Origin of the sequence: Pseudomonas sp. Root329, assembly GCF_001424925.1 — a bacterium.
GTDB classification, from domain to species: Bacteria; Pseudomonadota; Gammaproteobacteria; order Pseudomonadales; family Pseudomonadaceae; genus Aquipseudomonas; species Aquipseudomonas arabinosi.
Genome location: NZ_LMCV01000003.1, coordinates 114827 through 172051 on the forward strand (window position 1 = coordinate 114827; position 57225 = coordinate 172051).

Below are 57225 nucleotides of genomic sequence, written 5' to 3' on the forward strand. Positions count from 1 at the left end.
CCCAACATCCTCCTGGTCGAAGACGACACCGCGCTCTCGGAACTGATTGCCAGTTACCTGGAACGCAACGGCTATAGCGTCAGCGTGATCAGCCGTGGTGACCATGTGCGCGAACGTGCGCGGGTCAATCCGCCGGACCTGGTGATCCTCGACCTGATGCTGCCGGGGCTCGATGGCCTGCAAGTCTGCCGCTTGTTGCGCGCCGATTCGGCCACGCTGCCGATCCTGATGCTCACCGCCCGCGATGACAGCCACGATCAGGTGCTGGGCCTGGAAATGGGCGCCGACGACTACGTCACCAAACCCTGCGAACCGCGTGTGTTGCTGGCCCGGGTGCGGACGTTGTTGCGTCGCAGCAGCCTGACTGAACCGCAGACGGCCAACGACCGCATTCTGATGGGCAATCTGTGCATCGACCTGTCCGAGCGCACCGTGACCTGGCGCGAGCAATTGGTCGAACTGTCCAGCGGTGAATACAACCTGCTGGTGGTGCTGGCCCGGCATGCCGGCGAGGTGCTCAGTCGCGACCAGATTCTGCAACGCCTGCGCGGCATCGAGTTCAACGGCACCGACCGCTCGGTGGACGTGGCGATTTCCAAGCTGCGGCGCAAGTTCGACGACCACGCCGGCGAGGCGCGCAAGATCAAGACCGTGTGGGGCAAGGGTTACCTGTTCAGCCGTTCCGAGTGGGAATGCTGAGTCGATGTTCAGAATCCTGTTTCGCCTGTACCTGGTAACCATCGTTTCGTACAGCGCGGCGATCTATCTGGTGCCTGACGTGGTGATCAAGGTCTTCCAGGAGCGCTTTGTCACCTACAACCTCGATTATTCGCGCGGGCTGCAAACCCTCATCGTCAAACAGTTTCACGCCGTGCCCCCGGAGCAGTGGCCGGCATTGGCCGCGGAGATGGACAAGGAATTCCAGCCGCTGCACATCGTCCTGACCGGTAACGACGACGCCGATTTCACCCCTGATGAGCGCAAACGTCTGCAGCGTGGCGAGCACGTCGTGCGCATTGGCGACTGGGGCTGGCGCACCCTGGCGGTATCGCCGCTGAACGAGCGGACGGTGGTGGAGATGGTCGTGCCGCCGGACCCGATGGACGTCAGCCTGTTGTACTGGAGCATCAACGTGCTGATCGGCGCGACCATGCTCGCCTGCCTGTTGCTGTGGCTGCGCCCGCACTGGCACGACCTGGAGCGCCTCAAAGGTACGGCTGAACGTTTCGGCAAGGGCCACTTGAGCGAGCGTACACAGATTTCCAAAAGCTCCAACATCGGTAGCCTGGCCAATGTCTTCGACACAATGGCCGGCGATATCGAGAACCTGCTCAACCAGCAGCGGGACCTGCTCAATGCCGTCTCTCACGAATTGCGCACGCCCCTGACACGACTGGATTTCGGCCTGGCGCTGGCACTGTCCGACGATTTGCCCGCTGCCAGCCGCGAACGTCTGCAAGGTCTGGTCGCGCACATTCGCGAACTCGATGAGCTGGTACTGGAACTGTTGTCCTATAGCCGCCTGCAAAACCCGGCGCGGCTGCCGGAGCGGGTCGAGGTGTCGCTGGATGAATTTATCGACAGCATCCTCGGCAGCGTCGACGAAGAACTGGAGTCCCCGGACATCGTTATCGATGTGCTCCTGCACGGACAACTTGAACGCTTCGCCCTCGACCCAAGACTGACTGCCCGCGCTATTCAGAACCTGCTGCGCAATGCGATGCGTTACTGCGAAAAACGCATTCAGATTGGTGTGCAGGTGTGTGCCAAGGGGGCTGAAATCTGGGTGGACGATGACGGGATCGGTATTCCGGATGAGGAGCGTGAGCGGATATTTGAACCTTTCTATCGACTGGATCGCAGTCGGGACCGGGCTACTGGCGGGTTTGGTCTGGGGTTGGCCATCAGTCGTCGAGCGCTGGAAGCTCAGGGCGGCACGCTCACCGTCGAAGCGTCGCCGCTGGGTGGGGCACGGTTCCGGTTGTGGTTGCCCACCTCAGCCTGACGCATTCTTTGTAGCAGCTGCCGAGCCTGCGAGGCTGCGTTCGAGCCGGGGTCGCGCCCGACCGCAGCACTCGTAAAACCAGGCAACCGGTTCTTTCAGGAAAACCGCGTCCGCCGGACTTGCGAGGACTGCGGTCGGGCGCGACCCCGGCTCGAACGCAGCCTCGCAGGCTCGACAGCTGCTACAGGAGGTTAACCTGGCACTTCGGTAGATTGAATCAAACCAACCCCAGCCACCTGCATCCGCTCGATCGCTGCGGCCAGTGAGCCGTCCAGATCAATCGCCCGACACGCATCCATCACCACAAACGTCTGTACGTCGATGACCAGCAAGGCTGTGCGTGAAGAAATAGGCATGGGTGGGTTTTCCTCCTTGGAAATGAGACACCGAGCATAGTGACAAAACGGATCACGCGCTCAGCCGGCCTCTCAACAATTTCGCCATGTCCTCCAGATCCACCACCGGGTTATGCCCGATCAGCATCCAGGCATGTTGCATGTCGGCCCAATAGACAATGTTCATCCCGTACCGGCGCTCCTGGGCGAAATGCCGGCTGCCGCTGTTGGAGCGGGTGACGCACAGCGCCATGGGGCCGTGCGTCGGGTCCAGGTAGGTGATTTGGGCAATGGCGACGCCGTCGTACTCGAGGATTTGCGCGCGCTTGTACTCGGAGCGTGGCAGGGCCAGTTGCGCCGGCACAAGATTCAGGCCCAGACGCGCATCAATGGTCCGCAGTTGCGCTCGCTGAGCGGCTTCGTCAGTGGGCAAGTGGTCCAGGGTTTGCGGCACGTAAAGCGACATGTACTCGGCCACCAGCCCGCGCCAGTTTTCCTTTTGCTGGCTCAACTGCCAACCGAGGAACAGCCGATCCGCCAGTACGCCACTCACCACCAACCCGGCGGCCGCCGCGAGAAACCAGCGCCGATTCATGGCCGGGCGTTCAGGTGAAGGCAAGGTGTCGAGCATCGATTGCAAGCGGTCCACGGGCGCCTGGCGACCCAGCTCATCGTAGGCCTCCTTGAACGGCAGGCTGCTGCGGGCCAGCCATTGCAGGCGCAGATTGAGCGTCGGGTCCTCGGCAATGGCCGCGTCGATGCGGGTGCGCTGTTCGCTGTCGAGCTGGTCGTCGAGGTAGGCCACCAGTTGCTCATCCGAGGGTACCGTCGGGCGTGCGTGATCGTTCATCGACGTTCTCCAGAGGAAGGGTTCGGCACGGCGTGCAACGGCGGGTACTCGGCCAGTTTCGCCCGTGCAGCGGCCAGGCGACTCATGACGGTGCCGATGGGCACATCCAGCACGTCGGCCACTTCGCGGTAGGACAAACCTTCGACATAGGCGAGAAACACCGTTTCTCGCTGGGTTTCGGGCAAGGCATCCACACGCCTGATCACCTGCGCCGCGAGGACATGGGTTTGCGCCGCGTATTCACCGTCGAACGACAAGGCGTTGTCGGCATCCACCAGCCCCTGTCCATGACGCACCCTTCGGGAGCGAACTTCGTTGAGCCAGATCGAGTGCAGAATACTCAGCAACCAACGGTCCATGCGGGTGCCCGGGACAAACTGCCCGGCACGCTCGAGCGCCCGCACGCAGGTGGCCTGCACCAGGTCTTCGGCGACATGTCGTTGCCGGGACAACAGCAGGCCGTAGCGCCATAAACGCGCCAGGTGCTGGCCCAGTTCTGCCCGTATTGCCTGATCGCTGGCGATGGCGACCTCCGTCTGCTCGGTGTGTCAGGTTTTCGATGAGTCGTTGATGGCTTCGGCCAGGTCCTGGTATTCCTCGCAGGTTGTGCTGCCGCAGATGGTTTTGATCTGCTGCAACTGCTCCTGCGCCAGGTCCAGCCGACCTTTGACCACATACGCTTCGCCCAGGTATTCGCGAACTTGCGCGTAGTGCGGGTCAAGTTTGACCGATTGCAGGTAATAACCGATGCCTTCGTCGGTACGCCCCAGTTTACGCGTAGCGTAGCCGCGATAGTTCAAGGCCTCGGCGGTGTTTGGCTGTTTGAGGGTGTCGAGCAGGGCCAGGGCTTCTTCGTAGCGACCGTCCTTGGCCAGGCGATAGGCGTAAACGGTGCGGTCGGCGTCCGGTACCAGGCTGCTGGTTTGCTTGAGGCATTTTTGCGACCGGGAGTCGAAGACCTGCCCTTTGGGGCAATTCGGTCTTGCGGGGGCGTCATCGCCACCACCATTGGCGAATGCAAGCGAACTGGACAAGGCGACTGCCAGCAGCAACTGGACGGTTAACACAGCGAAACGGATGTTCATGGGTGATGCTCCACAGGTTAATTCGCTTCAGTTCGTGCCATGCCCCGGCAACATGCGGTGCAAAGTGTTATCACGCAAGCTGAAATGGTGAACTCTCAGGGGGGATGAAAGGTGAACACCGCAGGGTGAACAATTATTCATTTCTTTCTGGCGGTCTGTGCAAGGAAAGCTCAAATCGAGGCGCTATGCTCGACAGCATTCGTTGTCGATCTGGAGCACTGCCATGAAAGATCAGGTCCATCACTCGGCGGCTGCCGGCTATAGAACCGGCGCTGATACCTACGTTCGCGGTCGTCCGGATTATCCGCCGCAAATGGCCGATTGGCTGACGGGTACCCTTGGTTTGAACGCGGACAAAGCCGTGGTTGATCTGGGCGCCGGTACCGGCAAGTTCACCGGTCGGCTGGTGGCGACCGGCGCGCAAGTGATTGCGGTGGAGCCGGTGGCGCAGATGCTAGAGAAATTGTCCGAAGCCTTCCCCGAAGTGCTGGCCGTCAGCGGCACCGCCATGGACCTGCCGCTGCCCGATGCTTCGGTGGACGTGGTGATCTGCGCCCAGGCTTTTCACTGGTTTGCCGGCACCGAAGCACTGACCGAAATTGCCCGTGTACTCAAACCCGGCGGCAAGCTTGGGCTGGTGTGGAACCTGCGGGATACCCGGGTGAGCTGGGTGCCGAAACTGGATGCGATCGTCAATGCGCTGGAGGGCGATACGCCGCGCTATTACACCGGAGCCTGGCGACAGGCGTTTCCGCATGCGGCATTCGGACCGCTGGCGGAACAGTGTTTCAGCCATAGGCATACAGGCTCGCCGGAAGATGTGATTTTCAACCGCGTGCGCTCCACCAGTTTTGTGGCGGCATTACCAGAGGAGGAGCGGGCGAAGGTTGATGAGCAGATCAGGGCGCTAATTGCGGCGGAGCCTGACCTGCGTGGCAGAGACGTGGTGACGGTGCCCTATGAGACGGCGGTGTTTGTAGCGGTGAAGGGCAGTTAGATCGGTGGTGAGGCCATTCGCGAGCAGGCTCGCTCCCACACTGGTATGCGGCCGGACACAAAAATCTATGGTCGCTGAAAATCTATTGTGGGAGCGAGCCTGCTCCGGGCGGCGTTCCGACGAAGAACGATGACTCGGTATCAGCTCAGTAGACGGATTGGTTCTCCCGCAGACCAAGCCTGAATATCCTCAATCATCTGCGAGAAAAACTGGTGATAGTTCTGCTGGCTGACATACCCGACATGGGGCGTGGCCAGCACGTTGTCCAGGGTTCTGAACGGATGATGAGGCGGCAAGGGTTCCTGCTCGAAGACGTCCAGCGCAGCACCGGCCAGTCGCCGTTTCTGCAACGCCTTGATCAACGCGGCCTCATCGACAATCGGTCCGCGCGCCGTGTTGACCAGCAGCGCCGTGGGTTTCATCCAGTCCAGCGCCTGGGCGTCCACCAAGCCACGGCTACGATCGCTGAGCACCAAATGGACCGACAGCACATCGGCCTGTTCGAACAGTTCCTGCTTGCTGACGTAGGTCACGCCGACTTCGGCTGCGCGTTCGGCGGTCAGGTTCTCGCTCCAGGCAATCACCCGCATGCCGAATACTTGACCGAACTGGGCAACGCGAGTGCCGATGCTGCCCAGACCGAGGATCGCCAGGGTCTTGCCGTGCAGGTCGCCACCCAGGCTTTGCTGCCATAAACCGGCGCGCAGGGCGTTGGCTTCGACCACCAGGTTGCGGGTCGCCGCCATGATCAGCGCCCAGGTCAGTTCCGGCGCGGCGTGCTTGTAACTGTCGGTGCCACAGACCTGGATACCCAGTGCGGTGGCGGCTTTCAGGTCCAGGGCGGCGTTACGCATGCTGCCGGTGACCAGCAGCTTGAGTTTCGGCAAGCGCCGCAGCAGGTCCTCATCGAACCGGGTGCGCTCGCGCATCACGCAGATCACCTCGAACTCACCCAACCGTGCCGCCAGGGTTTCGTTGTCGGCAGGGTAGTCATGGATGAAGTTCACCTGGCCGATGTCGTCCAGCACCGACCAGTCCACCACGCCACGGGCCACGTCCTGCCAGTCATCAATCACCGCAATCTGCACTGCCATCAGCCTTACCTCATCAATGAACGGGGTTGGTTTTGTTCAGCCAGGCGAGCAGGGCCTGGTGGAATTGCGCCGGTTCTTCCATTTGCGGCGCGTGGCCCATGCCGGGGAATTCGACCAGCGTCGACCGGGGAATCAGCTTCGCCACCTGCTTGCCGAGGACGTCGTAGTGACCGAGTTTCGCCTTGACCTCGGGCGGCGCGATGTCGCTGCCGATGGCCGTGGTGTCGGACGTACCGATCAGCAGCAGGGTCGGCATCTTCAGGTCCTTGAACTCGTAGTACACCGGTTGGGTGAAGATCATGTCGTAGATCAGCGCCGAATTCCACGCCACCTGCGTATGCCCCGGTCCTTTATTCAGCCCGGCGAGCATGTCTACCCAACGATCGAATTCCGGTTTCCAGCGGCCGCCGTAATAGGTGTTGCGTTCATAGGTGCGGATGCCGTCGGCCGTGAGTTTTAGCTCGCGTTCGTACCATTGATCAACCGTGCGATAGGGCACGCCGAGGGCTTTCCAGTCTTCCAGGCCGATGGGGTTGACCAGTGCCAGTTGTTCGACTTGATCGGGGTATTGCAGCGCATAGCGAGTGGCGAGCATGCCGCCGGTGGAGTGCCCGAGAATACTGGCTTTTTGAATGCCGAGGGCCTTGAGCAATTGCTGAGTATTGGTCGCCAGTTGCTGGAAGCTGTACTGATAGTTGTCCGGTTTGCTGGAGGTGCAGAAACCGATCTGGTCCGGGGCGATGACCCGGTAACCGGCCTCACTCAAGGCCTTGATCGAACTGTCCCAGGTGGCACCGCAGAAATTCTTGCCGTGCATCAGCACCACGCTGCGTCCATTGGCCTTGCGGTGGGCGGCGACATCCATGTAACCCATTTGAAGGGATTTGCCCTGGGACTCAAAGGCGAAATGCTTGACCGTGTAGGGGTATTCGAACCCTTGCAGTTCCGGGCCATATTCCGGGCCTTCAGCGTGGGCGATGACAGGCAACGCAGCGGTCAGCAGCAGGCCGGGCAGCCAGCGCGAGCGAGTGAGGGACATGGGTGAACTCCATTGGAAATCGGCCGATGCTGGATCGGCATGATTAGGGCGACATTAAACACAGGCAATCGCCGTGGATAATCGTTCAACCCATCCAGCCCACTGTGGCCATGGCCAACACACCATAACGGGCGCCTTTGGCGAGGGTCACGATCAGCAGAAATCGCCCCAGCGGCTCGCGCATCACGCCGGCCACCAAGGTCAACGGATCACCGATCACAGGCACCCAGCTCAGCAGCAACGACCAATGACCGTAGCGCTGATAATGGACTCGGGCTTTTTCCAGATGGCGCGGGCTGACCGGAAACCAGCGACGGTCGCGAAATCGCTCGATGCCGCGACCCAGCCACCAGTTCAGCAGCGACCCCAAAACATTGCCCAACGTCGCCACGGCCAGCAGTGACCAGAGCCAGTACTTACCGCTGAGCAACAGCCCCACCAGCACCGCTTCGGACTGTAGTGGCAACAAGGTGGCTGCGCCGAATGCGGCGAAGAACAGCCCGACGTACGCACCGAACATCAATGGGCAGGGTAGTCCGCCACCACCACGTCAGAGCCGTCCTTTTTCAGGCCGATCACTTGATACGCATCGCTCATGCCGTCCATTTCCATGCCAGGCGAACCCATGGGCATGCCGGGGGCGGCTACACCCAATAGATCGTCGCGCTTGCTCAAGGCCAGCACCTGATCGGCGGGAACATGGCCTTCGACGAATTTGCCGTTGATCAAGCCGGTATGGCACGACGCCAGACGCGGAGGCACGCCGTGCTGTTGCTTGAATTCGCTCATGTTGGCTTCGACGTGATCCTCGACTTTGAAGCCGTTGGCCTCTAGATGACTGATCCATTTTTTGCAGCAGCCGCAATTGGCATCGCGGTGGACTTCAATCGGGATCAGGTCGGCGGCCTGGGCCAGGGAGGAGATGAAGAGGGCGCTCAGGGCGGCCAGACGCAGGTGGGTTCGCATGGGGGTCTCGTCTCGGGTTGCGGCCAAAAAAGACGCATTTTGACCGGTTTTTCCAACCAGGCATCGTGGGATTGTTTCGAAGTGATACGAGGCTGGGCAACAAGATGATCGTAGATCAAAGCTGTCAGCCGGATGAGCACAGGATTACAAAATTGTCAGGTTTGATTGATACAGCCAGGCAGGCTGGCTGGCCACGGCCTCCATGGGCGTTGCATTTACCCATTTCGAAACGCATGTGCAGCCCTCTGGAACAAGGCGCTTGGCGATTTGTATCGTAAATGTAGAAGAATTGTAAAAAAGCAGAAATAGTTGTTTGAGAGGGGGCAATGCCGCGTCGATACTCCTGCCCACTTCAGTCAGGTCAACAGGGATTAATGATGACCGCTGTACCTGAATATCGGCATACAAAAGGAACCTGGATATGAGCATCGGCCCCATCGCCAATTGGACGATTCGTGGCGACAATGCCCCGCAGCCGCAGAACACTCGCAGCCTCAAGGCCAACCAGATGTTGCAAGCGGTGGGAAAAAACCCGCTGGCCTTGAACGTCATCAAAATGGATCAGATGAAGCTTCACAGCCAGATCAAGGGCTTTGATCCGGAGAATGTCACGTCCACCCAGTTGGGCAAATTGAGTGCTTTTCTCGTCGAGAGGGGGCTGATCAGCGGCGTCACGGCCGCCATGTTTGCCAACGCCGGCGACAAGTTCGATCGTTTTGGTGTTCAGGCGGAACCTGATCAAAAGTTCGATGCGCTGGAATACTTCGCCACTCAACTCAATGGCATCGAGACCAACAACCTCAAAGGCAACAAGTACGCCAATTACCTGATTCCCGAGTACAAGCAAGCTATCTATGTACTGCAGAATTTGAAGGACTACGGCGACGCTGCCGATCAGACCGTCAAGAAGAAGTCGATCAACACGCGAGCATGACAGCATCGCCTGTCAGACCTGCCACGGGTGTGAGCAGGTCGACAGGCAATGATTTACCGGTCGAGCAACTTCATGACTTCCTCCGGGTAACGTAAACCTGCGGTGGCATTGGCCGGGAATATCGCTTCCAGAGCGAGTAACTCTTCGCGACTCAATTTCACGTCCAGCGCGGCCACATTTTCTTCCAGGTATTTACGCTGTTTGGTTCCCGGAATCGGGATCACGTAATCACCCTGAGCCAGTACCCACGCGAGCGCCAGTTGGCCGGCGGTCACGCCTTTTTCGGCGGCCAGGTCCTGCACTTGCCGCACCAGCAGCAGATTCTTCGCGAAGTTCTCTCCTTGAAATCGCGGGCTGAAGCGCCGGTAGTCGTCTGCCGCGAAATCATCAGGGCTTTTCAGCGCTCCGGTGAGAAAGCCTCGACCCAACGGGCTGTAGGGGACGAAGGCGACCCCCAGGCGCTGACACGCGGCCAGACAACGGTTTTCCTCCTGATCACGGCTCCACAACGAATACTCACTTTGCAGTGCACTGATCGGATGAACCTTGTGTGCCCGCTCGAGCGTTGCGACCGAGGCCTCGCTCAAACCCAGGTACCGAACCTTGCCGGCTTTCACCAGGTCGGCCATGGCGCCGACGGTTTCCTCGATGGCCACCTGCGGATCGATGCGGTGCTGGTAGTACAAATCCAGGGTCTCGACACCGAGGCGCTTGAGGGTGCCGTCGATAGAGGCGTGAATGTAATCCGGTCGGCCGTTGACGCCCCGCGCAACCGGATTGCCCGGGTCGCGGACGATCCCGAATTTGCTGGCCAGAAACACCTGGTCGCGCTTGCCGACGATGGCCTTGCCGATCAGTTCTTCGTTGGTGTGTGGGCCGTACATGTCAGCAGTGTCGAGCAGGTTGATTCCCAGCTCCAGCGCGCGGTGCAGAGTGGCCGTGGCTTCGCGGATGTCCACGCCAGTCGTGTAGAAATCGGTCATGCCCATGCAGCCCAGACCCATCGCGCTCACTCGCGGACCGTTTTTGCCCAGTTGACGTGTTTGCATGAAATCAGCTCCCTGTGAATGTGAAACCTATTGTTGACCTCGACAGAAACAAGATAAACCGGCTAAAACTGCTATCACTGTTCGTAATTTCTAAATAATAAGCCGGTAAGCAAAAACAATGGACCGTTTTAACGCCATGCGCGTGTTCACTCGAATCGTCGAACTGGGCGGCTTTGCCAAGGCGGCGGACAGCCTGCAATTGCCTCGGGCCTCAGTGACCATTCTGATCCAACAGCTGGAGGCGCATCTCGGTGTGCAGCTGCTGCAACGCACGACGCGGCAGATCAGCCTGACGCTCGACGGTGCGGCCTATTACCCTCGTTGTGTACGGTTGCTGGCGGACCTGGAGGAAACCGAAGCGGTGTTCAGCGCTGCACGCAACAACCCCAAGGGGCTGTTGCGCGTGGACATGCCGGCGGGCGTGGGACGCTTGATGGTGATCCCGGCATTGCCGCAATTTACTGCTCGATATCCTTTGATCGAGTTGGAAATCGGCTTGAATGACCGGCCTGTCGACCTGATTCGCGAAGGCGTCGATTGCGTGCTGCGGGGCGGCGACTCACTGGACGATTCACTGGTGGCGCGGCCGTTGGCCATGTTGGACCAGGTCACGTGCGCCAGCCCCGACTACTTGAAGCGATTCGGAACGCCCCAGTGTCTGGCTGACCTTGAAGGCCATCAGATGGTGGAGTACTTCTCCAGCAGTAATGGCAAGCGTTATGGGCTGGAATTCATGGTCAATGATCAGGTTCAGGCCATAAATCTACCCAAGCAAGTCTCGGTCAACAGCGCCGATGGTTACCTGGCCGCTTGTGAGGCGGGGTATGGTCTGGTCCAGACCCCGTATTACCACGTCGCCCGCCAACTGAGCGAAGGCCGTTTGTGTGAAGTCCTCAGGACGGTGCCGACACCGGGGATGCCGCTGACAGCGCTCTACCCGCCACACCGCCAGTTGTCCCGGCGGGTGAGGGTGTTTGTCGATTGGTTGGTGGAGCTATGCGCGCAGCCGGGCAATGACTTTTATCGAAAAGACTCACGCGGCTGAGCGGGCTCTGTTCAGCGCTTCGGCGCTACTCTGCGTGTTGGCGTTTTGTTGTAAATCGTCATGCAAGCGTTGCATGTGCGGGCAGTGCAGGTTGAGGTGTCGAGACTGCACCCCTCGATGAAACAGTGCGAACCACCCATTGGTGTTTGATGTAGGCATCAGCCCGGTGAAGGCGAAGCCAAGGGCTGCCAAATTGCGCAAGTCCCCGGAAAAGTGCCGTGACAACTGAAGTTTGGCCGAAATGAGCCAGTGCCTCGGCAATTGCCGGATCTGGTCCAGCAGACGTTTGGTCAAACGTTGAATGACCATGTCGAATCTTTGATGGTGTTGCGTGAGTTGCAAGGGCCGGGAAGACAACGGCGTTGTGTCCGGATAAGTCCCGAACACGGAACACACATGCTGCATAAACCCCCGGCAGCTGTCAGGCCATGGGATGTCGGGGAGTGGACGCGTATGTCCTTCGACGATGTAACAACCCATCACGATGGTTTCCGGCAGCGGCTCAGCGAAGGGCGAAGGGACGTAGTCAGGAAGCAGACCCGTGCTGTGGAAGCCGATGTTTGCTGCCATGCGTTGCGTGTAGGGGTGGTGTGTCACTTGTTTGATCGAGACGCTGTTGAACCCCATGGAACCTGACCGCGACAGCAACTCCCGTCCCAGACGGGTCGCGATACTCTGCCCCTGCGCGGCGGGATGCACCACACTGAGGGCCAGCTCGGTGGTGTTCGCAGGGGTGTCATGGCACAACGCTGCATGCCCTAGAACGCGTACGTCGTCCACCGCCAGCATCGACTTCCAGCGCCCCTCGGCATTGTGCTGATTGATCATATTCGGCAAGTAAACATCCGGCTGAACGTAATGATCGCCATAGACCTCGCGAAACAACTGGCTCACGGCACGTGCGTCGGATGGCCGATAGGGTCGAAAAATCAAATGCGGCATCATGCGGGCTCCGGCGACGGTGCGTCATACACGCGCAAGTCCAGGACCCGCAGTTGTTTGCCGGAGCGTGGGTGAAGCTTCAGGGCTGTGACATCGCAGGACAGCACTCGCAACTCCAACAGACCCTCACGGCTCAGTTCCTCGATGGCGGGATAGTGTTCAACCAGCGCCTCGTACAACGCTCGGCACACCGGTACGGTGGCCTTTGATAGCGCTGAGGGAACCCACTTCATACTCAAAATATCTTTGTATCCGTCATGTTCGATCAGCAATTGCCATTGGTCGTTATGGGCAATGCGCTGGACGATCTGCTGGATGACATCGATCAGCAGCGACAGCACCCCGACTCGCACTCGCTGGCTGTGTGCGCTACGTCCCTTGAGGGCGAATTTGCGCTTCGGGGTTGCGCCGGGTTCGCGCCAGCACGCGCGGTCGCCCACCGGATAACGCAGCAGTGGCATGAGCCGGCGAGTCAGATTGGTCACCACCAATAATCCGGTGCGATCGCATTCTTCGATGACTTCACCGGTGAGTTCATCGACGATCTCCAGCAAGGTTTGTGGTTCAAACACCCGATGCTCGCCCAAGGCGCAGTCGCGACCGCTGGCCCCGATAAGGCCGGCGTCTACGCTGGCGTAGCCAATGGAAGCAATGCGCACGTTGGGAAACACGTCGGTGAGGATTGCCAACTGCGGGGCAAACAGGCTTTCGCCGCCATACAGCAACGTATCAACCCCGCACAGTACTCGTCGATGCTGGTTCAGGTAGGCCGCGAATCGCAGCAGTTGTGCCGGTACGCCGACGAGCACGTTGATCCGATGCTGATCAATCGCATCGGCCAGTACGTCCAGCTCGACGTGTCCGGTAAACGGAAACTCGCAAATGGATCGCCTGACATGTGCCAGGGAGTCGTGGATGAACAGAAAACTGGCGTAAAGATCACCGGAAAAAAACAGATTGGCGACACGGTCGCCGTCGTTCAGCTGATAGGAGAAACTTTCACCGAACGTACTGACCAGTTCTTGCCATTCGTTATAGGTGTACACCGTCAGTTTGCCCTGGCTGGTCGATCCGCCGGTTTTGAACACCAGCGCATCGTCGACCTTTCCGGTCAGGACCGGCCAATGACTCAAGTCATGGCTGTCAGCCCAATAGTCCGCCACGTTGGTCAGCGGTAGATCGTGTAACGTAATGCCCTGCGGCGGTAAGTGTTCCAGTTGCTGGCGGTAGTAGTTTGAATGTTGCCGTATATAAGGCAGCAGTTGTTCGAGCGAATAAGTTGTTTTCACTGGGTTCTCTTTTTTATATCAGTCGTGTAGACGGTTAAAAACAAGTTGTGAGTAGTCGGCGGTATTTTTATTTTCTTTTATCAACAACCAAAGGTGTTTTGCCGCTGTGTTTGTTTCGAGTGAACGCTTGCTCCATGCACACTTGAACTTCGACAGTTAACAGTTTGGCGTTTACGGCATTAGCCAGCGCTTCATGGCTCAGCAATGCGTTGCGAACCTGGTTGATGTCTGCATCCGTTAGAACGTTGAGTCGCTCGACGCCATCAGAGGTGTGATCCAGAACAATCTGAATGGGCGCGCCGACGCTATCCTGCAGAGCCGACGGCGAAATGAACTCCGTGCCCATTCGCACCAGTTTGCCGTGGCGCTGGAGCAGTTCGAATCGGGGTGAGTCCAGCCCGCAAGGACAGACTCCGGGTATCCAGCGACCGGTGTCGCCCACGTCATATCGGCGCACGGTTTGGCCTTGTCGTGCTCGTGAAGTAAACAACAGGCGACCGATCTCATTAGCCTGAACCGGTTGATCCTGTTCGATCTGCACAATGTCCAGATGCTGGGTGTCGCACATCAAGTGAAACACCCCGTTCGCGGTGGCTGCGCACGCATGCCCCAAGGGACCGGCGTCGACGGAACCATAGATCGCCGAGCGGATCATCGAGACCCCGCAGCTTTCCATGAGGCTCACACTGGTTTGCCCCGAATGCTCGCCACCGAGGAACACTTTGCTGATACCTGCGTACGCGCGGAGCCGGGTCTGCTCGTTGAAAAACAGACGATGCAAAGTGCTCGGCATGCCGATTAGCACGGTCACACGCTGGTCGACGATCAATTGGGCGATTTCGCTGAAATCATCGTCCTGAGGCGCGCCCATGGGGAAGTGTGTGACGCCCATCAGTTCCAGTATTTTGGTAAAACTGAGGAACCCTCCGTACAGGCTGCCGCCGTAAAACAGGTTCATGACCCGGTCCTGTGAAGGATCAAGCCCGGCGGCGAACAGGCCGTCGGCCGCTGCACGCATCTGCCGTTGAAAGTCGCGATAGCTGAAACCGGCGAGGGCCGGAGCGCCGCTGCTTCCTCCAGAGCGAAAATACAATTGCGCCGCGGTGCCCATCGGCTGGGTCGTGAAGGCGTTTTTGTCCATGATCGGCTCATGGGCGGTGTCGAGGGCGGGCGGGACCGGGTCGAGCGTTGCCCGGCCCGTGAGCACATCAGGTGCCAGACTCACCGAAAGGCGGCGACTCAGACGCGTCAGCGCGTAGACGCCATCATGCGGCTCACCGGCGTAGCCGTCGTGAATCCCGCCACACGCTGCAATACGGGTGACCCCAGCGTTGACCAGCGCTCGAGCAAGGCCTGGCGTTTCTGCCGCAGAGCAAATCAGCGCGCAGCTTTGCAGGACCGTGCGCCAGGGCAACAGTGTCTCGGCGATCAAGTGTTGCGGCACGGGCTTGAGCAGCACCGTACGAAACAGCGGCGACGGTGCGAGCGTCTGATGGTGTTCCCAGATGATCCGCCATCCGTGGCCGGCCCAGACCTGGCCGGTCTGGTTCGCAAAACAGTAATCCAGTTGCGCCATGGCGGTGCGGGTGGTGATCTCGCAAGCCTCTTGGTCGGTGGGCACTAGCGCCGGCCAGTGCGACGCGCGACGTTTGAAGGCTTCGCTCAAACGCTCGCCCAGATCCAGCAGGATGGCCGGGTCGTTGCTGTCCACCAGCACCCATTGCGGGCTGGAACACGCTTGTTGATCCAGACTGCACACCTCATCCACCAACGCATCCAGCGTCGAAGGGCTGGCCGCGTCAGGCGACAGATAAGCGAAACTGATCCTGTGCCCCCAATCGATCCAGCGACATCCGGCGGGGATCTGCTGACGAATCGCCTTGAGCGCCTTTTCACCGCCCCAGGCTGACACGCCATCGGCCTGAGCGCAGAGTTCGGCTATCCGGGAAGTGCCCACAGGCAGTACCGCGACGAATTCGGCAAGCCTGCCACTGGTGTCGCACTTCACAAAGGCAGCCAGCAATTGCGCAGTCAAACCCGCATCGCTGGCGCTGGGGCGTAACCAGTTAATGTTCCCGGCCAGCAGGCTTTCGAGAACCGCACAGAACGCGAGCATCGGCGCATTGCCCGGCGTCACATGCACCACCAGTCCCAACGGGTGCCAGCTTTCAAAGTGTGGCTGCCGGTAGTCGATACGCCTCAGCGAACGAGGTTGCGAGCCCAGTTCTCGCTCAAGCTTCGTGCTCAGGTTGCTGTGCTGGCAGAAATCGATAAGCCCCTGACATTGATCGTCGTCGAGGGGCAGGTTCAGGCTGCGAGTCTGTAGCTGGGTGGCGAAACGAGCCGCGGTTTCGATGACGGTCTCGCTGTCGATCGGTGCAGAAAGCAACCCGGGCAATTGTTTTCGAAGGTTGTCGAGGGCGCTTTCCGGGGTGACGTCGTCACGCAGTTGGCCATTGATGAGGTACATATCAAGCCCCTCCCAGCAATTCGGAAGCCGCCATGGCGCAGCTGCGACTGGCGGTGGTGCCAGCGCGTCCGTGCAGCTCGAACCAATCGGTCGTCAGGCCGCATCCGCAACTGGCGCCAGGGTGTAATGTCGCCAGATCGCCCATGACCACAGCGTGAGCAGGGCTTGACGAAATGTACGGGGAGACGAATTCCAGCAAGCCGCGCTGGCCGTATGGCTGGACCGTGAAATCGGATGGGTTGCGCACGAAAACCTTCGAGTAAATGGGGGCATGAAAATGATGGTGGGCACATTGGATATAGGGCACGGCATGCTCGACGGCACCGTAACCATCCCGACAGCGGGACAGGTCGATACCCAATTGCCGATTGATTCGGGCATACAACTCAAGCAGGGGAATCTCTTGTGCTGCCTGGGTTTTCCAGCCGCCACCCAGAAACACCAATGACTGGGCGGGCAGCTTGAGATTCGGTGCGCTGGTGTTTTCCATGTGCTGTAGCGCATGGGAAAGGAACGCAGGAAATCCGAGAATCCGCACAGGTAAGCCCTCGTCGGCAAACTCTTGCAAGGCGCGAACAACACCAAACAGGTCGAACTCGTGTCCGTTACCTGTCAGGCGCAATCCGTAGACGACTCGATTGATGGGTGCATAGCCGCAAAGAAACTGGTCGGTGTAAGCGGTGCCCAAGGTGATGGCCGCCTCGGGCTCGTAGCTCAGGAGCAAATAATTGCAGGGGCTGTCCGGCGTATCCCAGCCGTAATGCCGGAAAATGTGGCTCACCATGCCTTGGGCCGCTGCCATGCTGCGAGGGTCATAGCGCATGCGACTCTTCTGGCCGCTGGTGCCGGATGAAGTCAGCTCCAGCGCGCCTTCGCCGGTGGGGCCGAACAACACGTGACGTTTGAAATAGTTGGCGAAAATCGGTGGCAACCTGGACCAGTCATCCAGTGTCTCCAAGTCCGTTGTATCGAGCCCGTTGGCGTTTAGCCAGCGTTCGTAGCCAGGCGTGTGGTGACAATGAAACAGGCTGATTTCCCCCATCGCCTGGTCGAACAGGCCGTCGGGCACTGAATCCAGGCAATAGGGTTGCGTTAACGCGCAGAGCGCATCGGTGTGGGGTAAATGGATCATCAAAAGACCTACGTTGTGGTGTCAGACGGCAAGCGCGATGTGAGAACGCCGCAGAAACAGCCGCAGAGGAAGCAGGCAAAGAAGCCCTGCAATACCAGCCATCAGGGCAAAGGATTCGTGGCTAATACCGGCGCCGGCTACAGCGATAATCGAGCCGCCACCGCCCATGACGGCGATCGAGATCATGCCGATCATGGCCGAGACCAGACCTTTGCTGTCGTCGCTGGCGAACAGTGCAAGCCGGTACAGCGCGGCATTGCTCATGCCAAGGCCAACGGCGTATAGCGCCAGGCAGCTGATCAGCACGACTGTCGAAGCACCGTAGAAGCTGGCGGCGACTAGCGCGATGAGCCCGCCGCAAAACGGCCAAAGCGCGTATCGAATCAATTGTGGCAATTCAGTGCTGGCAATCAGTCGGTTGAGGATCAGGTTGCCGAGAATGACCGCCGCAAATACCGGGATTTGCCACAGGCCGTACTGCAGCGTTGAAAGCCCTTGGTTGTGGATCAGCAAGAGCGGCGCCAATCCGATCCAGGCAATCAACGGCAGGCTCATCACGCCCAGCGCGACAGCGGCACAAAGGAATCGCGGGTTAGTCAGCAACGCGGCATAGCGGCGCAGGGTGCCGTGCCATTCAAAGCGCACAGGTTCCAGTCGCTGACCGTCGTGGCGCAGGGTGCCCACGGTTTCCGGCATGAACAGGTAAAGCCCGAGCCAGACCATCACGCCGCCGAGACCCAGCAGTAAAAACAATTCCCGCCAGGACAACCACTCCAGCAGCAGACTGCCGAGCAACGGCCCCAGAAGCGGGGAGAGCAGCGCAACGTTCCCCAGCAATGCCATGATTTTGACCGCGTCGGCTTCGCAGAAAACTTCTTGCAGGGCCGGGTAGCTGACCGCGATGACAAACCCCAACCCCATACCCTGAATCAGTCGCAAGCCGTTGAACGCATAAATGCTTTGCACGTTGAACGCGGCGGCACAGGCCAGGGCGAATACCGCACAACCGATGAGCAACATCCGGCGGCGGCCGAAGTGATCAGACAGCGGGCCAATCAGCCATTGCACAAGCATGCCGCCGGCCAGATAAAGATTGAAGGCGTAAGGGACGTGATCAGGACTGGCATCTAGTTGATGGGTGACGGTCAACATGGCAGGCATGATCATGTCGCTGGCCATATAAGTCAGCAGTTCGAATAAAGTGATTGCAAGGCAAAAGCCAAACAAATGGTGGGGGCTGATATTGATTAAAGGCTTGTGCATGGCATCCCTATTCTTGCTCGAAGTTTAATAGCGGGTTTATTGCGATGCACCGAGAGTAATCATCGAATATGAATAGCTCAAATGGACGATTAAGACCGAAAGCTTCAATGGTTATCGCTATGTTTCGATGTGCACAGGGATGGAAACAAGAAGTGAATACCCATGTACGAAAAATGCCCGCGACAGGGCGGGCATTTGTTCAGTCGTTATTGGGTGGGGTATTTGCCTTACGAATGAATGTTCATTTATTCACGCTTTATGCCACAACCAACCGTTATCGATGCTGGTAATAACCCGGCCCGCCACGGTCGTAATGGTGGCCGCCGTGCCAGCCGCCGTGGGGGAAAACGATGCAGCCGCTCAGGGTCAGGAGAGCGAGCAGGGGAATCAGCAGTGTGATTCGACGGAACATTTCAAAATCCTCATGGTTATCGCCGCTATGAAGCCAAATCTCTTCATCGGCTGTAACATGAGACCCCGTTTGTAGCGTCCCATCCCCGGAGAAAGGTAGGGGCTTGGCATGCGTTCTGATACAAATCGGATACATTTTCAGGTTCAGGAACTCGCAATGACTCAGTCGCAACGTTTGAAATACTCGATTCTGATCTCCCTCGTGGTGTTGGGGATCATGTTCGGCCTTTCGTATCTGCAAAACACAGGCGTCATCAGCGAGAAGCTGTTTCAGTACATCGCCATCGGCGTGGCGGTGATCGTGGTGGTGATCAATGGCGTGATGCGTCGCAAGGTCAAACCCTGAACGACGCACCTTATGCGGATCACTCGCGTTGGAGCATGGCTGCAGCGTGCGGATGCAGGCTGTAGCTTTTGTCCGGATTGAGCGTGATAACGCCCTCGCTGCACAAGCGTTTCAACACTTCCCGCACACTGAGGAAGGACAGGGGGATATCCAGGTCCAGCAAGTGGCTGTGCAGGCCGCGCACGCCAAGGCTACGGTCGCTTTCGGCGGCGGTCAGCAAGGCGTCGATGACTTTGAGGCGGATCAGACTGGTTCGCAGACCAAAGCTCTTGAGGAGCAACCTGATCCGCTCGTTGCCATTGCGCTCACTGCGTTGACTAAAAACACTGGAGCCCATGGCAGAGCCCTTTGGCGCATCGCTACCGTCCGTTGGCAGTTGCGTGTTGTACATGCAAAAACTCCTTTTCCGAGCCGGCCAGGAAATGTGATGGGTGCTCTCATTCAATAAGACGTACGAGCAGGGCAAATAATGAAGCCCCGAATGTAGAAATTTTGTCGCCATCACGTCAGCGGCCTGTGAGATACCTGTGAAACGCGCCTTTCGGGGGCTAAATTTTTGTCATTTGTTTCGTTCCTAGGGGAAGGCGCAGTGCGTGTATGACGCAGGGTGTTTGTCTTTTCGATCAGGAGCGAGCGTGATTATTTCCAGGCAGTTAACCCGGTTCAGCCTTGCAGGCGTGTTGGTGGGCTTGAGTCTTGCGGCAAACGCACGCAGTCAGCCGGAGCAGGCGAGTGCCGACATTCGCCGGACCAGTTTCGGTGTGCCGCATATCCGTGCCGACAACGAGCGCGGGCTCGGTTATGGCATTGGTTACGCCTACGCTCAGGACAACCTGTGCCTGCTGGCCAATGAGATCACCACCGTGAACGGCGAACGTTCACGCTATTTCGGCCCGGATCAGTTCACCGTCGAAGAACGCGAAAACCTGGTCAGCGATCTGTTTTTCAATTGGCTGAACACGCCACAGGCCGTCGAGGGTTTCTGGCAGGCGCAAACCCCGCCAGTGCGCGATCTCATCGAAGGTTATGTGGCGGGCTACAACCGTTCGCTGACAGAGCGTCGGGCGCTGGGTTTGCCGTCGCAGTGTCAGGGCGACTGGGTGCGCGAAATTACCGCCCAGGATCTGGTCAAGTTAACGCGACGTCTGTTGGTCGAAGGCGGAGTAGGGCAGTTTGCCGAAGCCTTGGCCGGCGCGGCGCCCCCCAAGGCCGTTACTCATGTGGCAGGCGACCCCGTGTCGTTCCAGGTGGCTGCCTCGCGCATGCAGCGTTTTGCCCTGGATCGCGGCAGCAATGCCGTGGCAGTCGGCAGTGAACGTTCTTTCAACGGCCGGGGAATGTTGCTGGCCAATCCGCATTTCCCTTGGGTAGGCGGGATGCGTTTCTATCAAATGCACCTGACCATTCCCGGCAAACTGGACGTCATGGGCGCGGCGCTGCCGGGGCTGCCGATGATCAACATCGGTTTCAACCAGCACCTGGCGTGGACCCACACCGTGGACTCGTCCAAGCATTTCACCTTGTATCGCCTGCAACTCGATCCCAAGGATTCAACCCGTTATCTGCTCGACGGCAAGTCATTGCCGATGAAGAAACAGACCCTGACCGTGGACGTGAAACAACCGGATGGCCAGACCAGACCGGTTTCTCATGTGGTCTACAGCTCGCAGTTCGGCCCGATCGTGCAATGGCCCGGAAAACTCGACTGGGACAACCAGTTCGCCTACAGCCTGCGCGACGCCAATCTGGACAACGACCGGGTCTTGCAGCAGTGGTATGCAATGAACCGCGCGGTCAGCCTCAAAGAGTTGCAGGCCTCGGTGCACAAGATCCAGGGGATCCCGTGGGTCAATACCCTGGCGACGGATGATCAGGGGCAGACGCTGTACATGAACCTCTCGGTCGTGCCGAACGTCAGTGCCGACAAACTGGCCAAATGCAGTGATCCGCGGGCCGGGTTGCAGATGATCGTCCTCGACGGTTCCAACAGCGCGTGTGCATGGGACATCGACCCGACGGCTGCGCAAAAAGGTATTTATGCGGCAGACAAGTTGCCACAGCTGTTGCGCAAGGATTTTGTGCAGCACTCCAACGATTCGGCCTGGATGGCCAACCCGGCGCAACCGCTCACCGGTTTTTCGCCACTGATCAGCCAGGACGGCCAGCCATTGGGGCTGCGCTCACGCTTTGCACTGGATCGCCTGAATACGTTGAACAAGGCCGGCCCAATAGCAGCGGCGGATCTGCAACACATGGTGATGGACGACCAGGTGTATCAGGCAGCTCAAGTGATGCCGGACCTGCTGCAGTTCTGTGCGGCGGCCCTGGGTTCCGATGCGCCAGCGCTCGCGCCGCTGTGTGCCAGTCTCAAGACCTGGGATCGCAGTGCGAATCTGGAGAGTGGTCTCGGGTTTGTGCATTTCCAGAATGTCATGGTGTCGCTGCAGCAAACGCCTGATCTGTGGCGTGTGGCGTTCGATCCGAAAGACCCGCAACACACGCCGCATGGCCTGGCGATCGATCGTCCGGAAGTCGCAAAGGCGGTTCGCGAAGCGATGCAGGCGTCGGTAGCGCAGGTCAACAAAATGGGGCTCAAGGCTGATAGCCGCTGGGGCGATATTCAAGTGGTCAGCAGCGGTGGCCAGCAGACGCCGATTCACGGTGGACCTGGCACTCTGGGGGTTTATAACGCCATTCAGAGCGTGCCGAGAACCGACGGTAAACTCGAGGTCGTCAGCGGTACCAGTTATTTGCAGGTGGTGACCTTCGATGACAAGGGACCGCAGGCCCAGGGGCTGCTGGCTTATTCGCTATCCAGTGACCCGGCCTCCCAGTACGCCAGAGATCAGACCGTGGCATTCTCCAGGAAGCAGTTGAGTGTGTTGCCGTTCACCGAACAGCAGATCACGTCCGATCCGCAGTACCAGGTTCAGACAATTCGCGAGCAGGATGAAAAAGCCGGGAAGGTGGCCGCACAGTAACGCTGAAGATGCTTGAACCAGGAAATGAAGGCCGCACCCCGCAAAGGGTCGCGGCTTTCAGCTTTTTGGGGCTTGTTGCGGAATGGAATTGAGGACCGGATTGCCATCTTTGTTGCGGGTCAGGTAGACCGGCAATACCTTGGGCAGGGACGCCACCAGGTTGTTGAGCTCTTTGATGTTGTAGATGCCGCCGATACGAATCGAGCCGGTACTGTTGTCGGCCACCATCACCGGTTTGCTCAAGTAACGATTGATCAATGGCAGTGCGTCGGTCAGCGCCAGATCATCGAGCACCAGTTTTCCGCTGCGCCACGCCAGTGAGTTGTCATTGTTGTAGGTCTGACTGATCCGGGGAGTGAAGTCGCCGCGTCTGAAGCTCGCCTGCATCGCGGGCTCAAGGCGCAAGCCGTCTCCCGTCAGGGCATCATTGCTGCTGACCAGCACCGAACCTTCAATCAGGTTCACGCGTACCTGATCTTCATACATCCAGACGTTGAACTTGGTTCCGGTGACCCGAATCCTGCCTTCGGCGGCTTTGACAATGAAGGGGTGTCGAGTGTCGTGACTGACGCTGAAGAAGGCTTCGCCTTTTTTCAGCGTGATCCGACGTTGATCCTTGTAGTTGCTGAACGTCAGCTCACTGCCCAGATTCAACTCCACCTGACTGCCGTCGCTCAGGGTGACCTGGCGGACATTGTCGTTCGCCTCGAAATGTTGGTAGGAATTGGGTAGCCAGCCCAGGTTCCAGCCGCTATAGGCCGCCAGTGGCAACGCCAGGGCGCAAACCGCCGCTGCGATACCGAAGGTGCGCCAAGGCGTAGCAGGTTTGGCGCGGACCATCGGGACCACGGTTTCTGGACGCGGCAGGTCACCCGCGACATCCCAGATCTCCAGCATGGCCTCGTACTCGAACGCGTGAAGCGGATGAGCGTCATGCCATTGCTCGAACGCCAGCCGCTCTTCAGCAGTGCAATCGTTGGCGTGCAGACGCATGCACCAATGCGCAGCGGCATCGGTGACAGCGTCATATTCGGCTTGCGAGAGAGGGTTTTCGGTCATTGACTCATCCTGATTTCGTGCATTCTAACCTTGTGAGGAAGTCTGCGAGAACAACCGTCATGGCATTTGCCCATCAAACTGGCACTTATTTTCAAAACTCATGGGGTGCTGGTGTGCAGTTGGCGCCCCATATGGCTGATGAGCCATGCAACGCTGTCGGCGTTGCCGAGTTGCACCTTGAGTCTGACCAGTGGATCTCTCTTGAAAATGTTGCGGGCACCGCTCAGGTTTTCTCCGCCGGTCAAGGTCAATATATGTTTTTTTACCCGATCAGTATTTTCATATGAAGTGCTGCCCGGATCCTCCCACACACCGGTATCAGGATCCTCGGTCATGAACAATTGAGTAAGGGGGGTCTTGATCGAAAGTGCGGTGTCCTGAAGCGTGGTCAATGTGTCCTTGAGGTTACTGGCGGTTGCGCTGGTCGTTTTAATCAGATGGGAAAATGGTCTGCTGGAATCGAGGTAAGCAATGTCTTCGGTTTTGCAGACGAGATGGGAAAGCTCATGAATAAGGGTTGTAGCTCGAGCATGGGTGTTGATAGGGAAGGCAGAGTCGGAAAGATGTTTGCGGTAGAAGTCGAAACCGGTGTCGAAGAACTTTTCTGCCAGATAAATTTTCCGCTTTGCATCCGTTGGAACGGTGAAGCCGAATGTAGTTGCCGCGCCACTGACCAGCCTGCCGATTGCAAAACGATCGGTCTTCGGTTTTCTGAGTGAGGGGTCCAACAACGCCGCAAACATGTCACCCAAGATTTTTTCAAGCTGCTCCACATGTGCGGACTGCACTTGCGGTACGTCAATGAAATCCATGATGAGTTGATGCACGGGGGTAACCGTGGTGTCGGATGACTTCAGCAATTGCAGGTTTTGAAAGCAGTTCCAGGCATAGGTGGTTGCCAGGTCCAACGCTTCGTCAATCTGACGGGCCTTTTGCGGAAACAGTCGACGGATTTCGGGCATTCCATTGGCATCGACGTTCATGCCCTCCCAAACCGAATAGGCGGTGCGCAACCGATTGCCGATGCTGAAACGGGGCGCTGGCGTTTCCCGATCCAGAACCCATTGTTTCGAGACGTTCTGACTCAGCCGAGGACCGCGAATGTGTGTGTCGGTGATGCGCCAGCGTGTGCCGAGCTTTGCGACCGGATATACCTTTCCTTCAACCGGTGCGTAGGTTTTTTTTGTCGTCGGATGGGTATAGAGCCCAAGACTTGAGTTTAATGTGAGCGAACTCAGATCGACGTCGTCGATGCTTTCATGACGCTTCAACTGCGTACGTTCGGGGGCTGTAATGGCAACGTTCTGCCATTTGAACCGGGTATCGGGCGTTTCTGGCGCAGGTGCACTTGGCGTAGAAGATGGCTTCGCTTGCGCTTCCAGCAATTGCCGCAATGAGGCCAGTTGTGCAATGCCGCTGATGAACTCCTTTATCGCCGCCCCCCATTTGTGCGTTTGAAGGTCTTCGGCGGACTGCTTGATGTCTTGGTAACTGCGCCACACCGTGATCGGGTAGGCAAGCTTGCCCGTCAAGAACGTAAATGCCTCCTGCAAATCCTCACCCAGCACATGCTTGATGGTTGCCCATTCACCCTGCTTGTTGTCATCGGTCTGACATCCGAGCAATCGGGTTAATAACCCGACGTTGTCGTTGAACAAGTGTTTGAACAGATTCCCCTTGATCGGATTGGACGCCAGCGTCACTTCGGGGAGGCGGTTACCGGAGGTTGCCATCCTGTACTCAAGCAGTACCCGATCAGGCTGCGGGAGGTTCATGAGCACCCAATCGAGTAGACCGCCGCGAGTCTTCAGTTCAGTCAGCAGTTGTGTTTCATTCTTGTATTCTTTCACCCCGTGCCTGGGACTGTGAGGCGCGAGAAGGACCTGTGGCGCTGCGCTATCGGCCGATGAGCCGATCAGATAGACGCCTGGTACTTTGATCGTTTGCCCGCTCTTTATACCCAGGAATTCAAGTGGGCGGATGATCGCGTGGGCACCATCGACTGCCGCGCGAGCGATAGCGTCAGGCATGTCCATGACTTGGCGTATCAGATCAAACCCTGTCTCGCTCAGGCGCTCCTGCAGTTTTTCCGTGTGGGCGTAATGCATCAGCTGCCAGGGTAATTGCGTGTAAAACCGCTTCCTGCGGTCCGCTGCGTTTGCCTGGGTGTCTGCAAAGGCTTCGTTCAATGTTTTCTGCTGATGTTCGCCCAGCTTCAAGTTTCGTATCAGGTCTCTGATGTAGCTTTGGTCCATCTCCTCGGGTATCACGGTGCTATCCAGCGACACCCGACTGAAATGGGTTATGTCCAGATTCTTGAAGTGAGTCAATGCAAAGTCGGTCAAGGTTTGGGTGCTGGCCGCAGACCTCGGCCGTGCGCTGATCAGGATCTGGACCTTGTCCGGATCGATGTCGAACTTATCGGCCTTGAGTTGTTGTTCAAGTGCATGGTGAGCCGTGCGCGCCAGGGAGCGTATGCCGGTGAGGTAGTCCTGGTCGTCGGTGACGTTGTTGAGGTATTGCTGAAGCAACTCCCCATGCAATATCTGATCTTTGATGGACGCTTTGGCCAGCCATGCCGGCAGTTTTTGCTGAGTGGTCAGGGATTGGGCAATGTCCGTCGCGCGGTCTAACCCGGTCATCGGTTGGCGTAAAGCCACCCGCTTCAGAAGACTGGCCAGGGTCGTCGCGGGGAGCTTTGTGGCCAGCGCACGGGTGACGCACGCCTGGTCCAGCTGGACATAGGGCTTTTGCACCTGATCGAGAAAATGCTGATCTATTCGCTGTAGTGGGGCGAGGGTGTAGTGCTTGCCAGGCAATCGCTCGCTGCGTCCAAGGTTCTCCAGAAGTGAGGTGCGATCATCGTCGTCTTTGAGGCGTCGCCCCAGCTCGGTCAGCAGCGGTGCCAACGCCTTGTAGGCTTCAAATCCCGACGCAGGCGTCCACAGAATCGCCTTGCCCGAATGCAACGGGTCCAGGCCACCTCGTTCGGTCAGCACAAAACAACTGGCCAGTTTCAACGGGTCAGCAGAGTCGCCTGCCTTCAGTGCCAAGGAAAATACGTCCGGCAAAAAGCCGTTCAATGCCGCTCGCTGCAAGCGTACCGGCGTATCAAGCACGGTTTTGATGATCGCCTGTTCCGTCGCACCCAGGGTGCGCATGACGGTGTGCAGCTTCAATTCACTGCGCAATGCCGTTGACAGGGTATGAGTGAAACTCGATTGCAGGCTCCCGAGTGACGAATTGACGATACGCTGCGCTTCGGCAATCGTGCGGGTGGTTGCGGGAATGACCGGGTGGTTTTCGAGGAGTTGGTCGAGCGCCACCTTAACGGAGGAGAGTCGGGCCAGTTGCTCTTTGGCCGACTCGGCACGAACGGTGGCCGGTTGCGCGCTCCAGCGCTGGTCTGCATGTGTGCTCCAGCGTCCTGCGGCATCGGCCGCCAGCAGTCGATCGTCGATCAGTCCCCGGACATCCAGTGCCTTGTCGATCAAGGCATGGGGATCCTGTGTACCTTCGCTTTCACGGTAACGACGCAGCGCGTGGGACAGGTTCTCCCGTTGTTTGCCAAGGATGTCGTCCATCAATTGTTCAAACACCGGGCAGATGATCGGTTCACCGACAATGACGCGCTTATCCGGCTCCAATGAAAGAAACGTGCCGCGTTCGTCAAAAGACATGAAGTTGAACAGCGTGTCTTCGTGGCCTTCGCTTTTCATCATCTCCAGGACGATTTTCCTGACAGCGGGCAGGTCGTTCGTCGCCTCGATGCCTCTGGACTGGGTGTACAGAAAGCCCAGGGTTTCGCGGCTGCCGATCATCAAGGTCGAGGCCAACTGCGCGTAATGCTTGAAGGGCGCGGTGATACGCACTTTTTCGATGCGAAGAGGATCGACGGTTTCAGGTTCGAGGCTGACATTCATCAGTCGCAGGTATTCCTGCGTCGTGAGAACACCTTGCTGACGCTGAAGCAAAAGCTTCACGTGAAAGGTATCGCGCAAACCCTCGGCAAAAAACGCCGAGCGTGACTGTCCGTTGCTCATCGTTGTGTTCCAGAACGTCTTGAGCAGGCTTTGCAAGTGAGGGGTAAAACTTTGCGCGATCTCTTTGACTGCGCTTTCCCAGGCCTGGTTATCGGCGTCGCTGCTCACACTGTGTTGGGGATTGGAAAAGACTCTGGAATCGCCAGTCGGCCACTGGTTGGTCAGGTAGAAATGCAGCAGGGCATCGCTCAGTGAATGCGAGGAAAGCGTGTGCTGGTAGTCCCTGTCGTCGAAGGTTGAAATCGTCCTGACAAAGCTCTTCAGTCGAGTAAGGCGCTGATCCAGTTTGGGGAACGGTTTGTACAACGCGTTTTTGAGGGTCTCGTCCAGCATCGATTGCAGCGTTGGCAGCTTGACCAGCTCGCCCATCATCGTCTTGATGTTCTGAGCCTGATTGCGCTCGAGGGTGAGCTCCTGGTCCTGGAACACCGCACCTGCGATTATTTGCGTGGCAATGTCTGGCGCAGTGGCGGCGGGTAAAGCGCTGCGTTGTTCGATGGAGAGAAAGCGCAATAACTCACGCTTCCCAGTGGGCTGTGCCAACCACTCCTTGAGCTTACTTTTGAGGTCGTCCATGTCCGCGAATTTGATCAGGCCTTTCCACGGTGTGTAGAGCGTGACTTCTCCATCGTTGGGCTGGCTCATGGCAAAAGCGCCGGCTAGGGGGATATCGAGTGCATCAGGCACGCTTAAAAGCAGCTGATCGACGTGCATGGGCTTGCTATTGGCGATACGGATTTCATGCGTCGCCAGATAAACAACCTGCAACCACTTCAGGTCATCAAGCGTGAAGGACAGTGCCTTTTCGCGTTCACCGGGCTGTCTGGCTTTGGATGCAAGTTCTGCCTCGTCGAAAAAATACGGCAGTGGGGAAGCAATCATGGTTTTTCCTCGATGTGCTGCGATCGGCGGGTAATCGCCGGTCGTTGGATTGAGGAAAAACAGTACGGTCAGTGGAAGGCTCGGGTGCGGTACATATTGCTTGAGCCGAACAGGCTGCCGAGACTTGACAGAACGCCGGTAGAACAGCGCTTAATCGACAACCGTTTTGGGTTGCCCTGCAACCTCGCTTCACCCTGTTGCCCGTACTCAATAATAAAACTGGAGCTTCAGATGACCGCAACGCCCGAAGTGGCCGTCAGTTCGAACACTCAAACGCTCGATTTCGACGCGCTCGTTCTTTTGCTTGAGCAGATTTTTCAGCGCCATGGCACCTCCGCCGATGTCGCCAGGACACTGGCCCTCAACTGCGCCGGCGCCGAACGCGATGGCGCCCATAGTCATGGCGTGTTCCGCATTCCCGGTTACGTGTCGACGCTCCAGAGCGGCTGGGTCAATGGCCAGGCCGTGCCGGTGGTCGAGGACGTGGCTTCGGGCTTTGTCCGGGTCGACGCCGGTAATGGTTTCGCTCAGCCGGCCCTCGCGGCAGCGCGCGCACTGTTGGTGGAGAAGGCCCGCAGTGCTGGCATTGCGGTGCTGGCGATTCGTAACTCCCACCATTTCGCCGCCTTGTGGCCGGATGTCGAGCCCTTCGCCTATGAAGGCCTGGTGGCGCTGAGCGTGGTCAACAGCATGACCTGCGTGGTGCCGCACGGCGCCGATCGTCCGCTGTTCGGGACCAACCCGATTGCGTTCGCCGCCCCTCGGGCTGACGGCGATCCGATTGTCTTCGACCTGGCGACCAGCGCCATTGCCCATGGTGATGTGCAGATCGCCGCACGCAAGGGCGAGCGTTTGCCGCCAGGCATGGGGGTGGACGGTCTCGGCCAGCCGACCCAGGACCCGAAAGCGATTCTTGAGGGCGGCGCATTGCTGCCGTTTGGCGGGCATAAAGGTTCGGCGCTGTCGATGATGGTGGAGCTGTTGGCGGCGGCGTTGACCGGCGGCAATTTTTCCTTCGAGTTCGATTGGTCGAACCATCCGGGGGCCAAGACGCCGTGGACTGGCCAACTGTTGATCGTGATCGACCCAAGCAAGGCGGCCGGGCAGAATTTTGCCGAGCGCAGCCAGGAACTGGTCCGGCAGATGCACGGTGTGGGGCTCAAGCGTTTGCCGGGGGATCGACGTCACCAACAGCGGGCCAAGTCCAGCACCGAAGGCATCCAACTCGATGCTCAGACGTTGGCGAGCTTGCGGGCATTGGCCGGGCTCTGAGTCCTGCATACTCTCAGTCTGCATAAAAACCGGGCATGAAAAAGGCGAGCTGCGTGCTCGCCTTTTTGCTGGGTACTGATTAAAACCGGGTCGCTTAACGCCGACCCAGCAACAACCCGACTACCAGGCCAAAACCGGCAGAGATCGCCACGGTCTGCCACGGATGACCACCGATGTAGGTTTCAGTGGCTTCGACCGCAGGTTTGGTCCGGTCACGAACGCGGGTGACGGAGTCCCGCGCCTGTTGAAGTTTCTGGGCGATCTGCCCACGAAGTGTGTCCGCTTCCTCTCCGACGAGCGAGGCACTGCTTTTGAGCAGCTTTTCCGACTCTTCGATCAGAGCCTGAAGTTCGCTGAAGGCTTGATCCTTGATCTGGTCTTCGGCGACTTGTGCGGCGGTTTTCCGGGCCATTGAGGTACTCCTTGCAGATAAATGGACAGTGAACAGTGGAGTCTGCCGTCAGCGAAAAAGTTGCAGTGGATTTTAGCGTTGAGCCAACCCTGACGAAAAATCCTGAGTCGGACATTTCTTCCTACAGTGTAAGATGTCGCCTATTTTACGCAGCAGGTAACTCCCATGAGCTTCAATCTGGCCGACAAACCCCTTGCCGAGCGCGCTGCGCTGGAAGATGAGAAATCCCGTCTGTTCGATCTCTGGCAAAGCAACCTGGGCAAGTCCAAGGGCGAGGCCGCACGGTTGTTTGGTGAACGCGCCAAGCGCAAAGGCAAATGGGCCGAGTGGGTCCGTGCCGAACTTGACGGCATGTCGCCCCCGGAATTCGCGAATATGGTGCGCAGTGAAGTCAATCGCCTGATGGCTGCCAAGTAGCGCTCGCGAAGCTCGCGACAATCGCTTCCCGTACTTTCAGCACCACCGGATCTAGCTGAGTACTGGTGCGCCAGCCCAGTTCGATAGGGTATCGCGGCAACGCCAAAGGGCAGGGCAGCAGCGCCAGTCCGCTGAGTGAGGCAATGCTTTGCGCCGCATGGGCCGGAATGGTCGCCACGGCCTGACTGCCCTTGAGCAAGTGCGGCAACGCGGCAAAGTGTGTGGTCGAAGCGCATACCCGCCGACTCAACCCCAGCGCCGCCAGCCCCTCATCGGTGATCCCGATAAAGCCGCCCGACGACACCAGAATGTGTTCGCGGGCAACGAACTCATCAAGGCTGAGGGACTGCTGTCCCTCGGCCAGGCTGAGCGGGTCCACCAGACACAGATAACCGCCTTCTCCCAACACCTGACGGCTGAGCAAGCGCTCGGCAAACCCGCCGGCGGTGATCGCCAGATCGATGCTGCGTTCCATCAACGCCTGAGCGACGATCTGGCTGTGAGTCTGACGAAAGATCAGCCGCAGCTTCGGCGCGACGCGGGCGATTTCTTCGATCAGCCGGCGCCCATAAGCGATTTCGAAATCATCGGACATACCCACGGTCACCGAGCGCCCGTCGTAATGGTGGGCGGCCGGATCGACCATCGCCAGGCTCTGCCGGCATTTGTTCAAGGCATCGCTGACCACCGGTTTCAACTGGTTGGCCTTGAGCGTGGGCGCGAGTCCGCGGCCGGTGCGCACGAACAACTGATCGCCATACACCTCGCGAAGCCTTCGCAGTGCGGCGCTGACGGCTGATTGCGTCACGCCCAGACGCAACGCGGCCCGGCTGGCGCTGGACTCTTCATGCAGCGCTTCGAAGACTTTCAGCAGGTTGAGATCGACGGTGGCGATATTCATTTGGTTCATATCATTCAGCAGTGAATGGGGCTTTATTGATGATCCCGTGGCGCCTGAGAATGAGCAACACCTCATTGCTTTCGGAGTTACTGCGATGCCCAAGTCAATCGTTGCTGCACTGCAAATCGGCTCTTTGCCCGGCGGCAAAGCCGAGACCCTGGAACAGATCCTTGCCTGGGAAAACGCGATTATCGAATCCGGCGCTGCGCTGGTCGTCATGCCGGAAGCGTTGCTCGGCGGTTACCCAAAAGGCGAGGCGTTCGGTACTCAGCTGGGTTATCGACTGCCGGAAGGGCGTGAGGCCTTTGCCCGGTATTTCGCCAATGCGATCGACGTGCCCGGCGCGGAAACCGAAGCGTTGGCCGGGCTGTCTGCGCGCACCGGCGCCAACCTGGTGATTGGTGTTATCGAACGCGCCGGCAGCACCTTGTACTGCACCGCGTTGTATTTCGATCCGCAAGCCGGGTTGGTCGCCAAGCACCGCAAACTGATGCCCACCGGCACCGAACGGTTGATCTGGGGCAAAGGCGATGGCTCGACGCTGCCGGTGATCGACAGTCAGGTTGGGCGGATCGGTGCGGTGGTGTGTTGGGAAAACATGATGCCGCTGCTGCGCACCGCGATGTACGCCAAAGGCGTGGAGGTCTGGTGCGCGCCAACGGTGGACGAGCGGGAAATGTGGCAGGTGAGCATGCGCCATATCGCCCATGAAGGACGCTGCTTTGTGGTCAGCGCCTGTCAGGTTCAGGATTCGCCGCAAGCCTTGGGCGTGGAGATCGCCAACTGGCCGGCGGACCGGCCATTGATTACCGGTGGCAGTGTGATCGTCGGGCCGATGGGCGACATTCTGGCAGGACCGCTGCGTGACAGCGCCGGTTTGCTCACCGCAGAAATCGACACTGACGAGCTGGTCCGTGCCCGTTACGACTTCGACGTGGTGGGCCACTACGCGCGCCCGGACGTGTTTGAGTTAACGGTGGATGAGCGGGCGAAACCTGGCGTCCGTTTCAACACATAACCCCTGTGGGAGCGGGCTTGCTCGCGAAGGCGGAGTGTCAGTCGACAGTAGAGTTGCCTGACCCACCACTTTCGCGAGCAAGCCCGCTCCCACATTGGATCTTCAGTGCTGCTGTAGCCACTCTTCACGGGTGATTTCCCAGAGGTCTCTGGGGAATCGGCCGCTGACGAAATCGCTCTCATCGCTGCGGATCAAGCGCATGCCGGTGCGTTCCGAGAGTTTGCGCGAGCCAATGTTGGGCGCCGCTTTCGGTACCCGCATCACGGATCGGCCGAGGGTTTCGAACCAGTACTCGGTGACCGCCGCACTGGCTTCGGTCATCAAGCCCTGGCCTTGCCATGTTGGTCCGAGCCAGAAGCCGCGGTTGTTGTCCTGCTCATCCATCAGGCTGATATTGCCAATCAGTTGCTCAGGCGCCGACTTCAAACGAATCGACCAGTGCCACTCTTTGCCGGCGGCAATCGCTGGCAACGCGATGTCGCGCAGATAGGTCAGTGCGCCATCGGCAGGGTACGGCCAAGGCACCAAGGCGTTCAGATAACGCACCACTTCCCAGTGCGGGAACTGTTGCTGGATGGCGTCGGCATCGGCCAATTCCAGCGGGCGCAGGATCAGGCGTTCGGTGTAGAGCGTGGGTGTGGCTTCCATGTTTGTTGTCGCTCCTTGAGTCGTGATTTACCAGGTGCCGGTCGTCGACGTTGGCAGGCTGAGTTTGCCACTGTCCACGAAGCGCATCGTGCCAAACAAGCCGCCCGCGAGTTTGCCGTGCAGGACGTAGGGCAGGTTATCGAAGGTTTGGGTTTTGCTCAGGCCCAGTGTCTGGCGCAACACGGAGAACGCCGAAACACTCACCGGAACGGTCAGCACGGTTTCGGAAAAGCGTGCAATCGAACCCGATTGATCGCTGACGCCAGAGGCGAGTGGTTGGCCGTTGACTTCCAGGTCCAGGGCCACGCCGTTGTAATTGATGGCGGTTTCGTTGGGGTTTTGTACGCGTATTTTCACGGCAAAGCGTACTTCCATGTCTTGGCTTTGCAATGGCTCGAAGCCGACCACGTTGATGTTCAGCGGGTCGCGATTGGGCAGCAGGGCGCAGGCGTTCAGGCAGAGCAACAGCAACGAGAGGGATAAAGCGAGGAGTCTGCGCATGAAGGGTTCTCGACAGAAAAGGGACCGAACCGCTGACGGCTCGGCCCTTGAGCAACGTTCGGCGGTTCACCTGTGCGACCACGCTCACTGTGAGGGGTTCGCCGCACGCTGTCACTTCTTCATGAGCGGCGCGGCATCAGCTGCCTTTGACCGGCGTCGACAAGGTCACAAGATTCACATAGTCATCCCAGAACTGCTTCTGGTCGATGGCAAACACCACCTTGGCTTTTTGCGTGCCCACGGGTGGACTTTTCTTGTAACCCAGGGCGCGACCGTAGTCGGCACCGAACTGGGCATTGACATCGACCCACAGCTCGCGGGATTCGGTGACGATGCCCTGCTCAACCAGAAACAGGGCCGGCAGGCTGTCCCAGGTAAAACTGTGATAGCCGGGGTCTTTGCTGAACAACGGCGCGAATTCGTGTTTGTACAGATCGGCAATCGGTCCCGGTCGGGCGATAACGCGCTGGTAGATCGAGGCGTCGAAGGTGACCTTTTCGCACACATCGTTGGGAAAAATGACGTGTTCGATGGGTGAGCGCAGGACGATTTTCGCCGCCTCGGGGTCGAACCACCAGTTGAATTCGGCGGCCGGTGTGGTGTTGCCCGGAATCTGGATGGCCCCGCCCATGTACACGATGCGTTTGATCAACGGCACGATGTCCGGGGCGGAGCGAATGGCCAGGGCGATGTTGGTCAGCGGACCGACCGCCAGCAACGTCACCTCATGGGGATTGGCGCGCACGCTGTCGACGATGAACTGGGCGGCTGTTTCCTTGCGCAACGAGGTGTGGGTCGCCAGGCCATCCGGCGGGGCGATCAGTTGCGCGGCGGAAGTCGGACGCGGCGCCTTGAAAGCACCCGGCCAACCAGCCCCGAACAGGGCTTTTTCCTGCGGGTAGGTGGCGAAGTCATGAAGCAACGGGTAGGCCGCGCCGGAATAGACGCCGACGTCCTTTTCCACACCCATGCGCTCTACCGCCTTGAGGGCATCCACCTGTTCCTGGTCGACCCAGGCGTTGCCGCTGACCAGGGTCATGCCGAGCAGGTCGATGCGTTTCTGGGCGTGGAGTTGGGCGAGCATGATGAAGGCCTGGCCATCATCGTTGAGCACGTTGAAGTCGGTGTCGAAGATGACTTTTTCCGCCGCTTGCAGGGAGCCGGCGCAGAGGCCGGCAGCGACAAGCAGGGCACAGCGTTTGATGAAGCCTTGCATGAATTCTCACCTGATAATTGGAATGACTGCCGAAGGATTGACACCCATCCACTGTGGGAGCGGGCTTGCTCGCGAAGGCGTCCGGTCAGTCAGCATCCCCGTCAACTGACACACCGCTTTCGCGAGCAAGCCCGCTCCCACAGGGGGGCAGTGTGGTGTCAGCGGTTGACCAGTTTGGCCGGCAAGGCGATCACCAGAAAGCTGCTGAGAATCAGGCAGCCAGCAAAGAACCACAGCGCACCGGCGCTGCTGCCGGTGACGTCGATGGCGACCCCCATCAGCGAGTTGCTGACCAGACCGGCGATGTTCGCCAACGAGCAGGCGAGGGCGAAGCCGGTGGCCGCCGCGGTGCCTTTGAGAAAGGTCGCCGGCAGACTGAAGAACACCGGCACTGCGCCGATGATCGCCGCCGACGCGATGGCGAACAGTGCCACGGTCGCCACCACGTTGTGGACGAAGAACGGCGCACTGGCCATGGCGGCTGCGCCCACCAGAAACGGCACGATGATGTGCCAGCGACGTTCGCGGTGTTTGTCGGAGCTGGCGCCGATCAACAGCATGCCCAACAACGCGGCGATGCTCGGCAGCGCCGTGAGTACGCCGATGTGGAACGTGTCGCTGATGCCTGCATTGCGGATGAAGGTCGGCATCCAGAAACCCATGGCATAGGCACTGAGCAGGATCGAGAAGTCGATCCCGCCGAGCATCCAGACCTTCAAGTTGAAGAAGCCGTCGCGAAAACTGTGTTTGCTGTCCCCGCCACTGGCCTCATCGGCGCGCAGCTCTTGCTCCAGCAGGTTTTTTTCATCGTCGTTGAGCCATTTGGCCTGGCGATAGTTGTTGGGCAGGGCCCAGAAGGTCAGCACGCCCAGCATGACACTCGGTACCGCTTCGATGAGGAACAGCCATTGCCAGCCATGCAGGCCGCCAAAGTTATCGAAATAACCCATGACCCAGCCGGACAGCGGGCCGCCAATCACGCTGGACAGCGGCAGGCCGATCATGAACAAGGCGATGATGCGGCCCCGTCGATAGGTCGGAAACCAGGTCGTCAGGTAATACAGAACGCCTGGTAGAAAGCCTGCTTCGGCGGCGCCGAGCAAGAAGCGCAGGATGTAGAACTGAGTGGTGGACGTCACGAGCATGGTGCAGGCCGATAGCAGGCCCCAGGTGATCATGATGCGGGCGATCCAGATCTTGGCGCCGACTTTCTCCAGCACCAGGTTGCTCGGCACCTCGAACAGGATGTAGCCGACAAAAAACAGTCCGGCACCGAGGCCGAAGGCGGTTTCGCTGAAGTGCAGTTGATCGAGCATCTGCAGTTTGGCGAAGCCGATATTGATCCGGTCGAGGTACGCGGCCAGGTAGCAGAAGCACAGGAAAGGGATCAGCTTCCAGGTGATCTTGTGGTAAAGCGCTTGAATCGGGTCGGCGACCGTGGTCGCAGGTGCTGCATTCGCAATGGGCATTGGGTGTCTCCTGGCGGTGACTTATGGTTTTTATACAGCCGCTTTTTTCCAGCGCTCTGGCGCGCTGAAAGCGACGTCCAAAGGCAGTGTCAGAAGACTGAGGGCGTACCCTCAGTTTTTATCTAAGACCAGCGCTCTAAATGGCGCGGTTCTTGCGGTACGCCTTACATTTTTTTGAAGTGTGCGATGGCCTCCTGCTTGCTGACGACATCGCCGTACTTGCTGTCGATATCGAACAGGCTGGCTTCGTGGGGCGCCGGATGCCGGTCGCCGACGCACTCGCGCACGACGATGGTGCGAAAACCGTGTTGCACGGCGTCCACCGCTGTCGCCCGAATGCAGCCGCTGGTGGAGCAACCGGCCAGCACCACGGTGTCGATGCCTTGGGCGTGCAGCATCGAGGCCAGGCTGCTGCCGAAAAAGGCACTGGCGTATTGCTTGCTGATCACCACTTCATCTTCCTGGGGCTGTACCTCTTCGCAAAACGCCGCCAAGGGGTTGCCCTCGACCATATCTTTCATCACCGGGGCCTTTTTAACCCAGATACCACCGTCGGCGAAATGGCCGGGATGGTAGCGAATATTGGTGTGCACCACCGGGATGCCCTGACGACGGGCGTTGGCCAACAGTTCAACGCTTTCGGCCACGGCACTGACCACGCCGGGTGCGAACAGCGGCGCCCCTTCGGTGGTATAGCCACGCATGAAGTCGATCATCAGCAACGCGGCTTTCTGGCCGAAACCGATGCGCTGGCCCCACACGCCCTGATAGTTGTCGTTGGCGGTTTGTTCACTCATGTCGCTCACCTCCTAATAGGCGCCGGAGAGCAGGGCGCCCGCACCGGGAACAATCGGTTCCAGGTCCAGGGCCTTGAGCATGGCGTAGGTGGTGGCAATGGCGGCGGTGAGCACCGGTTTACCGGTTTGCGCTTCGACTTGCGCCACCACGGGCAGTGACTGCATCTGCACGCAGGCCGAGAGCACGATTACGTCGACGCCTTCCAGGTTCATGCCGGCCACGATGCCCGGTAGATTCGCCGGATCGTGACGCGCCACGGCGAGGTTGTCGGGAATTTCCAGCGCGCGCCAGTCCACGACTTCGAAACCTTCTGCGCGGATGTAATCCACCACCAGTTCGGTGAGGGGTTTCATGTACGGCGCGACGATAGCGATGCGTTTGGCGCCCAGCACTTTCAGGCCTTCGATCAAGGCGCCGGCGCTGGTAATGACCGGCGCGTTGCCGTCGTTATCGGCGGTGGCCTTGCGCAGCCGTTGCTCGGATTTGCGGTGATAACCCAGACCCATGGCCATGATCGCCACCAGGCACGCGTAACCCAAGACGTCGACCTTGGCGTCGGACAATTCCACGGCGCAGCGGTCGGATTCGCCGTCCATCGCCGCCAGCTCTTCCTTGCGCACTTGCTTCATGCGCATGCGGCTGGAGTGAAAGGTGAAGCGTTCCGGGCGGATCAACTGACGCGCGGTGAGCATCGCCGGGATCTCGGTTTCCATGGTGGTATTGGAGCTCGGCACGATCTGGCCGATGCGGTAAGGCGTGAGCATATAAGTCTCCGGATTCGATTAGTTCAGGCGTGGGCCAAGGAAATCACCGAAGGCGCTGAAGAAGCCGTCGAGGTCATCCCAGGGAATCATGTGCCCGGCGTTTTCGACGTGGACACTGCGAATGTTCGGTTGCAGGTCGAGTATTTCCGCTTCGTCCTCGAGCTGAATAACACCACCACGGCCGGCGATCATCAGTAACGTCGGGACCTGGAGTTTCGGCAGGTCCTGATGGAAATCCACGTCGTGGAAATCGTTGAAGGCCCGCACGATCGCCGGCTCGTAGCAGGTGTGCAGCCATTCGGCGCGCAGTTGCAGTTGCTCGTCGGTCCAGGTGGCGCAGAAGGCGCGCATCGCCTCGGCATCCATCCCGATCATGGACTGGCGGATCGAATCGACGTACCACGGCAGTTTGCTCGGGTATTCGCGCCGACCAGGGCCGGACACCGGTGGATCGATCAATACCAGACGGTTCACCCCGACCGGATGCCGCACCGCGCTGCGCACGGCAAATCGGGCGCCCATGGAATGACCGACCAAGTGGTAGCTATCCAGATTCATTGTCTGTGCGAAAGCGCCGATGTCGTCGGCGCAGGCGTCAGCGCTGTAGTCCAGCTCTGGGCCAGTGGAGGAGAGACCACGACCGCGAACGTCCAGCACATAAGTGTCGAAATGCTCGCCGAGTCGTTCCGCGACAAACCCCCAGGTGATCGCCGGGCTGGTGATGCCGGGAATCAGAATCAGCGCCGGGCCTTTACCGCCATAGCGCAGGTAGTGCTGGCGAATGCCGTTGGCCTGGACGTTACCGCCATGGATAAACGTACTCACGCGGCTACCCCCGATTTCAGCGGCTGGGCGTACAGGTCATAGCCGTAAACCCAGGCCGGATCTTCCTGGGTGCGAAGCCAGGTGTTGGCGTTGGACACGGACTGCACGCGAGAGGCGCGTTCCTTGCGGTTGGCTTCATAGAGTTCGAACGCGGTGCGGTAATCGCCGAGCCCGGTTTCCTGCAGGCAGCGGGTGAGCATCGCGGCGTCTTCGATAGCCATGCCTGCGCCTTGGGCCATGTGCGGCTTCATCGGGTGGCAAGCGTCGCCCAGCAGCACCAGTCGCCCACGGCTCCACAGCGGCAACGGGTTGCGGTTGCGCAACGGCCATTTGGTGACGCTTTCGGTGGATTCGATCAGCGCCTGGACCGTCGGGTGATACCCCTGGAACGCCTCAAACATTTCTTCGCGGCTGCTGTCGACGAACGCACCCTGGAAATCCCACTCCGGGTGTGGCACGCCGGTCACGTAGTAGTACTCGTCGCGCTTGCCGGTGGTGTAGTAGACCATCATGTGCCGATCCTCGGTCCACCACTTGATGCAGTCTTCGAACTTCAAATCGTATTTGGCCAGTTGATCGCCGCGGATCAGCGCGCGATGCGCCACCCAGCCGCTGTACAGCGGTTTTTCCGCGCCGAGCAACTCTTCACGAATCTTCGAATTGATGCCGTCGGCGCCGATGACGATGTCGGCGTAGGTCACTTCGCCATCGCTGAAGGTCAGGCGCACCTGGCTGTCGGTTTCTTCCAGGGTTTCCAGGCGCTTATTGAAGTGCACGGTGCCGGGTTTGATCGTCGACATCTGCAGGGCGTGCAGGTCGCCGCGGTGCACGGTGATGTAGGACGCGCCATATTCCTTGCGAGCGAAATCTCCCAATGGGATGCGTGAAAGGTAATCGCCACTCAAACCGTCACGACTGAACCAGTGATCCGGGTGCGAACCCATCAGGTCGAGCTGTTGCTCGATGCCCATGCGCCGGAAGATTTTCATGATGTTGGGACCCATGTGAATCCCGGCACCGAGGCGGGAAAACTCCGGTGCCTGTTCGTAGATGTCCACCTCAAACCCGGCTTGTTGCAGCAGCGTCGCAGCGGCGGCACCGCCCAGACCCGCACCGACGATGGCGATTTTTTGTGTTCTTGCCATAGGGATTGTTCCTCTTTTTCGAATGGTCACTGGCGATGTCGTCGCAAGGTTTTTAAAGTGTATACGCTATAATATTTAAAAAGAAAGAGCCGTTTGGAAAAAATAATTTTCAGACTTATTTGTCTGTGGTCACCAAATGTAACCAGTAAATATTGGATTTGTGTGGGTTGGTAACGTTATGGCTTGGTGCTTGCAGTCAGCCTGCTTTTAGGGTCTTATCGCTAACAAATGGTGTGTACGCTATAAAAATGCACTGGAGTGAGGCGGGCGCCTCGACTTGGTGCGCAACAAACGATCGAGGAGACAGGAAAATGCCGGTAAGCGATTGCGAATTGACCCAGATGTTCGAACACGTGTTGAAGCTGTCGAAGGTCGACCCGACCCAGAGCGTCGCCGTACTCAAGAGCCACTATTCGAACCCGCGCACCGTGCGTGCGGCGATGGAGGCGGCCCAGCGGCTGGGGGCCAAGGTCTACGCGGTGGAGTTGCCTTCGTTCAACCATCCGACGGCCATGGGCAACGACATGACGGCCTACTGCGGCGACACCGCGTTGACCGGCAATATCGCGGCGCAGCGGGCGCTGGAAGCGGCGGACTTGATCGTCGACACGATGATGCTGCTGCACTCACCGGAGCAGGAGCAGATCCTCAAGACCGGCACGCGAATTCTGTTGGCCGTCGAGCCGCCGGAAGTCCTGGCGCGCATGCTGCCGACCGAGGCTGACAAGGTGCGGGTGATGGCGGCGGAGCAACTGCTCAAACAGGCCAAATCAATCCACGTCACTTCCCGCGCCGGCAGCGATTTCCGCGCCGCGCTGGGGCAATATCCTTCAGTTACCGAATACGGTTTCGCCGATGAGCCGGGGCGTTGGGACCACTGGCCCAGCGGTTTTCTGTTCTCCTGGCCCAACGAAGAAACCGCCGAGGGTGTGCTGGTGCTGGATGTCGGCGACATTGTGCTGCCGTTCAAGAACTACACCCGGGAGAAAATCACCCTGGAAATCGAGAAGGGCTTCATCACCTCGATCCACGGCGGTTTTGAGGCCGAATACCTGCGTGACTACATGAAGTACTTCAACGATCCAGAGGTCTACGGTATTTCCCACATCGGCTGGGGCTTGCAGCCACGGGCGCAGTGGACGGCCATGGGGCTGCACGATAAAAACGATGGCATGTGCATGGATGCCCGGGCGTTCTACGGCAACTTCCTGTTCTCCACCGGACCGAATACCGAAGTCGGTGGCACCCGCAAAACCCCGTGTCACCTGGATATTCCACTGCGCCATTGCGATGTGTATCTGGATGACCAGGCAGTGGTGATTGGTGGGGATGTGGTGGCACCCGAGGCCTCCCGGGTTCGCTGAAATCCAATGTGGGAGCGGGCTTGCTCGCGAAAGCGGTTTCACATTCAACAGAAATGCTGACTGACCCACCGCATTCGCGAGCAAGCCCGCTCCCACAGGGGTTGTGGTTTCCCTTGAGGCCAACGTCTCTCTTGAGTCCACCCGCCAACCTGTCCATCATGCCTTCCCTCCACTTTTCCCCTTTCGAGCCTGTCGTGTCAGAAACTCCTGATTCCTCCTACGTTTTCTCCGAACAAGTCGGGCATTTGCTCCGCAAGGCCTATCAACGGCACATGGCGATTTTTCAGGCGAACGTCGGCGACTCCCAGCTCACCGCGGTGCAGTTCGTCACCCTGTGCGCCGTGCGTGATCACGGTCCCAGTTCGTTGACTGAACTGGTCAAAGCCACCGCCGTGGACCAGGCAACCATTCGCGGCATCGTCGAGCGGCTCAAGGCCCGGGAACTGATCACCCTTGAACCCGACCCGCAGGACCGGCGCAAAGTCATTGTCGGCCTGTCCGAAGCCGGCGATCGCCTGGTGCAGCAAACCGTGCCTTGTGCCGGGAAAATCACCGAACTGACCATGAGCAACCTCAACCCTGCAGAGCAGGTTGCCGTGCTGTTTTTGCTGCGCAAGATGATCGACGACCCACAGGACTGATCAGCCCGTTCGGCCTTTGGCATCGTTTTTGCTCTCTTTTCATGTAGTAACCACTTCACCACTCGAGTGTGTCGCGACGCCACAAACTGATTCTGGCCCGCGACCTTTTCTTCGACCTTTTGGTGTAGTGAATACTTCATCAACTGAAGCGGGCGAAGCGAATGACAAGCCAGGAAATCACGGTAGCGCTTGAGGTCAACGGCCACACCAGCACCGTCACCGCAATGGCGGATACGCCGTTATTGCTGATCCTGCGCAATGACCTGCAACTCAACGGCCCCAAGTACGGCTGCGGCCTGGGCGAGTGCGGCGCATGCACGGTGATCATCGATGGTGTGGCGGCACGCTCCTGCGTGTTTCCGCTGGCCGGTGCCGTGGACCGGCAGATCGTCACCCTCGAAGGGCTCGGCAACCGCGCCGATCCGCACCCGGTGCAACAAGCCTTTATCGATGAGCAGGCGGCGCAATGCGGCTACTGCCTCAACGGCATGATCATGACCGCCAAGGCCTTGCTCGACCGCATCCCGCACCCCAGCGAAACCCAGATCCGCAACGAACTTTCGGCCAACCTTTGCCGATGCGGCACCCATATCGAAATCCTCCGCGCGGTGCTGCGTGCCGCCCGTCAAACGCCTTGAACGTGGATCGATGACCATGACTGACGCAATCCTCACCCGCGACCAATGGCTGGCCAAGACCGGCGTGCTGCTGATCGTCGACGACATCCTGCCGCCATCAGGCCCGGTGGCCAAAGGCGGTACGCCGCTGATCAAACCCAAGGAGCTTGGGTTGTTCATCGCCATCAGCGATGACGCACGGGTGTATGCCTTCAACGGGCATGTCGACCTCGGCACCGGTATCCGCACTTCGCTGGCGCAGATCGTCGCCGAAGAACTGGACCTGCAACTGGAGCAGGTGTGCATGGTGCTGGGCGACACCGAGCGTGTGCCCAATCAAGGCGCGACCATCGCCAGTGCCACCCTGCAGATTTCAGCGATCCCGTTGCGCAATGCGGCTGCCGAGGCCCGGCGGTTTCTGCTGGAGCGGGCGGCAGAACGCTGGTCGGTGGAGGCGGGCAGTCTGAAGGTCGAGGCCGGGGTGATTGTCGCAGCGGACGGACGCACCACGTCCTACGCCGATCTGGTGCGTGGCGACCACGTAGAATTGCGCCTCTCAGGCACCGCGCCACTCAAGTCTGCCGAAGATTATCGGCTGGTCGGCAAGGGCGCCGCACGGGTGGATATTCCGGCCAAGGCCACTGGCGAACTGACTTACGTCCACGACATGCGGGTGCCGGACATGCTCCACGGCCGAGTGATTCGCCCGCCCTATGCCGGGCTCGATTGCGGTGACTTCGTCGGCAACAGCCTGCTGGACGTCGACGAGTCTTCCATCGCGCATATTCCCGGGATCGTGGCGGTGGTGGTGATTCGTGATTTCGTCGGGGTGGTGGCGCTGCGCGAAGAACAGGCGATCAAGGCCGCCCAGGCCCTCAAAATCAGCTGGAAAGTCTGGAACCAGTCGTTGCCGGACATGAGCAATGTCGAACAAGCCATCCGCGATAACCCGCGAGTGCAGCGCGTCGTTCTTGACCAGGGCAACGTCGACGACGCCTTGGCCGGGGCCCATCAGCGTATGCCACGCACGTATCTGTGGCCGTATCAGATGCACGGCTCCATCGGCCCTTCCTGCGGGTTAGCGGACTATCAGCCGTCGGGCACTCGCGTGTGGTCCGGTAGCCAGAATCCGCATTTGCTGCGAGCGGACCTCGCCTGGTTGCTGGAGTGCGCAGAAGAATCGATCGAGATTATTCGCATGGAAGCGTCGGGCTGTTATGGACGTAACTGTGCCGACGATGTCTGCGCCGATGCCTTGCTGTTGTCCCGCGCCGTGGGCAAACCGGTCCGGGTGCAATTGACCCGGGAGCAGGAGCACCTGTGGGAACCCAAGGGCACCGCGCAACTGATGGACGTCGACGGCGGCTTGAACGCCGATGGCAGTGTGGCTGCTTATGATTTCCAGACCAGCTACCCGTCCAACGGTGCGCCGACGCTGGCCTTGCTGTTGACCGGACGGGTCGAGCCGGTGGCGGCGATGTTCGAGATGGGCGATCGCACGTCGATCCCGCCTTATGACTTCGAACACCTGCGCGTGACCATCAATGACATGGCGCCGATCGTCCGGGCTTCATGGATGCGCGGGGTGTCGGCGCTGCCCAACACCTTCGCCCACGAGTCGTACATCGATGAACTGGCGTCCGCGGCAGGCGTCGATCCGGTGGAATATCGACTGCGTTATCTGCGCGATGAGCGCGCCATTGACCTGGTGAAATCCACTGCCGAGCGCGCCGCCTGGACCCCGCGCACCGCGCCGATGCAAACCCCGAACGACGATCAGTTCCTGCGCGGTCGCGGCTTTGCCTACGCGCGCTACATCCACAGCAAGTTCCCCGGGTTCGGTGCGGCGTGGGCCGCGTGGGTGGCGGACGTGGCGGTGGATCGTCAGACCGGTGATGTGTCCGTCACGCGGGTGGTGATCGGTCATGACTCGGGGATGATGATCAACCCGGCGGGCGTGCAGCATCAGATCCACGGCAACGTCATTCAATCCACCAGCCGGGTGCTCAAGGAGCGGGTGACCTTTGAGGAGTCCACCGTCGCCAGCAAGGAGTGGGGCGGTTATCCGATCCTGACCTTCCCCGAGGTGCCGCAGATCGACGTCATGATGATGCCGCGTCAGGACCAGCCGCCCATGGGCGCCGGTGAGTCCGCCTCGGTGCCGAGTGCGGCGGCGATTGCCAACGCCATTTATGACGCCACCGGGATTCGTTTTCGCGAACTGCCAATTACCCCCGAGCGGGTGCTGGCGGCGTTGAACGCCGGCACCTGTGACGAGCCACCGAAGTCGCCGGCCAAACGCTCGAAATGGTTGTTCGGTTCTCTATTTGCGGCGTTCGGCGCGGTGCTCGGTATGGCCACCACCGCGTGGCCGTTTCACGGTGAAATCGCGCCGATTGCGCCACCAAGTGCTGGCACCTGGTCGGCGGCAACCCTTGAGCGCGGGCGTTTGCTGGCGGCGGTCGGCGATTGCGCGGTTTGCCACACTGCGCCCGGCGGCGCGACCAATGCCGGAGGTCTGGCGATGCAGACGCCGTTTGGCACGCTCTACAGCAGCAACATCACGCCGGATGTGAAGACCGGCATCGGCAGTTGGTCGTACCCGGCGTTCGAACGTGCAATGCGCGACGGCATCGGCCGCGACGGACGCAATCTGTACCCGGCGTTTCCCTACACCGCGTTTCGCAATATCAACGATGCCGACATGCAGGCGCTGTACGCGTACCTGATGTCGCAAGCGCCGGTCAGCCAACCGGCGACTGCCAACGACATGCGTTTCCCGTTCAATCTGCGGCCGTTGATGGCCGGGTGGAATTCGCTGTTTCTGCGCCAGGGCGAGATCAGCGTTCAGCCAGAACGTAGCGAGCAATGGAATCGCGGCGCTTACTTGGTCAACGGTCTGGGGCACTGCGCAGCCTGCCATTCGCCGCGCAACCTGATGGGCGCGGAGAAGGGCGGTGCGTCGTTCCTGGCTGGCGGCATGGTCGATGGCTGGGAAGCGCCGGCGTTGAACGGTTTATCGAAAGCGCCAACGCCGTGGACGGAGAACCAGCTGTTCGACTATCTCAGCACCGGTTATTCCGACGCCCATGGCGTGGCGACCGGGCCCATGGGGCCGGTGGTCAGTGAACTGGCGAAATTGCCCAAGACGGATATCCGGGCGATGGCGGTGTACCTGGCGTCACTCAACGGCGCGCAGGCTGAAGCGCAAGGGGTGGAGAAAGCCACCCGGCCGTCGCCGGTCGCGAGCCTGTCATTGAGCAACGGTCAGCGGGTGTTCGAAGGTTCGTGCAAGGCCTGTCACGCTGATGGCCTGGGGCCGAAACTGTTCGGTGTGAGTCCGTCTCTGGCGAGCAATACCAATGTGCACAGCGATCAACCGGACAATCTGATCAAGGTCATCCTGCAAGGCATCGATGCACCGGCCACCAAGGACCTGGGCTACATGCCAGGTTTCAAGGACAGCCTGTCCAATACGCAGGTGGCGGAACTGGCGGCGTATTTGCGTAATCGGTTTGCTTCAAATGCGCCGGGTTGGGAAGGGTTGGAACAGAAGGTTGCACATCTGCGGGCTAATCCCGGCAGCCATTAAAAGCTTCGTCGGACCGCCGCCCGGAGCAAGCCCGCTCCCACAGGTTCAGCGAAACCCTTGTGGGAGCGAGCCTGCTCGCGAAGAGGCCAGCCCAGTCACCCCTGATGCTCGGCGGGCAACTTCATCACCCCCCGCACCACCAGATCCTTTATAAATCCCAACCAATCCTCCCGCTGCCCCTTGTCCGCCAGATCCTCCCCCAGGAAGGAACTGAGGGTGTGCCGGTTGGAGTTATAGAAGTAGCAAAGCGAGGCGATCATCAAATACACATGCTTGATGTCCAGATCCTGACGAAACAATCCCTGAACCTGACCCGCCGCAATGATCGGCCGCAACACGCCGACCGCTTCTCCCGACAACCTGCGCAACTCGCTGGACTGTTGGGCGTGCTTGCCGTTGTGCAGGTTCTCGTTGCTGAGGATGGCGACGAATTCCGGGTGTTCGACGTAGTAGTTCCAGACGAACGCCACCAGATCCTGCAGAGCCACCAGCGGTGTGCTCAGGTCCAGCTTGAGCTGGCTTTCGGCTTTATTGAATTGCTCATAGGTGTGTTCCAGCACGCAGATGAACAGCTGCTCTTTGCTGCCGAAGTAGTAATAAAGCATGCGGTCGTTGGAATCGGCCTCGCGGGAAATGCTCTCCACCCGTCCCCCGGAGTAGCCGTCGCGGGTGAACACCTTCACGGCCGCTTCGAGAATCCGGGTTCGGGTTTGATGGGCCTGAGCGGCCCGGATGCCGGTTTTCTTGTTCAACGTGCGGTCAACCTTCTACCAAACGGAGTCGCAACGAATGTAGCACGGTCCCTTCAGCGGTTCAGGCTGGCGGCTGTTTCAGTGGCCGGCGGATTTTCCATGACTTGCAGGATCGAGGCTTCCGGATCGAAGTCATCTTCTTCCAGCTCAATGAATTCTTCAGGCAGGAAGATATTCAGCACGATTGCGCACAACGCACCGACGGTGATTGGCGATTCGAAGATGTTGTGCAGCGCCTTCGGCAACTCGCGCAGCACTTCCGGAACTGCCGCGACACCGAGACCCATGCCGAGAGAAATCGACACGATCAGCATGTTGCGCCGGTGCAGGCCGGCTTCGGCGAGGATCTTGATCCCGGCGACCGCGACGGTGCCGAACATCACCAGTTCAGCGCCACCGAGTACCGGTTTCGGCATCAGTTGCAGCACCGCGCCGATCATCGGGAACAACCCCAGCAGCACCAACAAACCGGCAATGAAGAACGCCACGTAGCGGCTGGCCACGCCGGTGAGCTGAATCACGCCGTTGTTCTGGGCGAAGGTCACCATCGGCATGCTGTTGAACACGGCGGCCATGGCTGAGTTCAGGCCGTCGGCGAGCAGGCCGGACTTGATCCGGCGGAGGTAGATCGGGCCTTTGACCGGTTGCCGGGAAATCATCGAATTGGCGGTCAGGTCACCGGCGGCTTCCAGCGGCGACACCAGGAAAATCACCGCCACTGGTACAAACGCCACCCAATCGAAGTTAAAGCCGTACTTGAACGGCACCGGCACGCTCATCAAAGGGACGTCGGGCAGGCTGGCGAAGTTGACGTCACCCATCAGCCAAGCCACGACATAGCCGAGGGTCAGGCCGATGACGATCGCACCGAGACGCAGGAACGGCACATCGACCCGGTTCAACACCACAATCGTTCCGAGCACCAGGGCCGCCAGGGCCAGGTGACTGGCCGCGCCGAGGTCCGCCGCACCGAAGCCGCCGGCGATGTCGGTCATGGCAACTTTGATCAGCGACAGGCCCATCAGCGTGATGATTGTGCCGGTCACCACCGGGGTGATCAGCATCCGCAATTTGCCGATGAACTGGCTCAACACCACTTCGATGAAGGCAGCGAAAAAGCACACACCGAAGATCGTCGACAGGATCTCATCGGTGCCGCCGCCCCGGGCCTTGACCATGAAGCCGGCACTGAGAATCACGCTGATGAATGAGAAGCTGGTGCCTTGCAGACACAGCAGGCCGGAACCGATCGGGCCGAAACGTCGCGCCTGAACAAACGTGCCCAACCCCGAGACGAACAGCGCCATGCTGATCAGGTACGGCACTTCGCTTTGCAGGCCGAGAGCGCCCCCCATGATCAGCGTCGGGGTGATAATGCCGACGAAACTCGCGAGTACGTGTTGCAGGGCGGCGAAGACGGTGGCGGTCAGATGCGGACGATCGTCGAGGCCGTAAATCAGGTCGGAACGGGGCCGGGGTTTTGCGTGTTCGGATGAGGTCACGAGAAATGCGCCAGGGGCCAGGTCAAAAAATGGAGGCGCAGGATGCCAGAAACCGGCAAAAGATCAAAAGATCGCAGCCTCGTTTCACTCGACAGCTCCTACATTTGCAACACGATCCCTGTAGGAGCTGTCGAGTGAAACGAGGCTGCGATCTTTTGATCTTCAGACAAACGCCGCCAGCAAATCCTCTTCAAAGGCTTTTTGCGCATCCCCTGGCACTTGGGCGCGATGGCGGGCCAGATGAAACGCCACGTCGAAACTCATATCGGCACGGCGCACGGCCCGCAGCAATCCCTTGTCTTCCCAGCTGCGGGCAAAGTGTTCGGGTAAATAACCGACATGTTTGCCAGAGAGAATGAAGGCGAGGGTGCCTTCAACCTGCTCCGAGCGCGCCGAACACATCTTCCCCTGGAAGGGTTCGTCGCTGCGCAGGAAGCGGTAAGGGTGATCGACCCGATCGCAAGCCTGTAGCGCTTGTTCGTCAGGTGCCTCATCGGTGAACAACGGATGGCCGGCGGCGCAATACAGGTGCTGGGTTTCGGTAAACAGTTCGCGGTAGTCAAAAGCGCTTTGCACTTGTGAGAAATAGCCGATTGCCAGGTCCAGTCGTTGTTGCAGCAGCAACCGTTCCATTTCGCCGGGCATGGCGCTGATCAATTCGATGCGGACCGATTCGTCCCGTTCACGAAAGCGCCGGATCGCATCGGCCACCCGTTGCAGCACGGATTGATCGAGCGCTTCGGACAGTCCCAGACGCACCTCGCCGATCAAGCGCCCGGCCACGCCATTGGATTGATGGCGGAAGGCTTCGATGGATTCGAACAGGCTGCGAGTCGCACTGAGCAGTTGCTCGCCCTTGGGCGTGATCTTGAAACCACCCTTGCCGCGACTGCACAGGCGATAGCCGAGTCGGGTTTCCAGTTTGGCCATTTGCTGGCTGATGCTCGACTGGCTCAAGCCCAACTCACCCTGAGCCGCGCTGAAGCCGCCGCATTCCACCACATTGACGAACAGGCGCAGCAGTTGCAGATCGAGATCGTGGAGTTGGCCGAGCATCAAACATTACTCCGGGATAAAGTCAGGATAATTAACTTGGTATTTCATCAATGTATCCGACGACGCATTCTGCATCCACTTCATCTGGTCAGGTGTTTCGTCATGGCTCCCATGTTCAAGCTGTGTTTACCCGCGCTGTTCCTCGCCATGGCTGTATCGGCCCAGGCCGAGGAAAAAGTCCTGAATCTCTACAGTTGGTCCGATTACGTAGCGCCTGAAACCTTGCAGCGTTTCGAGGAGGAAACCGGTATTCACGTGCGCTACGACACCTTCGACTCTTCGGAAGTGCTCGAAACCAAATTGCTCACCGGGGGCAGCGGTTATGACGTGGTCGTGCCGTCTTCCAGTGTACTGGCCCGCGGATTGGCAGCCGGTGCGTTGAAAGAGATTCCCCACGAAGGCCTCAAGGGATACGCCAACCTCGATCCGGATTTGCTGGAAAAACTTGCCGCCGTCGACCCCGGCAACCGTTATGGCGTGCCCTACACCTGGGGCACCCTGGGATTGGGGATGAATGTCGAAGCCGTGAAGCAGCGTTTGCCGGACGTGCCGCTCAACAGCCTGGACCTGCTGTTCAAGCCTGAGTACGCCAGCAAACTGAAAGACTGCGGCATTGCCATTCTCGATTCGCCTCAGGAAGTGATCGGCCTGGCGCTGCATTATCTGGGTAAAAATCCCTACAGCACCGACAAGGCTGATCTGTCAGCCGCCGAGGCGCTGTTGCATCAGCTGCAACCCAATGTGCTGTACGTCGCGACCGGTCGGCAGATCAGCGATCTGGCCAACGGCAGCGTCTGCCTGGCGCTGACCTACAACGGTGACGCCAGCATGGCGGCCGATCAGGCGCGCAAGGCCAATAAACCGTTCGAAGTGGCCTACCGGATTCCGCAAGAGGGCACGCTGGTCTGGCAGGACAACCTGGCGATCCCCAAGGACGCGCCTCACCCCGAAGCCGCCCGCGCCTTTATCGAGTTCATGCTGCGACCGGAATCCGTTGCGGCACTGACCAATGAACTGTTCTTCGCGACGGCCAACCAGGCCGCAACACCGCTGGTGGATGAGGCGGTGCGCACCGACCCGGACATCTACCCACTGGCTGACGTGCGTGGCCGGTTGTACGCCGATCGCAGCATGAGCCTCAAGGACCTGCGTCAACGCACTCGCTTGTGGACCACTTTCCGTAGCCGCCAATAATAAGGAACCTGAGATGGACGTCCCGATGCAAAACGATCAGGCCATGACCCGCGACAGCCTCTACGGCACTGCCGCCGAAAGTACCTACGCCGGTATCACCAGCTTCATGCGTCGTCGCTACAGTCGCGACTTGCGCGGCGTTGACGTAGCGGTCAGCGGTGTCCCGTTCGACACCGCCACCAGCAACCGTCCCGGTGCGCGTTTCGGACCACGCGGCATTCGTGCCGCATCCACCGGGATTGCCTGGGAACGCCATTGGCCATGGGCCTTCGACCCGTTCGACCATCTGGCGGTCATCGACTTCGGCGATTGCGACTTCGATTACGGCACACCGCAGTCGGTGCCGGAAAGCATCGAAGCCCACGCTGAACACATTCTCAACGCCGGTAGCGCAATGCTGACGTTCGGCGGGGATCACTTCATCACCTATCCGCTGCTCAAGGCCCATGCACGTAAACATGGTCCGCTGTCGTTGATCCACTTCGACGCCCACAGCGACACCTGGCCGGACGAAGACGGCAAGCGTGTCGATCACGGCACGATGTTCTGGCACGCGGCCAAGGAAGGTTTGGTGGATCCGTCACGTTCGGTGCAGATCGGCTTGCGCACCACCAATGACGATCACCAGGGTTTCCAGGTGCTGGATGCGCGACAAGTGCATCGACGTGGTGTTGATGAGATTGTCGAGGCCATTCGGGCGCGGGTCGGTGATCACCCGGTGTACCTGACGTTCGACATCGACTGCCTCGATCCGGCCTTCGCTCCAGGCACCGGAACGCCGGTGTGCGGCGGCTTGAGTACGGTGCAGGCGCTGGAAATTCTCGGCGGCTTGCGCGGGATCAATCTGGTAGGAATGGACGTCGTGGAAGTGGCGCCGGCCTACGACAGTGCGGACATTACCTCACTGGCGGCGGCGACGTTGGCGATGGAAATGCTGTGCCTCTATGCGGCTAAACACAAAGTCGACCGGTAACCCACAAACCAAAATGTGGGAGCAAGCTCCCTCCCACATTTCGATCTGTGTCAGGCCACTGGAATGATTGGCAGATCCAGGGTTTCAGCCCCGGTAAATCGCGCCATCGACCCGGCAATGGATTCATGGGGCACGCCCATTGCCACAGCACTGACACCCTCAAGTCGCGACACCTGTTCAGCACTCAACTGCACATCCAGCGCACCCAAGGTCGCATCCAGTTGCTCACGGGTGCGCGAGCCGAGAATCGGTATCAGTGCCGTGGTCGAACGCTTGGCTTTTTCCCGCAACCAGGCAATGGCCACGTGCGTCGGGCTGGCGCCCAGCTCTGCGGCAACGGCCAGTAAAGTGTCGAGCAGGGCGGTTTCACGGGCACTTTTCTCAGCGTGGATCAGCATGCCAAGTTTGGCGGCGCGGTTGTCGCCATCGTTGGTGCGGTACTTGCCGGTGAGGAAGCCGCCACCCAACGGTGACCATAACGTAGCGGCCAGACCCAAGGCTTCGGCCATCGGCAGTTGTTCACGTTCGGCGGTGCGTTCGGCGAGGCTGTATTCCACCTGAATCGCAGCAATCGGTGAGAAACCACGAACCTCGGCCAGCAAGTCGGCCCGAGCAATGCGCCACGCCGGGAAGTTCGACAGCCCGGCGTAATGAATTTTGCCGGCGCGCACCAGATCGTCGAAACCACGCAGGATCTCTTCCATCGGCGTCACGCCATCGCTCATGTGGGCCCAGAACAGGTCGATGTGGTCGGTGTTGAGTCGTTTCAGGCTTTCTTCCACGGCGCGAACCATGTTCTTGCGGTTGTTGCCGGTGTGGGAAATGCCCGCAGCCGGCGTGGTCCCCAAGGTGTATTTGGTGGCGATGACCAGGCGATCCCGTTCCGCTGCGATGAACTCGCCGAGCATGGCTTCCGACTGGCCAGCCTGATAGCCGTTGGCGGTGTCGATGAAATTGCCGCCGGCCTCCAGATAGCCATCAAAAATGCGTTTGGCTTCGTCGCGCTCGGCGCCATGGCCCCAGCCGGTGCCGAAGTTACCAGCGCCCAACGCCAGTTCCGAGACCCGCAAGCCGGTTTTGCGGCCGAAGACTTTGTAATGCATGGGGATGACTCCTGAAGGAAAAGACGTTGGGGTTGAATATAAATGTCTAGCGACATGTATTTAATATGATGCTGGTAATATTGGACGTCAAGGTACTTTTCCGTTCGCAAGAAAAGGGCCGACCACCGGGCACAACGCTACTGCCACTTTCTGACAGGGTCCTCTGCTAAGCTCCGACAACTTTTACGGACAGAGCCTGCCGATCGTGTCGCGTACCACTCGTTTACTGACCTTGTTGCAAGTGCTGCGCGGCAAAAGTCGTCCGGTGACCGCGGCAACACTTGCCGGCGAATTGGAGATTTCCGAACGCACGCTGTACCGCGACATCGCCGAACTTACCGCCCTCGGCGCGCCCATCTACGGCGAAGCGGGGATCGGCTATGTGCTGCGCAGCGGTTTGTTTCTGCCGCCGCTGATGCTCAACGCCGATGAAACCGAAGCCATCGTGCTGGGGTTGCGTTATGTGGATCAGCGCGGTGATGAGGTGTTGAGCAAGGCGGCGGCGGATGCGCTGGCCAAGATTGCCGCCGTACTGGCGCCTGAAGCGCTGGACGCGTTACGCAACCCGACGGTGTTGCCAGGACCGCCAGGCTATGGCTTTGCGCCCAACGCGGTGCCACTGAATGTGTTTCGCCAGGCCATCCGCGATCAGGCCAAGCTGCACATCGACTACGCGGACGCCAACCAGGTGCCGAGTCAGCGGCTGATCTGGCCGCTGGCCCTGGGGTTTCTGAACGAGGTGCGAATCATCGTCGCCTGGTGCGAGTTGCGCAGCGCCTACCGCACCTTTCGCACCGACCGGATCTCGGCAGCGAACGAACAGGGCGAGCGTTATCCGGGGCGGCGCAGCGACCTGTTGCGCACCTGGCGCAAGCAGATGCAACTGGACGAAGCCGGGCGCTTCACTCCTGACAAGAACTGACACAGGCTTGTTTTAGCATGGCTCCAGAATCAATAAACAAGGAGCCGTAACCATGTCCAATCCCGCCTCTCCACTGGCACCCGCCATCGCCGCCTACATTGCTGCCGCCAATGCCCGCGACACCTCGCGAGTCGCCAGTTTTTTCGCTGAGGATGCCAATGTGTTCGATGAAGGCCAGCATCAGGTCGGCACACACGCCATCGCGCAATGGATGCAAGACACCGCCCAGCGTTACCAGCCACGGGTTGAAGTGCTCGACGTGCAACTGCGCACCGGCAAAGTGTTGGTGCATAACCTGATCTCCGGAACGTTTCCCGGCAGCCCGCTGGAATTGCGCTACATGTTTCGCCTGAATGAACAGGGCAAGATTGCCCGGCTAGACATCTCTCTCTAATCAAGGCGCATGGCATACTGCCGCGCATGAATGTCGACTCCCCCTTAAGCGCCTGGCAACACGCCATCGAACAGAAGGGCTTCGTCCAGGACGAAGCCCAGGAACATGCCGTGTGGGCGCTGCAGAAATGCTACGAAGCGCTGCATGAAGGGCGCACGCCGATCACTGGCGTGTACCTCTGGGGCCCGGTCGGGCGCGGCAAGACCTGGTTGATGGACCAGTTTTACCAAAGCCTGAAGGTCCCGGCCCGCCGCCAACACTTTCACCACTTTATGGGCTGGGTGCATCAGCGTTCGTTTCAGCTGACCGGCACCGCCGACCCGTTGAAGGCGCTGGCTCGCGAACTGAGCGAGGAAGTGCGGGTACTGTGTTTTGACGAGCTGTTCGTCAACGACATCGGCGACGCCATCATTCTCGGGCGTTTGTTTCAGGTGATGTTCGAGCAGGGCGTGGTGGTGGTCTGCACCTCCAATCAGCCACCGGATCAGCTGTACGCCGATGGCTTCAATCGCGACCGGTTCGTGCCCGCCATCGAAGCCATCAAGAAACATATGCAGGTGATTGCGGTGGATGGCGGCGAAGATCATCGCCTGCATCCCGGCAAAGGTTTGCAACGCTACTGGGTGGCGGCACCGGGGCAACCCAGCGCTCTGGATGAAGTGTTCAAGGCATTGACCGTCGGCCAGTCGGTGTCCAGTGATCCGATCAAGGTCGGCTACCGCTCACTCAATGTCGTGCAGGCCAGTCCAACCGTACTCTGGACTCGTTACGCCGACCTCTGTGAACAGCCGTTTGCCGCCATGGATTTCATCGCCCTGTGCGACACCTTCAGCGCTATTCTGTTGAGTGACGTGCCCAACCTCAGCGCGCAAAAGCGTGAAGGGCGCATCGCCCGAGGCACTGAAGACGGCGTCGAAAGGGTGGTGGCGGGCGATCGCGAGCTGCCGCAATTGTCGGTGCATGACGACGGTGTACGGCGTTTCATCGCCCTGGTGGACGAGTGCTACGACCGCAAGGTGCCGCTGTGCCTCGAAGCGCAGGTGCCCATGGAATCGTTGTACACCGAGGGTTATCTGGAGTTTCCGTTCCGCCGCACCCTCAGCCGTTTACAGGAAATGCAGCTGCAACGTTTCGCCGAAGCTTGAACAAGGAGCCGCGAACATGAACCAGCCTCTGTCGCACCATTTGCTGACCATGGCCTATCAGAACGCCTGGGCCAATCATCGCCTCGCCAAGGCCTGGAGCCAGTTGAGCCCGGCCGATCTGGCGGCGCCGCGGGTCAGCTTCTTTCCCAGTCTGCGCGCTACCCTCAATCACATCCTGACCTGCGACTGTTTTTACCTGGATGCGCTGGAGCGGGAGTTGCGCGGCGATGACCCTCATCCCGAATGCTATGTGTTTTTCAACCAGGACGAGCCGTTTACGCACGCCGTAGACCTCAAGCGCGAACAAGCGCTGGTGGACCTTCGACTGATCGCCTATTGCGAGCAAATGCGCGATGCAGACCTCGGGAAGGTCGTGACCATCGCCCGGGACACGCCGCAACATGACAGCCGCTTGCGCCTGCTGTCCCATCTGTTCGAGCACCAGATGCATCATCGCGGGCAGGTTCACGCCATGCTCAGCGGCACCTCGGTCAAACCGCCGCAACTGGACGAGTTTTTCTGTGCCGGTGAGTCAGGCCTGAGGGCTGAGGATTTTGCCGAGCTGGGGTGGACCGAGGCGCTGATCTGGGGCGCTTGAGCGAAAAATTACAGCAGGATCCGGTTGTCGACACGGCTGTGCCCGCGATATTGTCGATCGGCCCTTCAGTGCGAGATGCACTGGGGCGACTTAATGTGTGAACGAGGGTGGAAATGGAATCCGCAGAAATTCTTGTACTTCAGGCCAGCTATACCAATCCGGTGCATGCCGAGGCTATTGGACTGGTGCTAAATGCTTACGCCGAAGACCCGATGGGTGGCGGCCACTCGTTGCCCGCCGACTTGTTGAAGCAACTGCCGGCGGAACTGGCCAAACGTCCTCACGCGTTCAGCGTTCTGGCCTTTGTCGGTGGCGAGCCGGCCGGGCTGGTCAATTGCTTTGAAGGTTTCTCGACCTTCGCCTGTCGCCCGTTGGTCAACGTGCACGATGTGTGCGTGGTGTCGAAATTTCGTGGCTTGGGGTTGAGCCAGAAGATGCTGCAAAAGGTCGAAGACATCGCCCGCCAGCGCGGTTGCTGCAAAATCACACTGGAGGTGCTGGAAGGTAATGCAGTCGCCCAGGCGTCCTATGGCAAGTTCGGTTTTGCCGCAGGCATGTTCGACCCGGCGCACGGTCGGATGCTGTTCTGGACCAAGGCGCTTTAAGGCGTTACGGGCATAAAAAAGGGCGTCCATCAGGACGCCCTTTGTCGTTACGGTTTGTAGTGCTCTGTCACTTGCGCGGTTTGATCATCCGGAACTCTTATTTCAGTGGTGTTGCTGGCGTTACTTTGATTCGCCTCCTGGCTGAACCGCAGGCTCTCAAAGTAGTACCGCATGCGTTCAGCGCCACCTTCGGCGAATGCAGCGGTTGAACTGAAGATCATCAGGCCGGCGAGGATCATGGTTGTACGTTTCATGGTGTACCCCTACGAGTTGTCGGGTCCTTTCGTCCATGAAGCAATGTCGAAAGGACATTATCCGCCGATTCCGTTAAATGGGAATTACCTGCGCCTAGAGCTTCCAGTCCAGGCTCAGGGTCACCGTGCGCGGGTCACCCCAAAACACACCGTTGTAGAACCCGACGTTGTCGTAATACTTCTTGTCGAACAGGTTATCGACGTTCAGCGAGGCGGACAGGTGCTTGTCGAACTCATACCGCGACATCAGTTTGACCACTGTGTAAGCCTCCTGCCGGATCTTGGTCCTTTCGGTGATCACCGCACCGTCGGCGCTACGTCCCACCGGGCGGCTGGCGGCGCGGAACACATCGCTTTGCCAGTTCACCGCGCCACCCACGGTCAGTGCCTGCCAGTCGCCGGGCAGACGATAGGCTGTGGAGAGCCGGAACATATTCAGCGGCTGGTTGGTATTGGCGCGTTTCTTTTCGCCATTGGCCGAGTGGGTGTAGGTGTAGCCGGCCGTCATGTTCCAGCCGGCCATGACCTCGCCCGAGAGCTCGGCTTCGAAGCCCTGAACCTTGTTGCCTTTACCGCCTGACTTGTAGAACTCCTTGCCGGTGACCGGGTCCGGTGGCACCGAATCGTCGACTTCGGCTACGTTGTCCTGTTTGCTCCAGAACAGCGCGGTAGCCACGTTGAGACGTTCTTCCAGCAAACTGCCCTTGAGCCCCAGTTCATAGTTGCTGCCCACTACCGGCTCGAGGTATTTGCGATTGCGGTCGCGATTGTCTTGCGGGTTGAAGATGTCGGTGTAGCTGACGTACGCCGTGTATTCGGCGGTGAGGTCGTAGAGCAGCCCGGCGTAGGGCGTCCACATGTCGTTGTGTTCCTGGCTGCTGGCATCGACGCTGCTCAGTTGCAGGTTGTT

54 protein-coding genes and 1 pseudogene (2 of these 55 only partly in view) are annotated in these 57225 nt (G+C 59.4%); 21 read left to right on the top strand and 34 right to left on the bottom strand.

Features of this window, described 5'->3' with window-relative positions; genetic code table 11:
- Together ASC74_RS05510 and ASC74_RS05515 are read left to right on the top strand one after the other, a co-directional pair.
- Positions 1-699, top strand: the 3' portion of a protein-coding gene (locus tag ASC74_RS05510) for a response regulator transcription factor (protein ID WP_008155184.1). The gene continues 3 nt to the left of window position 1, outside the view; the window shows 699 of its 702 coding nt (coding positions 4-702); the start codon falls outside the window, past its left edge; it ends in the stop codon at positions 697-699.
- 4 nt (positions 700-703) lie between these two features.
- On the top strand, positions 704-2005 hold the full coding sequence (locus ASC74_RS05515; RefSeq protein ID WP_056739903.1) for an ATP-binding protein: 1302 nt from the start codon (positions 704-706) through the stop codon (positions 2003-2005).
- A 191-nt stretch (positions 2006-2196) separates the two neighbouring features.
- Here the strand turns inward: ASC74_RS05515 and ASC74_RS30825 are convergent.
- The 4 genes and pseudogenes from ASC74_RS30825 to ASC74_RS05530 all read right to left on the bottom strand — a co-directional run.
- A pseudogene (locus ASC74_RS30825) lies at positions 2197-2313 on the bottom strand (nicotinamidase); the annotation flags it as partial.
- A 100-nt stretch (positions 2314-2413) separates the two neighbouring features.
- Positions 2414-3190: an anti-sigma factor family protein gene (locus ASC74_RS05520; protein WP_056739905.1), complete on the bottom strand. Its 777-nt coding sequence runs from the start codon at positions 3188-3190 to the stop codon at positions 2414-2416.
- Positions 3187-3684: a sigma-70 family RNA polymerase sigma factor gene (locus tag ASC74_RS05525; RefSeq protein ID WP_201784085.1), complete on the bottom strand. Its 498-nt coding sequence runs from the start codon at positions 3682-3684 to the stop codon at positions 3187-3189. The genes ASC74_RS05520 and ASC74_RS05525 overlap by 4 nt, the downstream gene beginning before the upstream one ends.
- 54 nt (positions 3685-3738) lie before the next feature.
- A complete protein-coding gene (locus ASC74_RS05530; RefSeq protein ID WP_056739906.1) occupies positions 3739-4275 on the bottom strand; it encodes a tetratricopeptide repeat protein in 537 nt (178 codons plus the stop codon).
- A gap of 223 nt (positions 4276-4498) precedes the next feature.
- On the opposite strand from ASC74_RS05530, the gene ASC74_RS05535 reads away from it, so the two are divergent.
- Complete coding sequence (locus tag ASC74_RS05535) at positions 4499-5272, top strand: class I SAM-dependent methyltransferase (protein WP_056739908.1); 774 nt, start codon at positions 4499-4501, stop codon at positions 5270-5272.
- A gap of 140 nt (positions 5273-5412) precedes the next feature.
- Here ASC74_RS05535 and ASC74_RS05540 read toward each other — a convergent pair whose 3' ends face one another.
- The 4 genes from ASC74_RS05540 to ASC74_RS05555 form a co-directional block, all read right to left on the bottom strand.
- Complete coding sequence (locus ASC74_RS05540) at positions 5413-6366, bottom strand: D-2-hydroxyacid dehydrogenase family protein (RefSeq protein WP_056739910.1); 954 nt, start codon at positions 6364-6366, stop codon at positions 5413-5415.
- Positions 6367-6379: 13 nt separating this feature from the next.
- Positions 6380-7405, bottom strand: a complete 1026-nt coding sequence (locus tag ASC74_RS05545; protein WP_056739912.1) for an alpha/beta fold hydrolase — start codon at positions 7403-7405, stop codon at positions 6380-6382.
- 85 nt (positions 7406-7490) lie between these two features.
- Positions 7491-7925, bottom strand: coding sequence for a YqaA family protein (locus tag ASC74_RS05550; RefSeq protein ID WP_056739914.1), 435 nt, complete (start codon positions 7923-7925; stop codon positions 7491-7493).
- On the bottom strand, positions 7925-8371 hold the full coding sequence (locus ASC74_RS05555) for a DUF411 domain-containing protein (RefSeq protein ID WP_056739916.1): 447 nt from the start codon (positions 8369-8371) through the stop codon (positions 7925-7927). The genes ASC74_RS05550 and ASC74_RS05555 overlap by 1 nt, the downstream gene beginning before the upstream one ends.
- Positions 8372-8792: 421 nt before the next feature.
- On the opposite strand from ASC74_RS05555, the gene ASC74_RS05565 reads away from it, so the two are divergent.
- Positions 8793-9305, top strand: coding sequence for a hypothetical protein (locus ASC74_RS05565; protein WP_056739921.1), 513 nt, complete (start codon positions 8793-8795; stop codon positions 9303-9305).
- A 53-nt stretch (positions 9306-9358) separates the two neighbouring features.
- Here the strand turns inward: ASC74_RS05565 and ASC74_RS05570 are convergent, their stop codons facing one another.
- The gene (locus ASC74_RS05570; RefSeq protein ID WP_056739923.1) at positions 9359-10354 is read right to left on the bottom strand and encodes an aldo/keto reductase; all 996 of its coding nucleotides are present in this window, start codon (positions 10352-10354) and stop codon (positions 9359-9361) included.
- A gap of 118 nt (positions 10355-10472) precedes the next feature.
- Here ASC74_RS05570 and ASC74_RS05575 point away from each other — a divergent pair, with 118 nt between their 5' ends.
- A complete protein-coding gene (locus tag ASC74_RS05575) occupies positions 10473-11399 on the top strand; it encodes a LysR family transcriptional regulator (protein ID WP_056739925.1) in 927 nt (308 codons plus the stop codon).
- Here ASC74_RS05575 and ASC74_RS05580 read toward each other — a convergent pair.
- The 6 genes from ASC74_RS05580 to ASC74_RS31810 all read right to left on the bottom strand — a co-directional run bounded on the left by ASC74_RS05580 (position 11388) and on the right by ASC74_RS31810 (position 18907).
- Entirely contained in the window at positions 11388-12341 is a 954-nt protein-coding gene (locus tag ASC74_RS05580; RefSeq protein WP_056740105.1) for a GNAT family N-acetyltransferase, read from the bottom strand. The genes ASC74_RS05575 and ASC74_RS05580 overlap by 12 nt on opposite strands.
- Complete coding sequence (locus ASC74_RS05585) at positions 12341-13630, bottom strand: AMP-binding protein (RefSeq protein WP_056739927.1); 1290 nt, start codon at positions 13628-13630, stop codon at positions 12341-12343. The genes ASC74_RS05580 and ASC74_RS05585 overlap by 1 nt, the downstream gene beginning before the upstream one ends.
- Positions 13631-13697: 67 nt before the next feature.
- The gene (locus ASC74_RS05590; protein WP_056739929.1) at positions 13698-16100 is read right to left on the bottom strand and encodes an acyl-CoA reductase; all 2403 of its coding nucleotides are present in this window, start codon (positions 16098-16100) and stop codon (positions 13698-13700) included.
- 1 nt (position 16101) lies between these two features.
- Positions 16102-17232, bottom strand: coding sequence for a LuxE/PaaK family acyltransferase (locus ASC74_RS05595; RefSeq protein ID WP_056739931.1), 1131 nt, complete (start codon positions 17230-17232; stop codon positions 16102-16104).
- 21 nt (positions 17233-17253) lie between these two features.
- Positions 17254-18495 carry an MdfA family multidrug efflux MFS transporter gene (locus ASC74_RS05600; protein WP_056739933.1) on the bottom strand — a complete coding sequence of 414 codons (1242 nt, stop codon included), beginning with the start codon at positions 18493-18495 and terminating at the stop codon, positions 17254-17256.
- Between the two features lie 274 nt (positions 18496-18769).
- Positions 18770-18907, bottom strand: coding sequence for a hypothetical protein (locus ASC74_RS31810; protein WP_008155215.1), 138 nt, complete (start codon positions 18905-18907; stop codon positions 18770-18772).
- Between the two features lie 156 nt (positions 18908-19063).
- On the opposite strand from ASC74_RS31810, the gene ASC74_RS05605 reads away from it, so the two are divergent.
- Entirely contained in the window at positions 19064-19252 is a 189-nt protein-coding gene (locus tag ASC74_RS05605) for a hypothetical protein (protein ID WP_028620074.1), read from the top strand.
- Positions 19253-19271: 19 nt separating this feature from the next.
- Here the strand turns inward: ASC74_RS05605 and ASC74_RS05610 are convergent, their stop codons facing one another.
- Complete coding sequence (locus ASC74_RS05610) at positions 19272-19643, bottom strand: hypothetical protein (RefSeq protein WP_056739935.1); 372 nt, start codon at positions 19641-19643, stop codon at positions 19272-19274.
- Positions 19644-19887: 244 nt separating this feature from the next.
- On the opposite strand from ASC74_RS05610, the gene pvdQ reads away from it, so the two are divergent.
- Positions 19888-22233, top strand: a complete 2346-nt coding sequence (gene pvdQ, locus ASC74_RS05615; RefSeq protein ID WP_056739937.1) for a bifunctional acylase PvdQ — start codon at positions 19888-19890, stop codon at positions 22231-22233.
- A 57-nt stretch (positions 22234-22290) separates the two neighbouring features.
- Here the strand turns inward: pvdQ and ASC74_RS05620 are convergent, their stop codons facing one another.
- Together ASC74_RS05620 and ASC74_RS05625 are read right to left on the bottom strand one after the other, a co-directional pair.
- Positions 22291-23292, bottom strand: coding sequence for a FecR family protein (locus tag ASC74_RS05620; RefSeq protein WP_056739939.1), 1002 nt, complete (start codon positions 23290-23292; stop codon positions 22291-22293).
- A gap of 98 nt (positions 23293-23390) precedes the next feature.
- Positions 23391-28217, bottom strand: a complete 4827-nt coding sequence (locus ASC74_RS05625) for a dermonecrotic toxin domain-containing protein (protein WP_056739941.1) — start codon at positions 28215-28217, stop codon at positions 23391-23393.
- A gap of 231 nt (positions 28218-28448) precedes the next feature.
- On the opposite strand from ASC74_RS05625, the gene ASC74_RS05630 reads away from it, so the two are divergent.
- Positions 28449-29489 (top strand): Ldh family oxidoreductase, encoded by a 1041-nt coding sequence (locus ASC74_RS05630; protein WP_056739943.1) that lies wholly within the window; start codon positions 28449-28451, stop codon positions 29487-29489.
- A gap of 94 nt (positions 29490-29583) precedes the next feature.
- Here the strand turns inward: ASC74_RS05630 and ASC74_RS05635 are convergent, their stop codons facing one another.
- Entirely contained in the window at positions 29584-29901 is a 318-nt protein-coding gene (locus ASC74_RS05635; RefSeq protein ID WP_056739945.1) for a DUF883 family protein, read from the bottom strand.
- A gap of 165 nt (positions 29902-30066) precedes the next feature.
- On the opposite strand from ASC74_RS05635, the gene ASC74_RS05640 reads away from it, so the two are divergent.
- Positions 30067-30318, top strand: coding sequence for a hypothetical protein (locus tag ASC74_RS05640; RefSeq protein WP_008155229.1), 252 nt, complete (start codon positions 30067-30069; stop codon positions 30316-30318).
- Here the strand turns inward: ASC74_RS05640 and ASC74_RS05645 are convergent.
- Positions 30293-31228, bottom strand: coding sequence for a LysR family transcriptional regulator (locus ASC74_RS05645; RefSeq protein ID WP_056739947.1), 936 nt, complete (start codon positions 31226-31228; stop codon positions 30293-30295). The genes ASC74_RS05640 and ASC74_RS05645 overlap by 26 nt on opposite strands.
- An 85-nt stretch (positions 31229-31313) precedes the next feature.
- Between ASC74_RS05645 and ASC74_RS05650 the strand changes: the two genes are divergently transcribed.
- Positions 31314-32237, top strand: coding sequence for a carbon-nitrogen hydrolase family protein (locus tag ASC74_RS05650; RefSeq protein WP_056739949.1), 924 nt, complete (start codon positions 31314-31316; stop codon positions 32235-32237).
- Positions 32238-32339: 102 nt separating this feature from the next.
- On the opposite strand, the gene ASC74_RS05655 is transcribed toward ASC74_RS05650, so the two are convergent.
- From ASC74_RS05655 to ASC74_RS05690, 8 genes are all read right to left on the bottom strand, one after another.
- Positions 32340-32885, bottom strand: coding sequence for a GNAT family N-acetyltransferase (locus ASC74_RS05655; RefSeq protein ID WP_056739951.1), 546 nt, complete (start codon positions 32883-32885; stop codon positions 32340-32342).
- 27 nt (positions 32886-32912) lie between these two features.
- Positions 32913-33386: an LEA type 2 family protein gene (locus ASC74_RS05660; protein ID WP_056739953.1), complete on the bottom strand. Its 474-nt coding sequence runs from the start codon at positions 33384-33386 to the stop codon at positions 32913-32915.
- 136 nt (positions 33387-33522) lie between these two features.
- Complete coding sequence (locus tag ASC74_RS05665; RefSeq protein ID WP_056739955.1) at positions 33523-34602, bottom strand: nucleoside hydrolase; 1080 nt, start codon at positions 34600-34602, stop codon at positions 33523-33525.
- 158 nt (positions 34603-34760) lie between these two features.
- The gene (locus ASC74_RS05670; protein ID WP_056739956.1) at positions 34761-36071 is read right to left on the bottom strand and encodes an MFS transporter; all 1311 of its coding nucleotides are present in this window, start codon (positions 36069-36071) and stop codon (positions 34761-34763) included.
- Between the two features lie 164 nt (positions 36072-36235).
- Positions 36236-36868, bottom strand: a complete 633-nt coding sequence (locus ASC74_RS05675; protein WP_056739958.1) for an N-carbamoylsarcosine amidohydrolase — start codon at positions 36866-36868, stop codon at positions 36236-36238.
- 12 nt (positions 36869-36880) lie between these two features.
- Positions 36881-37633: a maleate cis-trans isomerase family protein gene (locus ASC74_RS05680; protein WP_008149891.1), complete on the bottom strand. Its 753-nt coding sequence runs from the start codon at positions 37631-37633 to the stop codon at positions 36881-36883.
- 18 nt (positions 37634-37651) lie between these two features.
- Complete coding sequence (locus ASC74_RS05685) at positions 37652-38458, bottom strand: alpha/beta fold hydrolase (RefSeq protein WP_056739960.1); 807 nt, start codon at positions 38456-38458, stop codon at positions 37652-37654.
- Positions 38455-39603, bottom strand: coding sequence for an FAD-dependent monooxygenase (locus tag ASC74_RS05690; RefSeq protein ID WP_008149895.1), 1149 nt, complete (start codon positions 39601-39603; stop codon positions 38455-38457). Before ASC74_RS05690 ends, ASC74_RS05685 begins: the two co-directional genes overlap by 4 nt.
- Positions 39604-39914: 311 nt before the next feature.
- On the opposite strand from ASC74_RS05690, the gene ASC74_RS05695 reads away from it, so the two are divergent.
- The 4 genes from ASC74_RS05695 to ASC74_RS05710 all read left to right on the top strand — a co-directional run bounded on the left by ASC74_RS05695 (position 39915) and on the right by ASC74_RS05710 (position 45817).
- Positions 39915-40967 carry a 2,5-dihydroxypyridine 5,6-dioxygenase gene (locus ASC74_RS05695; RefSeq protein WP_056739962.1) on the top strand — a complete coding sequence of 351 codons (1053 nt, stop codon included), beginning with the start codon at positions 39915-39917 and terminating at the stop codon, positions 40965-40967.
- A 158-nt stretch (positions 40968-41125) separates the two neighbouring features.
- Positions 41126-41608 (top strand): MarR family winged helix-turn-helix transcriptional regulator, encoded by a 483-nt coding sequence (locus ASC74_RS05700; protein ID WP_056739965.1) that lies wholly within the window; start codon positions 41126-41128, stop codon positions 41606-41608.
- Between the two features lie 161 nt (positions 41609-41769).
- Positions 41770-42246, top strand: a complete 477-nt coding sequence (locus tag ASC74_RS05705) for a (2Fe-2S)-binding protein (RefSeq protein WP_056739967.1) — start codon at positions 41770-41772, stop codon at positions 42244-42246.
- A gap of 16 nt (positions 42247-42262) precedes the next feature.
- The gene (locus ASC74_RS05710) at positions 42263-45817 is read left to right on the top strand and encodes a molybdopterin cofactor-binding domain-containing protein (RefSeq protein WP_056740108.1); all 3555 of its coding nucleotides are present in this window, start codon (positions 42263-42265) and stop codon (positions 45815-45817) included.
- A gap of 95 nt (positions 45818-45912) precedes the next feature.
- Here the strand turns inward: ASC74_RS05710 and ASC74_RS05715 are convergent, their stop codons facing one another.
- The 3 genes from ASC74_RS05715 to ASC74_RS05725 form a co-directional block, all read right to left on the bottom strand.
- Positions 45913-46569, bottom strand: a complete 657-nt coding sequence (locus ASC74_RS05715) for a TetR/AcrR family transcriptional regulator (protein WP_056739968.1) — start codon at positions 46567-46569, stop codon at positions 45913-45915.
- 53 nt (positions 46570-46622) lie between these two features.
- Positions 46623-48071, bottom strand: coding sequence for a nucleobase:cation symporter-2 family protein (locus ASC74_RS05720; RefSeq protein WP_056739970.1), 1449 nt, complete (start codon positions 48069-48071; stop codon positions 46623-46625).
- Between the two features lie 162 nt (positions 48072-48233).
- A complete protein-coding gene (locus ASC74_RS05725) occupies positions 48234-49127 on the bottom strand; it encodes a LysR family transcriptional regulator (protein ID WP_056739972.1) in 894 nt (297 codons plus the stop codon).
- 102 nt (positions 49128-49229) lie between these two features.
- On the opposite strand from ASC74_RS05725, the gene ASC74_RS05730 reads away from it, so the two are divergent.
- Together ASC74_RS05730 and speB are read left to right on the top strand one after the other, a co-directional pair.
- On the top strand, positions 49230-50321 hold the full coding sequence (locus ASC74_RS05730; RefSeq protein WP_056739974.1) for a polyamine ABC transporter substrate-binding protein: 1092 nt from the start codon (positions 49230-49232) through the stop codon (positions 50319-50321).
- Between the two features lie 13 nt (positions 50322-50334).
- Entirely contained in the window at positions 50335-51294 is a 960-nt protein-coding gene (speB, locus tag ASC74_RS05735; RefSeq protein WP_056739976.1) for an agmatinase, read from the top strand.
- A 50-nt stretch (positions 51295-51344) separates the two neighbouring features.
- Here the strand turns inward: speB and ASC74_RS05740 are convergent, their stop codons facing one another.
- Complete coding sequence (locus ASC74_RS05740) at positions 51345-52397, bottom strand: aldo/keto reductase (RefSeq protein ID WP_046047174.1); 1053 nt, start codon at positions 52395-52397, stop codon at positions 51345-51347.
- A 205-nt stretch (positions 52398-52602) separates the two neighbouring features.
- Here ASC74_RS05740 and ASC74_RS05745 point away from each other — a divergent pair, with 205 nt between their 5' ends.
- From ASC74_RS05745 to ASC74_RS05765, 5 genes are all read left to right on the top strand, one after another.
- Positions 52603-53319, top strand: a complete 717-nt coding sequence (locus ASC74_RS05745) for a helix-turn-helix transcriptional regulator (RefSeq protein WP_008149913.1) — start codon at positions 52603-52605, stop codon at positions 53317-53319.
- 52 nt (positions 53320-53371) lie between these two features.
- Positions 53372-53713: a nuclear transport factor 2 family protein gene (locus ASC74_RS05750; RefSeq protein ID WP_056739979.1), complete on the top strand. Its 342-nt coding sequence runs from the start codon at positions 53372-53374 to the stop codon at positions 53711-53713.
- 26 nt (positions 53714-53739) lie between these two features.
- On the top strand, positions 53740-54858 hold the full coding sequence (gene zapE / locus ASC74_RS05755; protein WP_056739980.1) for a cell division protein ZapE: 1119 nt from the start codon (positions 53740-53742) through the stop codon (positions 54856-54858).
- Between the two features lie 16 nt (positions 54859-54874).
- Entirely contained in the window at positions 54875-55456 is a 582-nt protein-coding gene (locus ASC74_RS05760) for a DinB family protein (RefSeq protein WP_056739981.1), read from the top strand.
- A gap of 113 nt (positions 55457-55569) precedes the next feature.
- Entirely contained in the window at positions 55570-56061 is a 492-nt protein-coding gene (locus ASC74_RS05765; RefSeq protein WP_008149916.1) for a GNAT family N-acetyltransferase, read from the top strand.
- Between the two features lie 47 nt (positions 56062-56108).
- Here ASC74_RS05765 and ASC74_RS05770 read toward each other — a convergent pair whose 3' ends face one another.
- Together ASC74_RS05770 and ASC74_RS05775 are read right to left on the bottom strand one after the other, a co-directional pair.
- Entirely contained in the window at positions 56109-56315 is a 207-nt protein-coding gene (locus ASC74_RS05770) for a hypothetical protein (RefSeq protein ID WP_056739983.1), read from the bottom strand.
- Between the two features lie 94 nt (positions 56316-56409).
- On the bottom strand, positions 56410-57225 hold the 3' end of the coding sequence (locus tag ASC74_RS05775) for a TonB-dependent siderophore receptor (RefSeq protein ID WP_056739984.1). Its footprint extends 1422 nt past the window's final position; 816 of the gene's 2238 nt are visible here — the last part of the coding sequence; its start codon lies off the right edge, out of view — the gene reads right to left on this strand; it ends in the stop codon at positions 56410-56412.

Bases quoted from the DNA above. Each gene is read 5' to 3' on its own strand.
- ASC74_RS05515 (WP_056739903.1), top strand. From the start codon at position 704: ATGTTCAGAATCCTGTTTCGCCTGTACCTGGTAACCATCGTTTCGTAC.
- ASC74_RS05520 (WP_056739905.1), bottom strand. From the start codon at position 3,190: ATGAACGATCACGCACGCCCGACGGTACCCTCGGATGAGCAACTGGTG.
- ASC74_RS05530 (WP_056739906.1), bottom strand. From the start codon at position 4,275: ATGAACATCCGTTTCGCTGTGTTAACCGTCCAGTTGCTGCTGGCAGTC.
- ASC74_RS05535 (WP_056739908.1), top strand. From the start codon at position 4,499: ATGAAAGATCAGGTCCATCACTCGGCGGCTGCCGGCTATAGAACCGGC.
- ASC74_RS05540 (WP_056739910.1), bottom strand. From the start codon at position 6,366: ATGGCAGTGCAGATTGCGGTGATTGATGACTGGCAGGACGTGGCCCGT.
- ASC74_RS05545 (WP_056739912.1), bottom strand. From the start codon at position 7,405: ATGTCCCTCACTCGCTCGCGCTGGCTGCCCGGCCTGCTGCTGACCGCT.
- ASC74_RS05550 (WP_056739914.1), bottom strand. From the start codon at position 7,925: ATGTTCGGTGCGTACGTCGGGCTGTTCTTCGCCGCATTCGGCGCAGCC.
- ASC74_RS05555 (WP_056739916.1), bottom strand. From the start codon at position 8,371: ATGCGAACCCACCTGCGTCTGGCCGCCCTGAGCGCCCTCTTCATCTCC.
- ASC74_RS05565 (WP_056739921.1), top strand. From the start codon at position 8,793: ATGAGCATCGGCCCCATCGCCAATTGGACGATTCGTGGCGACAATGCC.
- ASC74_RS05570 (WP_056739923.1), bottom strand. From the start codon at position 10,354: ATGCAAACACGTCAACTGGGCAAAAACGGTCCGCGAGTGAGCGCGATG.
- ASC74_RS05575 (WP_056739925.1), top strand. From the start codon at position 10,473: ATGGACCGTTTTAACGCCATGCGCGTGTTCACTCGAATCGTCGAACTG.
- ASC74_RS05580 (WP_056740105.1), bottom strand. From the start codon at position 12,341: ATGCCGCATTTGATTTTTCGACCCTATCGGCCATCCGACGCACGTGCC.
- ASC74_RS05590 (WP_056739929.1), bottom strand. From the start codon at position 16,100: ATGTACCTCATCAATGGCCAACTGCGTGACGACGTCACCCCGGAAAGC.
- ASC74_RS05595 (WP_056739931.1), bottom strand. From the start codon at position 17,232: ATGATCCATTTACCCCACACCGATGCGCTCTGCGCGTTAACGCAACCC.
- ASC74_RS05600 (WP_056739933.1), bottom strand. From the start codon at position 18,495: ATGCACAAGCCTTTAATCAATATCAGCCCCCACCATTTGTTTGGCTTT.
- ASC74_RS31810 (WP_008155215.1), bottom strand. From the start codon at position 18,907: ATGTTCCGTCGAATCACACTGCTGATTCCCCTGCTCGCTCTCCTGACC.
- ASC74_RS05605 (WP_028620074.1), top strand. From the start codon at position 19,064: ATGACTCAGTCGCAACGTTTGAAATACTCGATTCTGATCTCCCTCGTG.
- ASC74_RS05610 (WP_056739935.1), bottom strand. From the start codon at position 19,643: ATGTACAACACGCAACTGCCAACGGACGGTAGCGATGCGCCAAAGGGC.
- ASC74_RS05620 (WP_056739939.1), bottom strand. From the start codon at position 23,292: ATGACCGAAAACCCTCTCTCGCAAGCCGAATATGACGCTGTCACCGAT.
- ASC74_RS05625 (WP_056739941.1), bottom strand. From the start codon at position 28,217: ATGATTGCTTCCCCACTGCCGTATTTTTTCGACGAGGCAGAACTTGCA.
- ASC74_RS05630 (WP_056739943.1), top strand. From the start codon at position 28,449: ATGACCGCAACGCCCGAAGTGGCCGTCAGTTCGAACACTCAAACGCTC.
- ASC74_RS05635 (WP_056739945.1), bottom strand. From the start codon at position 29,901: ATGGCCCGGAAAACCGCCGCACAAGTCGCCGAAGACCAGATCAAGGAT.
- ASC74_RS05640 (WP_008155229.1), top strand. From the start codon at position 30,067: ATGAGCTTCAATCTGGCCGACAAACCCCTTGCCGAGCGCGCTGCGCTG.
- ASC74_RS05645 (WP_056739947.1), bottom strand. From the start codon at position 31,228: ATGAACCAAATGAATATCGCCACCGTCGATCTCAACCTGCTGAAAGTC.
- ASC74_RS05650 (WP_056739949.1), top strand. From the start codon at position 31,314: ATGCCCAAGTCAATCGTTGCTGCACTGCAAATCGGCTCTTTGCCCGGC.
- ASC74_RS05655 (WP_056739951.1), bottom strand. From the start codon at position 32,885: ATGGAAGCCACACCCACGCTCTACACCGAACGCCTGATCCTGCGCCCG.
- ASC74_RS05660 (WP_056739953.1), bottom strand. From the start codon at position 33,386: ATGCGCAGACTCCTCGCTTTATCCCTCTCGTTGCTGTTGCTCTGCCTG.
- ASC74_RS05665 (WP_056739955.1), bottom strand. From the start codon at position 34,602: ATGCAAGGCTTCATCAAACGCTGTGCCCTGCTTGTCGCTGCCGGCCTC.
- ASC74_RS05670 (WP_056739956.1), bottom strand. From the start codon at position 36,071: ATGCCCATTGCGAATGCAGCACCTGCGACCACGGTCGCCGACCCGATT.
- ASC74_RS05675 (WP_056739958.1), bottom strand. From the start codon at position 36,868: ATGAGTGAACAAACCGCCAACGACAACTATCAGGGCGTGTGGGGCCAG.
- ASC74_RS05680 (WP_008149891.1), bottom strand. From the start codon at position 37,633: ATGCTCACGCCTTACCGCATCGGCCAGATCGTGCCGAGCTCCAATACC.
- ASC74_RS05690 (WP_008149895.1), bottom strand. From the start codon at position 39,603: ATGGCAAGAACACAAAAAATCGCCATCGTCGGTGCGGGTCTGGGCGGT.
- ASC74_RS05695 (WP_056739962.1), top strand. From the start codon at position 39,915: ATGCCGGTAAGCGATTGCGAATTGACCCAGATGTTCGAACACGTGTTG.
- ASC74_RS05700 (WP_056739965.1), top strand. From the start codon at position 41,126: ATGCCTTCCCTCCACTTTTCCCCTTTCGAGCCTGTCGTGTCAGAAACT.
- ASC74_RS05705 (WP_056739967.1), top strand. From the start codon at position 41,770: ATGACAAGCCAGGAAATCACGGTAGCGCTTGAGGTCAACGGCCACACC.
- ASC74_RS05710 (WP_056740108.1), top strand. From the start codon at position 42,263: ATGACTGACGCAATCCTCACCCGCGACCAATGGCTGGCCAAGACCGGC.
- ASC74_RS05725 (WP_056739972.1), bottom strand. From the start codon at position 49,127: ATGCTCGGCCAACTCCACGATCTCGATCTGCAACTGCTGCGCCTGTTC.
- ASC74_RS05730 (WP_056739974.1), top strand. From the start codon at position 49,230: ATGGCTCCCATGTTCAAGCTGTGTTTACCCGCGCTGTTCCTCGCCATG.
- speB (WP_056739976.1), top strand. From the start codon at position 50,335: ATGGACGTCCCGATGCAAAACGATCAGGCCATGACCCGCGACAGCCTC.
- ASC74_RS05740 (WP_046047174.1), bottom strand. From the start codon at position 52,397: ATGCATTACAAAGTCTTCGGCCGCAAAACCGGCTTGCGGGTCTCGGAA.
- ASC74_RS05750 (WP_056739979.1), top strand. From the start codon at position 53,372: ATGTCCAATCCCGCCTCTCCACTGGCACCCGCCATCGCCGCCTACATT.
- zapE (WP_056739980.1), top strand. From the start codon at position 53,740: ATGAATGTCGACTCCCCCTTAAGCGCCTGGCAACACGCCATCGAACAG.
- ASC74_RS05760 (WP_056739981.1), top strand. From the start codon at position 54,875: ATGAACCAGCCTCTGTCGCACCATTTGCTGACCATGGCCTATCAGAAC.
- ASC74_RS05765 (WP_008149916.1), top strand. From the start codon at position 55,570: ATGGAATCCGCAGAAATTCTTGTACTTCAGGCCAGCTATACCAATCCG.
- ASC74_RS05770 (WP_056739983.1), bottom strand. From the start codon at position 56,315: ATGAAACGTACAACCATGATCCTCGCCGGCCTGATGATCTTCAGTTCA.